At 71.9% G+C, this 57671-nt stretch carries 42 protein-coding genes, 1 other RNA gene and 1 pseudogene (2 of these 44 only partly in view); 19 read left to right on the forward strand and 25 right to left on the reverse strand.

Features of this window, described 5'->3' with window-relative positions; translation table 11 throughout:
* The 8 genes from ACFYX0_RS11925 to ACFYX0_RS11960 all read right to left on the reverse strand — a co-directional run.
* Nucleotides 1–472, reverse strand: partial view of an NAD-dependent malic enzyme gene (locus ACFYX0_RS11925; protein WP_311692298.1) — the 5' end (the start) only. 953 nt of this gene lie to the left of the window's left edge; only the first 472 of its 1425 coding nucleotides appear in the window; the start codon lies at nucleotides 470–472; its stop codon lies off the left edge, out of view.
* A 439-nt stretch (nucleotides 473–911) separates the two neighbouring features.
* A complete protein-coding gene (locus ACFYX0_RS11930) occupies nucleotides 912–3221 on the reverse strand; it encodes a HelD family protein (protein WP_388969436.1) in 2310 nt (769 codons plus the stop codon).
* A gap of 151 nt (nucleotides 3222–3372) precedes the next feature.
* Nucleotides 3373–4194 carry a zf-HC2 domain-containing protein gene (locus ACFYX0_RS11935; protein ID WP_355904457.1) on the reverse strand — a complete coding sequence of 274 codons (822 nt, stop codon included), beginning with the start codon at nucleotides 4192–4194 and terminating at the stop codon, nucleotides 3373–3375.
* Nucleotides 4191–4727 carry a sigma-70 family RNA polymerase sigma factor gene (locus tag ACFYX0_RS11940; RefSeq protein ID WP_234517176.1) on the reverse strand — a complete coding sequence of 179 codons (537 nt, stop codon included), beginning with the start codon at nucleotides 4725–4727 and terminating at the stop codon, nucleotides 4191–4193. Before ACFYX0_RS11940 ends, ACFYX0_RS11935 begins: the two co-directional genes overlap by 4 nt.
* A gap of 454 nt (nucleotides 4728–5181) precedes the next feature.
* Nucleotides 5182–5769, reverse strand: coding sequence for an ABATE domain-containing protein (locus tag ACFYX0_RS11945; RefSeq protein ID WP_355904460.1), 588 nt, complete (start codon nucleotides 5767–5769; stop codon nucleotides 5182–5184).
* Between the two features lie 287 nt (nucleotides 5770–6056).
* A complete protein-coding gene (locus tag ACFYX0_RS11950) occupies nucleotides 6057–7208 on the reverse strand; it encodes a uroporphyrinogen-III synthase (RefSeq protein ID WP_388969438.1) in 1152 nt (383 codons plus the stop codon).
* 117 nt (nucleotides 7209–7325) lie between these two features.
* Entirely contained in the window at nucleotides 7326–8708 is a 1383-nt protein-coding gene (locus ACFYX0_RS11955) for a nitrate/nitrite transporter (protein WP_388969440.1), read from the reverse strand.
* 192 nt (nucleotides 8709–8900) lie between these two features.
* Nucleotides 8901–9893 carry a LysR family transcriptional regulator gene (locus ACFYX0_RS11960; RefSeq protein WP_388969442.1) on the reverse strand — a complete coding sequence of 331 codons (993 nt, stop codon included), beginning with the start codon at nucleotides 9891–9893 and terminating at the stop codon, nucleotides 8901–8903.
* An 83-nt stretch (nucleotides 9894–9976) separates the two neighbouring features.
* Between ACFYX0_RS11960 and ACFYX0_RS11965 the strand changes: the two genes are divergently transcribed.
* On the forward strand, nucleotides 9977–11197 hold the full coding sequence (locus ACFYX0_RS11965; RefSeq protein WP_388969444.1) for an MFS transporter: 1221 nt from the start codon (nucleotides 9977–9979) through the stop codon (nucleotides 11195–11197).
* Nucleotides 11198–11608: 411 nt separating this feature from the next.
* Here ACFYX0_RS11965 and ACFYX0_RS11970 read toward each other — a convergent pair whose 3' ends face one another.
* The 6 genes from ACFYX0_RS11970 to ftsE form a co-directional block, all read right to left on the reverse strand.
* The gene (locus ACFYX0_RS11970) at nucleotides 11609–12595 is read right to left on the reverse strand and encodes an alpha/beta hydrolase family esterase (protein ID WP_388969446.1); all 987 of its coding nucleotides are present in this window, start codon (nucleotides 12593–12595) and stop codon (nucleotides 11609–11611) included.
* 161 nt (nucleotides 12596–12756) lie between these two features.
* Nucleotides 12757–13125, reverse strand: a transfer-messenger RNA (tmRNA) gene (ssrA, locus tag ACFYX0_RS11975).
* Nucleotides 13126–13276: 151 nt separating this feature from the next.
* Nucleotides 13277–13756 carry an SsrA-binding protein SmpB gene (gene smpB, locus ACFYX0_RS11980; protein ID WP_311692279.1) on the reverse strand — a complete coding sequence of 160 codons (480 nt, stop codon included), beginning with the start codon at nucleotides 13754–13756 and terminating at the stop codon, nucleotides 13277–13279.
* A gap of 68 nt (nucleotides 13757–13824) precedes the next feature.
* Nucleotides 13825–14997 carry a S41 family peptidase gene (locus tag ACFYX0_RS11985; protein WP_388969448.1) on the reverse strand — a complete coding sequence of 391 codons (1173 nt, stop codon included), beginning with the start codon at nucleotides 14995–14997 and terminating at the stop codon, nucleotides 13825–13827.
* A gap of 67 nt (nucleotides 14998–15064) precedes the next feature.
* Nucleotides 15065–15985 carry a permease-like cell division protein FtsX gene (ftsX, locus tag ACFYX0_RS11990; protein ID WP_388969450.1) on the reverse strand — a complete coding sequence of 307 codons (921 nt, stop codon included), beginning with the start codon at nucleotides 15983–15985 and terminating at the stop codon, nucleotides 15065–15067.
* Nucleotides 15986–16013: 28 nt separating this feature from the next.
* Nucleotides 16014–16703 carry a cell division ATP-binding protein FtsE gene (ftsE, locus tag ACFYX0_RS11995; protein WP_311692274.1) on the reverse strand — a complete coding sequence of 230 codons (690 nt, stop codon included), beginning with the start codon at nucleotides 16701–16703 and terminating at the stop codon, nucleotides 16014–16016.
* Nucleotides 16704–16959: 256 nt separating this feature from the next.
* Here ftsE and ACFYX0_RS12000 point away from each other — a divergent pair, with 256 nt between their 5' ends.
* Nucleotides 16960–17151 carry a hypothetical protein gene (locus ACFYX0_RS12000; RefSeq protein ID WP_355904482.1) on the forward strand — a complete coding sequence of 64 codons (192 nt, stop codon included), beginning with the start codon at nucleotides 16960–16962 and terminating at the stop codon, nucleotides 17149–17151.
* A 323-nt stretch (nucleotides 17152–17474) separates the two neighbouring features.
* Here the strand turns inward: ACFYX0_RS12000 and ACFYX0_RS12005 are convergent, their stop codons facing one another.
* The 4 genes from ACFYX0_RS12005 to ACFYX0_RS12020 all read right to left on the reverse strand — a co-directional run bounded on the left by ACFYX0_RS12005 (nucleotide 17475) and on the right by ACFYX0_RS12020 (nucleotide 22775).
* Nucleotides 17475–18128: a hypothetical protein gene (locus tag ACFYX0_RS12005; protein ID WP_388969452.1), complete on the reverse strand. Its 654-nt coding sequence runs from the start codon at nucleotides 18126–18128 to the stop codon at nucleotides 17475–17477.
* Between the two features lie 325 nt (nucleotides 18129–18453).
* Nucleotides 18454–19560 (reverse strand): peptide chain release factor 2, encoded by a 1107-nt coding sequence (gene prfB, locus ACFYX0_RS12010; RefSeq protein WP_355904487.1) that lies wholly within the window; start codon nucleotides 19558–19560, stop codon nucleotides 18454–18456.
* A gap of 80 nt (nucleotides 19561–19640) precedes the next feature.
* Nucleotides 19641–20873 (reverse strand): serine/threonine-protein kinase, encoded by a 1233-nt coding sequence (locus tag ACFYX0_RS12015; protein ID WP_388969454.1) that lies wholly within the window; start codon nucleotides 20871–20873, stop codon nucleotides 19641–19643.
* 246 nt (nucleotides 20874–21119) lie between these two features.
* A complete protein-coding gene (locus ACFYX0_RS12020; RefSeq protein ID WP_388969456.1) occupies nucleotides 21120–22775 on the reverse strand; it encodes a serine/threonine-protein kinase in 1656 nt (551 codons plus the stop codon).
* 438 nt (nucleotides 22776–23213) lie between these two features.
* Here ACFYX0_RS12020 and ACFYX0_RS12025 point away from each other — a divergent pair, with 438 nt between their 5' ends.
* The 7 genes from ACFYX0_RS12025 (at nucleotide 23214) to ACFYX0_RS12055 (ending at nucleotide 37479) form a co-directional block, all read left to right on the forward strand.
* Nucleotides 23214–26642 (forward strand): FHA domain-containing protein, encoded by a 3429-nt coding sequence (locus tag ACFYX0_RS12025; protein WP_388969539.1) that lies wholly within the window; start codon nucleotides 23214–23216, stop codon nucleotides 26640–26642.
* Nucleotides 26643–26823: 181 nt separating this feature from the next.
* A complete protein-coding gene (locus ACFYX0_RS12030) occupies nucleotides 26824–28215 on the forward strand; it encodes an ABC transporter substrate-binding protein (protein ID WP_388969458.1) in 1392 nt (463 codons plus the stop codon).
* A gap of 79 nt (nucleotides 28216–28294) precedes the next feature.
* Nucleotides 28295–29575: a carbohydrate ABC transporter permease gene (locus ACFYX0_RS12035; RefSeq protein WP_388969541.1), complete on the forward strand. Its 1281-nt coding sequence runs from the start codon at nucleotides 28295–28297 to the stop codon at nucleotides 29573–29575.
* Nucleotides 29572–30480 carry a carbohydrate ABC transporter permease gene (locus ACFYX0_RS12040; RefSeq protein ID WP_388969461.1) on the forward strand — a complete coding sequence of 303 codons (909 nt, stop codon included), beginning with the start codon at nucleotides 29572–29574 and terminating at the stop codon, nucleotides 30478–30480. The genes ACFYX0_RS12035 and ACFYX0_RS12040 overlap by 4 nt, the downstream gene beginning before the upstream one ends.
* Nucleotides 30481–30645: 165 nt before the next feature.
* Nucleotides 30646–32901, forward strand: coding sequence for a CDP-glycerol glycerophosphotransferase family protein (locus ACFYX0_RS12045; protein ID WP_388969463.1), 2256 nt, complete (start codon nucleotides 30646–30648; stop codon nucleotides 32899–32901).
* A 157-nt stretch (nucleotides 32902–33058) separates the two neighbouring features.
* A complete protein-coding gene (locus ACFYX0_RS12050) occupies nucleotides 33059–35251 on the forward strand; it encodes a CDP-glycerol glycerophosphotransferase family protein (RefSeq protein ID WP_388969465.1) in 2193 nt (730 codons plus the stop codon).
* A gap of 5 nt (nucleotides 35252–35256) precedes the next feature.
* Nucleotides 35257–37479, forward strand: a complete 2223-nt coding sequence (locus ACFYX0_RS12055) for a CDP-glycerol glycerophosphotransferase family protein (protein ID WP_388969467.1) — start codon at nucleotides 35257–35259, stop codon at nucleotides 37477–37479.
* A 71-nt stretch (nucleotides 37480–37550) separates the two neighbouring features.
* Here ACFYX0_RS12055 and ACFYX0_RS12060 read toward each other — a convergent pair whose 3' ends face one another.
* Nucleotides 37551–37964, reverse strand: coding sequence for an organic hydroperoxide resistance protein (locus ACFYX0_RS12060; RefSeq protein WP_388969470.1), 414 nt, complete (start codon nucleotides 37962–37964; stop codon nucleotides 37551–37553).
* 135 nt (nucleotides 37965–38099) lie between these two features.
* Between ACFYX0_RS12060 and ACFYX0_RS12065 the strand changes: the two genes are divergently transcribed.
* Complete coding sequence (locus ACFYX0_RS12065) at nucleotides 38100–38630, forward strand: MarR family winged helix-turn-helix transcriptional regulator (protein ID WP_388969472.1); 531 nt, start codon at nucleotides 38100–38102, stop codon at nucleotides 38628–38630.
* On the opposite strand, the gene ACFYX0_RS12070 is transcribed toward ACFYX0_RS12065, so the two are convergent.
* Nucleotides 38524–40239: a hypothetical protein gene (locus ACFYX0_RS12070; protein WP_388969543.1), complete on the reverse strand. Its 1716-nt coding sequence runs from the start codon at nucleotides 40237–40239 to the stop codon at nucleotides 38524–38526. The two genes, ACFYX0_RS12065 and ACFYX0_RS12070, sit on opposite strands and share 107 nt — an antisense overlap.
* 168 nt (nucleotides 40240–40407) lie before the next feature.
* On the opposite strand from ACFYX0_RS12070, the gene ACFYX0_RS12075 reads away from it, so the two are divergent.
* The 3 genes from ACFYX0_RS12075 to galE are packed head-to-tail and all read left to right on the forward strand — an operon-like array spanning nucleotide 40408 to nucleotide 44420.
* Nucleotides 40408–41742, forward strand: coding sequence for a glycosyltransferase 87 family protein (locus ACFYX0_RS12075; RefSeq protein ID WP_388969474.1), 1335 nt, complete (start codon nucleotides 40408–40410; stop codon nucleotides 41740–41742).
* 54 nt (nucleotides 41743–41796) lie between these two features.
* Complete coding sequence (locus ACFYX0_RS12080) at nucleotides 41797–43398, forward strand: glycosyltransferase family 2 protein (protein ID WP_388969545.1); 1602 nt, start codon at nucleotides 41797–41799, stop codon at nucleotides 43396–43398.
* Between the two features lie 41 nt (nucleotides 43399–43439).
* Nucleotides 43440–44420, forward strand: a complete 981-nt coding sequence (gene galE, locus ACFYX0_RS12085; protein ID WP_311692242.1) for a UDP-glucose 4-epimerase GalE — start codon at nucleotides 43440–43442, stop codon at nucleotides 44418–44420.
* Nucleotides 44421–44425: 5 nt separating this feature from the next.
* On the opposite strand, the gene ACFYX0_RS12090 is transcribed toward galE, so the two are convergent.
* A complete protein-coding gene (locus ACFYX0_RS12090; RefSeq protein WP_388969476.1) occupies nucleotides 44426–45370 on the reverse strand; it encodes an oxidoreductase in 945 nt (314 codons plus the stop codon).
* Nucleotides 45371–45469: 99 nt separating this feature from the next.
* On the opposite strand from ACFYX0_RS12090, the gene ACFYX0_RS12095 reads away from it, so the two are divergent.
* The gene (locus ACFYX0_RS12095) at nucleotides 45470–46075 is read left to right on the forward strand and encodes a TetR/AcrR family transcriptional regulator (RefSeq protein WP_388969478.1); all 606 of its coding nucleotides are present in this window, start codon (nucleotides 45470–45472) and stop codon (nucleotides 46073–46075) included.
* Nucleotides 46072–47039, forward strand: a pseudogene (locus ACFYX0_RS12100) (ADP-ribosylglycohydrolase family protein). The gene ACFYX0_RS12095 and the pseudogene ACFYX0_RS12100 overlap by 4 nt, the downstream one beginning before the upstream one ends.
* A gap of 181 nt (nucleotides 47040–47220) precedes the next feature.
* Here ACFYX0_RS12100 and ACFYX0_RS12105 read toward each other — a convergent pair.
* A complete protein-coding gene (locus tag ACFYX0_RS12105; protein WP_388969480.1) occupies nucleotides 47221–47847 on the reverse strand; it encodes a TetR/AcrR family transcriptional regulator in 627 nt (208 codons plus the stop codon).
* 260 nt (nucleotides 47848–48107) lie between these two features.
* Between ACFYX0_RS12105 and ACFYX0_RS12110 the strand changes: the two genes are divergently transcribed.
* The 4 genes from ACFYX0_RS12110 to ACFYX0_RS12125 all read left to right on the forward strand — a co-directional run bounded on the left by ACFYX0_RS12110 (nucleotide 48108) and on the right by ACFYX0_RS12125 (nucleotide 53892).
* Nucleotides 48108–49022, forward strand: a complete 915-nt coding sequence (locus ACFYX0_RS12110) for an ABC transporter permease (RefSeq protein WP_388969482.1) — start codon at nucleotides 48108–48110, stop codon at nucleotides 49020–49022.
* Nucleotides 48967–49860, forward strand: a complete 894-nt coding sequence (locus ACFYX0_RS12115) for an ABC transporter ATP-binding protein (RefSeq protein WP_388969484.1) — start codon at nucleotides 48967–48969, stop codon at nucleotides 49858–49860. Before ACFYX0_RS12110 ends, ACFYX0_RS12115 begins: the two co-directional genes overlap by 56 nt.
* 139 nt (nucleotides 49861–49999) lie before the next feature.
* A complete protein-coding gene (locus ACFYX0_RS12120; protein WP_388969486.1) occupies nucleotides 50000–52234 on the forward strand; it encodes a CDP-glycerol glycerophosphotransferase family protein in 2235 nt (744 codons plus the stop codon).
* On the forward strand, nucleotides 52231–53892 hold the full coding sequence (locus ACFYX0_RS12125; protein ID WP_388969488.1) for a glycosyltransferase family 2 protein: 1662 nt from the start codon (nucleotides 52231–52233) through the stop codon (nucleotides 53890–53892). Before ACFYX0_RS12120 ends, ACFYX0_RS12125 begins: the two co-directional genes overlap by 4 nt.
* A 57-nt stretch (nucleotides 53893–53949) precedes the next feature.
* Here ACFYX0_RS12125 and ACFYX0_RS12130 read toward each other — a convergent pair whose 3' ends face one another.
* The 3 genes from ACFYX0_RS12130 to ACFYX0_RS12140 form a co-directional block, all read right to left on the reverse strand.
* The gene (locus ACFYX0_RS12130; protein ID WP_388969490.1) at nucleotides 53950–55509 is read right to left on the reverse strand and encodes a hypothetical protein; all 1560 of its coding nucleotides are present in this window, start codon (nucleotides 55507–55509) and stop codon (nucleotides 53950–53952) included.
* Entirely contained in the window at nucleotides 55506–56030 is a 525-nt protein-coding gene (locus ACFYX0_RS12135) for a GtrA family protein (protein ID WP_355904542.1), read from the reverse strand. The genes ACFYX0_RS12130 and ACFYX0_RS12135 overlap by 4 nt, the downstream gene beginning before the upstream one ends.
* Nucleotides 56031–56282: 252 nt before the next feature.
* Nucleotides 56283–57671, reverse strand: partial view of an NAD-glutamate dehydrogenase gene (locus ACFYX0_RS12140; RefSeq protein WP_388969492.1) — the end only. 3552 nt of this gene lie beyond the right edge of the window; only the last 1389 of its 4941 coding nucleotides appear in the window; its start codon lies beyond the right edge, outside the window; it ends in the stop codon at nucleotides 56283–56285.

Raw genomic sequence — 57671 nt, forward strand, 5'->3', positions numbered from 1 at the left:
CGATGTTGCCGAGGCCCAGCACGGCCGACCCGTCCGTCACGACCGCAACGGAGTTTCGCTTGATGGTCAGACGGCGGGCGTCCTCGGGGTTCTCCGCGATCGCCATGCACACGCGGGCCACACCCGGCGTGTAGATCATGGAGAGGTCGTCACGGTTGCGGATGGGGTGCTTCGACGCCATCTCGATCTTGCCGCCGAGGTGCATGAGGAACGTACGGTCGGAGACCTTGCCGAGGGTCACGCCCTCGATGCCGCGCAGCTGCCCGACGATCTCCTCGGCGTGGGAGGTCGAGGAGGCGGCGATCGTCACGTCGATACGGAGCTTCTCGTGGCCGGACGCGGTGACGTCGAGGCCGGTGACCGAGCCTCCGGAGGACTCCACGGCGGTGGTGAGCTGCGAGACTGCGGTTCCGCTCGCGGGCACCTCCAGCCGGATCGTCATCGAGTAGGAGACGCTGGGCGCCGTTGCCATGGCCGACTTCCTTCTGCTTTCACCGTGTCGCTGAGCTGTGCCGTCCGATCGTCGCACCTACCCCTGAGTACGTGGTAGTCGCCCTGGATTGCGTACGTTTTGTTCCCACTAAGGGACTGAACCCGGAAGAATCTTTCCGCGATACGGAAGGCGATGGGGACTCCACGGGCAAGGAAAGAGGCCCGCGTCACGTCGTGACGCGGGCCTCCCCTGCGTTCAATGACACCGACCCGCCATGCTCGCCTCGCGGCAAGTGGTCGCTCGAAGCGACTAAGGTTGGGCCCGGGGGCTTGGATCGGGCCGGTGCCACACCAAGGCTAACAAACAGATCCCGCAAGGCCATTCCCGTACGGGGAGTTCATCTTCCGTACGAGTGGGCCGCGCTCCCGGACGGCGCAGGCGCGGCCCCCGTACGGCTCAGGCTCCGCGCCCGTACGGCTCAGTCACGGAGCAGGTCGGGCACCCCGGCCGCGTCAGGCTCGTCCCGCTCGCCCGAGACCACCGTCAGCTGCTGGGTCGCCCGGGTCAGCGCCACATACAGCACCCGCAGGCCCGCGGGGCTCTCGTCGGCGATCTCCGCGGGCGTGACGACGACCGTCGCGTCGTACTCCAGACCCTTGGCCTCCAGGCTGCCCAGCGCCACCACGCGGTCGCCGAGCCCGTCCAGCCAGCGGGCCGCCTCCTCGCGCCGGTTCATGGCGACGACCACGCCGACCGTGCCGTCGACGAGGCCGAGCAGGCGCGCCGCCTCCGCGCGGACGGTCGCCGCCAGGGAGTCGCGGACGACGGCGAAGCGCGGCTCGACACCCGTGGAGCGGACCGCCGAGGGCGCCTGGGAGCCCGGCATCGCCAGCGCGAGCACCTTGGACGCCAGATCGGCGATCTCCGCCGGGTTGCGGTAGTTGACCGTGAGCGTGAAGCGGCGGCGGGGCCGGGTGCCCAGGGCCTCGTCCCGGGCCTCGGCCGCCTCGTCCGGGTCGGACCAGGACGACTGGGCCGGGTCGCCGACCACGGTCCAGGTGGCGTGCCGGCCGCGCCGCCCGACCATCCGCCACTGCATCGGCGTCAGGTCCTGCGCCTCGTCGACGATCACGTGCGCGTACTCGACCCGCTCCCGGGCAAGCCGCTCGGCACGCTCCCGCTGGGTCTCCTCACGGACCGGCATCAGCTCCTCCAGCCCGGTGAGCTGGTCGAGCGGGTCCAGCTCGCGCCTCTTCTTCGGGCGGGCCGGCAGACCGAGGATGGCCTCCAGCTCGTCCAGCATCGCCACGTCGTGCACGGACAGCCCGTCCCGTCTCAGGGAGCGCGCGACCCTGCGCACCTCGCCGGGGTTGAGGATGCGCCGGGCCCAGCGGCCCAGCTTCCTCTCGTCTGCCATCGCGTCCAGCACGGCCCGGGGGGTCAGCTCGGGCCACCAGGCGTCCAGGAACTCCAGGAAGGAGTCCTCGTCGGAGACGTCCTCGTCGAAGGAGGAGCGCAGCTCGGCGGCCAGTTCGGGGTCGGCGTGCCGGGTCGCGGCGCCGGACTGTGCGTACAGGGCGTCCAGCAGCAGCTTGCGGGCGCGCGGCCGGAGCAGGTTCACCGGGGCGGTGCCGCTGAGGGCGTTGCGCCGGATCCGCTCCAGCTCCTCGGCCTCCAGTTCGAGGCGGCGCCCGAAGGCGACGACGCGCAGCCGGGCCGGTGCGCCGTTGCGCTCCAGGGCCCCGCGGGCGGCCTTCCTGAGCACCTTGAGCATGCGGTACGAGCCCTTGGCGCGGGCCAGGGACGGGGAGTCGTACAGCGTCGCCTCCACGCCGTCGACCAGGGAGCCGATGGCGCGGATGGCGACCTGGCCCTCCTCGCCGAGCGAGGGCAGCACGCCCTCGGTGTACGCGACCAGCAGCGGGGTGGGCGAGACGATCAGAATGCCGCCCGCGTACCGGCGCCGGTCCTGGTAGAGCAGGTACGCGGCCCGGTGCAGGGCAACGGCCGTCTTGCCGGTGCCGGGGCCGCCCTCGACGTAGGTCACGGAGGCGGCGGGGGCGCGGATCACGAGGTCCTGCTCGGCCTGGATGGACGCCACGATGTCCCGCATGGTGTGGGTGCGGGCCTGGCCGAGGGCCGCCATCAGGGCGCCGTCGCCGATCACCGGCAGCTCGTGGCCGTCGAGGGTCACCTTCAGCTCGGGGCGCATCAGGTCGTCCTCGACACCGAGCACCCGGCGGCCCTTGGAGCGGATGACCCGGCGGCGCACGACCCGCCCGGGGTCGACCGGGGTGGACCGGTAGAAGGGGGCGGCGGCCGGTGCCCGCCAGTCGATGACCAGGGGCGCGTACTCCTCGTCGAGGACGCCGAGACGGCCGATGTACAGGGTCTCGGCGATGTCGGCGGTGTTGTCGGGGCGCACCGCGCCCTCGGCGGGCTCGACGGCCGTGTACGCGCCGTCCGGTCCCTTCTTGCCGTCCTTGCCGAGCAGCAGGTCGATCCGGCCGAAGAGGAAGTCCTCGAACTCGTTGTTGAGCCGGTTGAGGTGGATGCCCGCCCGGAACACCTGGGCGTCCCGCTCGGCCAGCGCGCCGGGCGTGCCGACGTGGCCGCGCTGAGCGGCGTCGTTCATCAGGAACTCCGCCTCGTGGATCTTCTCCTCGAGACGCCGGTACACCCGGTCCAGGTGTTCCTGTTCGGCGTTGATCTCCTGGTCGCGGACCGAGTCGTGCGCGGACTTGCCGGCCGGACCGAGCGCCGTTTCCTGTTGAACCTGAGCGGCCACCGGGCCCCCTTCTGACGTGCTGGGCAGCCGTCCACCGTACGCGAAAGGGGCCCGCAGAGGCTACGGACCTGCTGCGGACCCCTTGCGCACGTCGGCCCGCGGCGTGCTCGACCGTACGCCGCGGGAGATGCTCAGGCAGATGCGCGAACGCCTACGCGTTCACCTCCACCAGCCGCTTTCCGTCGAACGTCATGACCTCGAAGTGGTCGATCTGGTTCGGCGTGAAGGCGGCACCACCGTGCACGTACAGCGGCTTCATAGCCTCCTGGGACTTGGCGTTCATGATGCCGTAGCCCCGCTCGGGGACGGACCAGGACGTGACCGTCTCGCGCTCGCCGTTCTTGCCGACCGCGATCAGGGAGCACTTGAGCGGACCCGTGACGTTCTTCAGCTGAAGCACGGCGTGGGTGCCCCAGTCCCTGGGCTCCAGCGCGACCACGGCGTTGACCTTGGTGCTGGGGTCGGTCGCCGCGTGCTTGTCCTTCATGACCTGGAAGGCCTGCTGGGCGGGGCCCATGGCCATCGGGTCCTGGGCGGTGCCGCTGTCTCCGCCGTTCACCGCCATCACGGTGAGCGGGCCGCCGATGATCAGCGCGGCCGCGGCCGCCACGAGGTAGAAACCGCGGCGGCGCTTCTGGGCGCGCCGCTCGGACACCTCGTCGACCAGCCGCTCCACCAGCCGTGGACTGGGCTTCGCGGACAGGGACTCCCCGATGGCGGGGCTGCCCTGACTGCCGGGCAGGTCCGCGAGTGCGGCCAGCATCGGCTCCATGCCCGCGAGCTCGTCCAGCTGCTGGGCGCACCAGTCGCAGGTGGCGAGATGGGCCTCGAAGGCCGTCGCCTCGGCGTCGTCCAGTATCCCGAGGGCGTAGGCACCTACGGTCTCGTGGATGTCGCCCTCTCCCTGTGGACCTTGGGGACCTCTTACGGCCCCTGGGCCGCCGGTGCCGAACCCCCCGTACAGGTTGCTCATGCCGTCACCCCCCGCTCCTCCAGTGCCAGCTTCATGGAACGCAGGGCGTAGAAGACCCTGGAGCGCACCGTTCCACTGGGGATGCCGAGCGTTTCGGCCGCCTCATTGACCGTACGCCCTTTGAAGTACGTTTCGACCAGGACCTCCCTGTGTGCCGGGGTCAGGTCGTCCAGCGCGTCCGACAGTGTCATCAGCCACAACGCCTTGTCGATCTCGTCCTCCGCGGGGATGACCTCCAGCGGCGACGGGTCGACCTCCTGCGGCCGGGCCTGCCGGCTGCGGTGTCCGTCGATGACGATGCGCCGGGCGACCGTCACCAGCCAGGGGCGTACCGAACCGGTCGCTCGATTGAGCTGGCCGGCGTTCTTCCAGGCACGGATGAGTGTCTCCTGCACGACGTCCTCGGCTCGCTGCCGGTCGCCCGCGACCAGCCGGAGCACATAGGCGAGCAGGGGTCCTGCGTGTTCCCTGTACAGGGCGCGCATCAACTCCTCGTCCGGCTCGGTCGAGGAAGACGCCGAGGACGAGGTCATGCGATGTCGGGCCCTTGGCCTTCGTTCATCAGCCACGGCGGAATCCTTGCGCACGCCTACCTCCGGTGTCCGGGGGTTCCCCCAGTCGGTCGCTCATATCCGGGTACGCAGACAGAGGCCTCCGTGTTCAAAGTGACAGGGAAAATTTCTTGGACGAGGTGTGAGGAGCCCTGTTTGCGGGCACCCATTTCTCCCCCAACTGGACATACGGTCGCCACGCCCAGGAGACCCAGGTCACAGCACGCGGAAGCTTCACTCCCGAGTAACGTCCGCCCACCCTGTGAAAATTTGGCTTGACTTTGATGGAGGAATTGTCGAGGTCGGCCGTTTCAACGGTCACTTTCAGCCACTGTTTGCGGTGAGTCGCCCGTTTTCCACGAGTTCTGCGAATCCCCCCATTTACCGCCGAGAACCCGCTTTCGGCCCGCGCTTCTCGACCGTGCCGCTATGCCCGCTACGCCCGCGCGAGAGCGGCCCGGCGGCGATGGCGGGCCACCCGCTCGCGGTTGCCGCAGACCTCACTGGAGCACCAACGGCGGCGCCGGCCACGGGAGGTGTCCAGGTAGACGATGGGGCAGTTGTCCCCCTCGCACTGCCGCAGGCTCGCCCGGGCCCCGGGATCCGTCAGCAGCTCGATCGCCTCCCGGGCCACCACGGCGAGCAGTTCCTCGGGACCCGGCAGCGCGCGCAGCCGCCGCACCAGCACGCCGCCCTCCGCGCGGACCGCGCACAGCACGGGCGGCGCCTGCCGCGCCACGGCGTTCACCCGCGCCAACGCCCCTTCCGCGGGCTGCCCGTCCAGTTCCCCGCGCACCAACACACCGAGGTGGAGCCGCAGTTCCCGGAAGTCCCTCAGCCATCCCCCGTCCACCCCCACGAGCGGGGTGCCCACGGGCACCAGCCCGGCACCGGCGATCCAGGCCCGCAACCTCTCGACCGAGTCGAGCCGTTCCTCGGGATGCGTGGTCGTCAGCAGATCCAGACAGATCCGCCCGGAGTCGAACCGCAGCTCGTACGGGGCCGTGGCCGTGCCGGATGCCATGTGCCTGTCACCGCCTTGGAGCCGCCGCCGCGAGCGACGGCCGGTGAGGTCCGCCAGGGGGCGCGTCCGCGCGGGAGCGCCCAGGGTTCGTACCCTCGTTCGTACCCCCAACAGTGCCCGCCCGCACCTGCCCCGGGAAGGCTCCTGGCGTCGATGCGGCTCAGGTCCGGGTGAACGGTTCGGCCGGTGACGCCGCCGGGAAGCCGGCGCTCTGCGGTGCCGTGATGCGCTGGATCACACAGAACCGTGCGGTCGGGCCCGGGCGGGCCCTTCCTCCTCGGACTCGCTCACGGTTCGGCGTACTTGGAGTCCGCCGCCGGGTCCAGCGCCAGGCGGTAGCCGCGTTTGACCACTGTCTGGATCAGCTTCGGGGAGCCCAGGGCCGTGCGCAGCCGGGCCATCGCCGTCTCCACCGCGTGCTCGTCGCTTCCGGAACCCGGCAGGGCCCGGAGCAGGTCGGGCCGGGAGACCACCCAGCCGGGGCGCCGGGACAGCGCGCGCAACAAGGCCATCCCGGCGGGGGGTACGGGCCGCAGCGATCCGTCCACCAGCACGGCGTGGCCGCGGATCTCCATCTGGTGACCGGCGACGGGCAACGTACGGGAGTGGGCGGGCAGTTCACGGCACAGCAGTTGGACGAGCGGGCCGAGCCGGAAGCGTTCGGGCTGGACCGTGTCCACGCCGTGGGCCTGGAGCGGCAGCCCGGTGACGGGTCCGACGCAGGCGGGCAGCACATCGTGGTGGAGCGCGGCCAGCAGCCCGGGCAGCAGCCCCCGTTCCTCGGCGCGGGAGAGCACGGACGCGGCGGCGGGCGCGCTGGTGAAGGTGAGGGCGTCCAGGCCGCGGGCGACGGCCGCGTCCAGCAGCCGGTCCAGCGGCGCGATGTCCTCCGGCGGCATCCACCGGTACACGGGCACCCCGACGACGTCGGCGCCCCCGGCGCGCAGCGCCTCCACGAAGCCGGGCAGCGGCTCGCCGTGCAGCTGGACGGCGACCCGGCGGCCCTCGACGCCCTCCTCCAGAAGCCGGTCGAGCACCTCGGCCAGGGACTCGGAGGTGGGCGACCACTCCTCGGTCAGCCCGGCCGCCCTGATCGCGCCCTTCACCTTGGGGCCGCGCGCGAGCAGCCGCACCCCGCGCAGCCCGCTCACCAGCGCCTCGCCGAGCCCCCAGCCGTCGGCGGCCTCGATCCAGCCACGGAAGCCGATCGCGGTGGTGGCCACCACGAGGTCCGGCGGCCGGCCGATCAACTCCTTGGTGGTCGAAAGCAGTTCACCGTCGTCGGAGAGCGGCACGATCCGCAGGGCGGGTCCGTACAACACGTTCGCGCCGCGTCGCTGGAGCAGAGCGCCCAGCTCGTCGGCCCGCCGCGCGGCCGTCACACCCACGGTGAAACCCGCGAGCGGGCCGTGTTCTGGTCGCTGCTGTTCGTCGTACATCGCTCTCGTCCCGCACTAAAGTCGGCATACCGGTCGTACGCGCCGTACCTCTGTGCCGGTCGAGCCTGTCAACGGCGCATGACAGGCTCGGTTCGGCTTCATGTCACCGGTGTTACGTCACACCTCCGCATAGCCGAGCCGGTGCTTCGCCTCCGACGCGGCGGCTTCGGCGCTGGTCCGGCCGGCCGGGCGGCGGAGGTATACGGCCCAGGTGACCACGAACGCCACGCCGTAGAAGGCGAGGAAGGCGACGCAGGCGCCCGTGCCGGAGCCGTAGGAGAGGAAGGACTGCCGGAAGGCGAGGTTGATGCCGACGCCGCCGAGCGCGCCCACCGCGCCGATGAGCCCCATGGCGGCCCCGGACAGCCGACGCCCGTACACCGCGGCCTCCTCGCCGCTCAGCCCCTTCGTGAGGGCCTTGGCCTGGAAGATCCCCGGGATCATCTTGTACGTCGACCCGTTGCCGAGCCCGCTGAGCACGAACAGCACCACGAACGCGGTCACGAACAGCGGCAGCGACTTCTGCGTCCCGGCGACGACCAGGACCGCGGTCGCGCCGGCCATGGCGACGAAGTTCCACAGGGTGATCCTCGCACCGCCGTAGCGGTCGGCCAGCCATCCGCCGACGGGACGGATGAGGGAGCCGAGGAGCGGGCCGACGAAGGTGAGGTACGCCGCCTGGAGCGGGGTCCGCCCGAACTGGCTCTGCAGCACCTGCCCGAAGGCGAAGCTGTAGCCGATGAAGGAGCCGAAGGTGCCGACGTAGAGGAAGGCCATGATCCAGGTGTGGGCCTCCTTGGCGGCGTCCTTCGCGGCGCCGGTGTCGTTCCTGACGGACGCGATGTTGTCCATGAAGAGCGCGGCGAGGACGGCGGCGACGACGATGAGCGGGATGTAGAGGGCGAGCAGCACCCGGGGCCCGCCGTGCGCCCCGATGACGGCGAGGGTCACGAGCTGGATGACGGGCACGCCGATGTTGCCACCGCCGGCGTTGATCCCGAGGGCCCAGCCCTTCCTCCGTAGCGGGAAGAAGGCGTTGATGTTGGTCATGGAGGAGGCGAAGTTGCCGCCGCCGATCCCGGCGAGCAGTCCCACCCACAGGAAGGTGGAGAAGGACGTGCCCGGTTTCATGACCACGAACGCGGCGATCGTCGGGACGAGCAGGGAACAGGCCGAGACGATCGTCCAGTTCCGCCCGCCGAAGAGGGCCACGGCGAAGGTGTAGGGCACCCGGACGACCGCCCCGACGAGCGTGACCACCGAGGTGAGCAGGAACTTGTCGGCGGGGGTGAGGCCGTACTCGGGGCCCATGAACAGGACGAGCACGGACCACAGGGTCCACACCGAGAACCCGATGTGCTCGGAGAGGACGGAGAAGGCGAGGTTGCGCCGGGCCACTCGCCGGCCGGTCGTCCGCCAGAAGGTCTCGTCCTCCGGATCCCAGTGCTCGATCCAGCGGCCTCCCCTGCTCGGGGTGGGGGCTGTGCTCGGGGCTGTCATGACGCCTCCACGGTTCTCCGGTGCCCGGGTGTCGTGCGTCCTGAAGGTAGGAAGACAGCGTTTCCGCACTGTGCCCGAGAGTGACCGCGAGGGAACGTTGCTCTCACGGGACGGGGAACGGCGCGGTGAGGGGCCTGCCGCGCGCCGTCACCGCCGGGCACGCCGGGCGAACTATGGCGCGCCCGGGGCGCACTACCTCGCGGCCCGCCCCGGTCGGGTCTCCATGACCTCCGCGTCGGCGGCGGGGAGCCAGGCCCCGGGGAGCCGCCGCAGCCACCCCTCGGCGGCACCGGCCTCGGCCGCCGCCCGGCGCAGCGCGTCGATCCCGGGGTGGACCGTGTCCTTGCGCCACACCAGCGACACGGGGGACAGCGGCACCGGGTCGACCAGCGGTCGCAGGACCGTGCGCGGCATGGGCGGAAAGTCCGTCACCGCCAGGATCGGGTGCCCCCGCTTCGCCATGATCCGCTGGAACTCGTCCTTCCCGACGGCCAGCGGGGCGGGCGGTGCGATGTCGATGCCCCGGTCCTCGAACAGGCGGCGCGCGAGGTCGGTCCACTCCGGTGTCCGGGGGTTCCCGGCTCCCGCGTAGACGGTCTCCCCGGCCAGTGCGGACAGCGGGACCTCGGCCAGGGGGGCCAGCCGGTGGCCCTCGGGCAGGATGATCGCCATCCGCTCGTAGCGCACGGGCTGCTGTTCGAGCCGTGCCCGGACCGCCGGGTCCAGCCCGGCGAACCGCCCGAACGACGCGTCGAGGCGCCCGGCGAGGATCTCACCGGCGGCCCCCGTCAGGCCACTCTCGAAACGCGTCATCAGCTCGACGTCCGGGACCAGTTCACGGGCCCGGTCGAGGACCCGTACGCCGATCAGCCCCGGGCTGTTGACGTCCACCAGCAGGGGCCGGTCGGCCTCGCCGTCCCGCCCGAACGCGGCGAGCAGCGCGGTATGTGCCTCCAACACCCTGCGCGCGTACGGCAGCAGGCGGGTGCCGTCCGGGGTCAGGGACACCTGCCGGGTGGTGCGGACGAACAGCTCGGCGCCCAACTCCCGTTCCAGCCGCCGGATGTCGCGGCTGAGCGCCTGCTGGGCGACATACAGACGGGTCGCGGCGCGGGTGAAGTGCAGTTCCTCGGCGACGGCGAGAAAGGCGCGCAGCAGGCGAGGGTCGACGGTGGCAGCGGGCATCCGCAGAACCTACAACCCAGGTGCGTGAATGGCCACGGAGTAAGTGTTGGACCGCAGGTCAGGGGCCGGGCGACGGTGGTTGCATGCCTCAACCGTCGCCCACCCTCGCCGCCCGGCCCGGCAACCCCTACCGCCGTCTGTTCACCGTGCCCGGCGCGCGCGCCTTCACGATCGGGAACCTCATAGCCCGGCTTCCCATCGGTATGTTCAGCGTCAGCACGGTCATCATGATCGCGGGTGCCCGGGGCTCGTACGCCCTCGCCGGCGCCGTCACCGCGACCGGCCTCGCGGCGACGGCCGTGGCCGGCCCCTGGGTGGCGCGGCTGATCGACCGCCACGGCCAGGCGCGGATCGCGGTGCCCGCGACCGCGTTCGCCCTGCTCGGCGGTCTGGCCCTGCTGCTCTGCCTGCACTACGACGCCCCGGGCTGGGCCCTGTGCGCCGCCTACTCCGCCACCGCCACGACCCCCAATATCGGCGGTCTGTCGCGCGCCCGCTGGGCCCACCTCCTCCGTGACGACCCGGACGCCCTGCACACCGCGAACTCCTTCGAACAAGCGGCGGACGAGCTGTGCTTCATGCTCGGTCCGGTGCTCGCCGTCCTCCTGTGCACCCGGCTCTTCCCGGAGGCCGGGACCCTGATCGGCGGGATCCTGCTGCTCACGGGCATGCTGGTGTTCACGGCACAGCGCGCCACGGAACCGCCCCCGAGCCGGGGTGCCCGCACCGCGGCCCCGTTCCGCGCGCCCGGGATGCCCCCGCTGCTCCTCGGTCTGCTCGCCACCGGAGTGGTGTTCGGCTCGATGGAGGTGGTGACCATCGCGTTCGCCGACGCGCACGGCCACAAGGCGGTCGCCGGACCGGTCCTGGCGCTCCAGGCCGCCGGATCGTGCGCGGCCGGTCTGCTCTACGGCACCCTGCGCCCCGCGGGCCCTCCCGAACGCCGCTATCTGTGGTGCCTGGCGCTGATGGCGGCCCTGATGTCCCTCCCCCTGCTCGCGGCCCGCACCAGCGGTTCCCTCGCCGCCCTGGCCCCTGCCCTGCTCCTCGCGGGCATGGCCACCGCGCCCACGATGGTCACGGCGATGACCCTGGTCCAACGCCGCACACCACCGGGCCGCCTGAACGAGGGCATGACCCTCGCGGTGATGGCCCTGCTGGGCGGCGTGGCCTGCGGCTCCGCTACGGGTGGCTGGGCGGTGGAACACCTCTCGCCGGCGACGGGCTTCACGGTGCCCAGCGCGGCGGCGATCGTGGCCCTGCTGATCGCGGCGGGTCACAGATACGCGGTGCGCACGCCATGAACGACCTGTCCGCCATCGCGTCACGCCGACTCGTCAGGGCTGAGGGCCTGCCGACGGCCTGGTTCGAGTCAAGGGCAGCTGCGCCGTAACCCTCGGTGGTGCACCTTGACGCGTATGGCTTGCCTTGCGCAGGCACCGCGGTGCACTTTAGAAAGCCCCCGCCACGGCGGGCTTCCGTGACAGGGGCTTACAGCTCGCCAGGAGCCTTGTCGGAGGCCCCCACTGTGTATAGGGGCCTCCGGCTACCTGGCGAACCACCAGAGCATCCACCTCCTCACACGCTTCGCCGGCTGCTCCGCCAAGATCCGGAGCAGCCGGTCGGCGAGAGTCGGTTTCGGCCTGGCATGACGGCCCACCGGCGCGCCTCCCTTTTCCATCGGGAGACGGCTTTCCTGATGCCCGCAACGGGCTCTACCCCAGCCCCCAACTCCGTCCGAGTCGGTACGCGGCGCACAGGTTCACGTCGAGGAGATAGGGACCGGCCGTCCCGCACTGTTCGGTTCCGGTGCCCGGGTCGACGGGCTGGCCGTGTCCCATGCCGGTGACGGAGTACGTCTCGACGACGGGGTTTCCCCCCGCGTCCTTGAAGACCTGGTGCGGATACCCGGCGACGGTGTCGCTGACGTCGGCGGTCTGGTCCGCGCCGTGCACATCGGTCCACTGCTTCATCAGGTCGGTCATGTCGACGGGGTTCACGGTGTAGTCGGCCGTGCCCTGGAAGACGGTCAGGGTCGGCCACGGGCCGCCGTACCCGGGCCGGGCCGCCCGCACCCGGTCGCCCCACTGCTCCGGGGTCTGGGCGGCGCCTACGTACATGCAGACGTACGGCGATCCGGCGGCCTGCGCGCACCCGTACGGCAGTCCGGCGACGACCCCGCCGGCCGCGAACTTCTCGGGATAGGCGGCCATCATCACGGCGGTCATGCCACCGCCGGCCGACAGCCCGGTGACATACACACGCGCCGAGTCGCCCGACACGTCGGCGAGCTGGCGGTCGACCATCTGCGCGATGCTGGCGGCCTCGCCCCGGCCGCGCTCGATGTCACCGCTCTGGAACCAGTCGAAGCAGTCGGAGAGGTTGTTGGCGGTCTGCTGCTGCGGCAGCACCACGGAGAAGTCCCAGCGGTCGGCGAGCTGGATCCATCCGCTGCCGGTGCCGTAACCCGCGGCGTCCTGGGTGCACCCGTGCAGCGCGACGACGACGGGGCGCCCGGCGGGGAGCCCGGCCGGGACGTACCGGAACATGCGCAGGGCTCCGGGGTTGGTCCCGAAACCGGTCACCTCCTGGAGGGAGGCGGCAGCGGCTCGGCCCGGGGTGAGGAAGGCGGCGAGGAGGGCGACCAGGAGTGTCGCGAGGACGGTGACGCGGCTTCGGGCCGCGACTCTGGTGTGTGTCATGCGGAGGCACGGTAGGACCGGCCTCCCGCCCCCGATATGGGGTGCCGGCCCACAACAAGGGCGTCGACCATGGGGGTCTATCGGGGGGTCTATGCAGCCGGACGGGGAAACGACAAAGGCCCCGCTGCTCGAAAGCAGCGAGGCCTTGCCTACATGGGGGTAAGTGGAGATGGCGGGAATCGAACCCGCGTCCAACGGTGCGGAATCAGGGCTTCTCCGTGTGCAGTTCGCTTCGCTTTTCTCGGCCCCGGAGATCACGCGAACAAGTCTCCGACGGGCTCAGTCACTGTTGGATTTCCCTCTTCACCCCGTGACCGGGATCAAGGTTTAGTCCCCTAGCTGATGCCAGGATCCGGGTCGGGAACAGCCCCGGGCTGACACTTCGCAAGTCGCTACTTAGGCAGCGAGGGCGAAGGAATCGCGCTTGGTGTTGGCGATTATTGTTTTCGGCCTGTGGTTTACGAGATCATGGCCGCTTCCTCGACACGCTTCCCCTGCTTCGACAGCCGCTGTCGAAACCGATCATCCCCATGTTGATTTTTCAATGCTCACACCGGCATGCGGTGCAGGCAGCATCGTACGTGACCAACGTGCCTCGGTGCCAGCGTATTCCCGGCGGTCATCCCGTCGTGGTACCTGGTTCAACGGTGCCGGGCGCCGGATTGTTCCGGTCCGGGCGGTTCAGGCCCGCTGCCGGCGCCGTACCGCCGACATCGCACGGTCGGCCTCGCGGCGGTCCTGCTTCTCGCGGAGCGTCTGCCGTTTGTCGTACTCCTTCTTACCCCTCGCCAGCGCGATCTCGATCTTGGCCCGGCCGTCCTTGAAGTACAGGGCGAGGGGCACGATCGTGTGACCCGTCTCCTGGGACTTGGACTCCAGCTTGTCGATCTCGACCCGGTGCAGCAGCAGCTTCCGCTTGCGGCGCGCGCTGTGGTTCGTCCAGGTGCCCTGGCTGTACTCCGGGACATGGACGTTGTGCAGCCACGCCTCGTGCGCGTCCAGCTGCACGAAGCCGTCGACCAGCGAGGCCCGCCCCTGGCGCAGCGACTTGACCTCGGTCCCGGTCAGGACGAGGCCGGCCTCGTACGTGTCGAGGATGTGGTAGTCGTGCCGCGCCTTCTTGTTCTGCGCGATCAGCTTGCGCCCTTTTTCCTTTGCCATAGTGCCGTCCATTTTCGCACTACAGGGGGGTGTGAAGGGAAGCCGATTACGGAGGGTGCCGAGCGTCGCTACGAAGCGTCGCCCAGGCCGCTGAGCACCGTCTCGGCCCGTTCGAGCACCTCGTCCCCGGCCTCCAGGTCCGGGGTGATGCCCCGGCCGTCGACCTTGTGGCCCGCAGGGGTGCGGTAGTGCCCGACCGTCAGCTCCGCCACGGAGCCGTCCGGCAGTCGGCTCGGCATCTGGATCGAGCCCTTGCCGAAGGTGCGGGTGCCCACGACGACCGCGCGACCGCGGTCCTGGAGGGCGCCGGTGAGCAGCTCGGCCGCGCTCATCGTGCCGCCGTCGACGAGCGCGACCAGGGGTCTGGTGGTGTCACCGCCCGGTTCGGCGTGCAGGGCCCGCTGGTCGCCGTGGACGTCGTACGTCGCCACGAGTCCGCCGTCGAGGAAGGCGGAGGCGGCGGTGACGGCCTCGGTGACCAGACCGCCGGAGTTGCCGCGCAGGTCGAGGACGATCCCGCCGCCCGCCGGGGCGTGGTCGACGGCGTTGCGCACGAGGTCGCCGGAGCCCTTGGTGAAGGACGCGATCCTGATCAGGGTGACGCCCCCGGCGAGCCGGCGCACGGTCACCGATTCGGTGGACAGCCGGGCGCGGCGCAGTTCCTCGCTCCACGTGCGCGTGCCGCGCTCCAGGCCGAGTCTGACCCGGGTGCCGGCGGCCGCGTCGTCGGTGCCGTCGGAGTCGCCGCGGAGTAAGGAGACGACCTCGGTGACGGGCCTGCCGTCGACGTCCTCGCCGTCGACGCTGCGCAGCCGGTCGCCGCCGCGGATCCCGGCGGCAGCCGCGGGCGAGCCGGGCTGTACGTCGGTCACCTCGATCCGGCCGTCGCGCTCGCGCCGGGCCGACAGTCCGACGCCCGTGTACTGGCCGTCGAGGGCCTCCTGGAACTCCTGGTACTCGCCCTGGGAGTAGACGGCGCTCCAGCGGTCGCCGCTGCGGCTGACGGCGCGCTCGGCGGCCTCCATGGGGGACTTGCCGTCGGCCATGGCCCGTTCGGCCGCCTCGGTGACGGCGTCGCTGTGCCCCGCGGGGATCGCGGCCTCGGCGTCGGGGGTCTTCCGGACGGTCTCGCCGAACGAGCCCGTCGCGGCGCCGGCCACGAGGACACTCGCGAAGACCAACGTCAGAGCCGCCCCGTGGCGAACGCGGCGGGGCTGACAGAACAGGTCACGGGCGGACATGCGGGTGAGTCTAGGACAACGCAAAGGGCCGCACGGACGGTTGCCCGTACGGCCCTGTTGGCGTGCGTCACACCTTCAGGTACTTGCGCAACGCGAAGAACGCAGCCAGCGCCGGCATCACAAGGCTGGTGGCGAGTATCAGGGGGAGCTTGGTCAGGACGGCGTCCCAGCCGATGAAGTTGATGAGATTCAGCTTGTGGGACAGGTCCAGGCCGTGGTCGATGATGAAGTAGCGCGCGACCAGGAGGAACCCGCACGCCAGCGTGCCGCCGATGAGCCCGGCGACCGCGGCCTCCATGATGAACGGCGCCTGGATGTAGAAACCGGAGGCGCCGACCAGGCGCATGATGCCGGTCTCACGACGACGGCTGAACGCGGAGACACGCACCGTGTTGACGATCAGCATCAGCGCGACGACCAGCATCATCGCCATCACCGCCCGGGCGGCCCAGTTCATGCCGTTCAGCAGGCCGAAGAGGTTGTCGAGGATGCCCTTCTGGTCCTGCACCGACTGCACGCCGTCGCGGCCGTTGAAGGCGCTCGCGATGACCTGGTACTGCTCGGGGTTCTTCAGCTTGATGCGGTACGACTCCTGCATCTGGTCCGGGGTCAGCGAACTGGCCAGCGGGGAGTCGCCGAACTGCTCCTTGTAGTGCTTGTAGGCCTCGTCCTGGGACTCGTAGGTCACCTTCTGGACCACGGTCGTCATCTTGTCGAGGTCGGTGAGGATCTGCTTCTTCTGCTCATCGGTGACCGCGCCCTTGGAGCAGTTGGGGTCGGACTCCGCGTCGCTCTTGTTGCACAGGAAGATCGAGACGTTGACCTTGTCGTACCAGTAGCCCTTCATCTGGGTCACCTGGTCGCTCATGAGGAGTGAGCCACCGAAGAGGGCCAGGGAGAGGGCGACCGAGACGATCACCGCGAAGGTCATCGTCAGATTGCGGCGGAGACCGACACCGATCTCCGACAGAACGAACTGGGCGCGCATGGCGTCTGCTCAAGCCTTTCCGTGGAACTCAGTGCTGGTAGCCGTAGACGCCGCGCGCCTGGTCGCGGACGAGACGGCCCTTCTCCAGCTCGATGACGCGCTTGCGCATCTGGTCCACGATGTTCTGGTCGTGGGTCGCCATCACCACGGTCGTGCCCGTCCGGTTGATCCGGTCGAGCAGCTTCATGATGCCGACGGAGGTCTGCGGGTCGAGGTTGCCGGTGGGCTCGTCGCAGATGAGCAGCTTGGGCCGGTTGACGAAGGCGCGCGCGATGGCCACGCGCTGCTGCTCACCACCGGACAGTTCGCCGGGCATCCGGTCCTCCTTGCCGCCGAGCCCGACGAGGTCGAGCACCTGGGGCACGGACTTGCGGATCTCGCCGCGCGACTTGCCGATCACCTCCTGCGCGAAGGCCACGTTCTCGGCGACCGTCTTGTTCGGCAGAAGGCGGAAGTCCTGGAACACCGTCCCCAGCTGGCGCCGGATCTGCGGCACCTTCCAGTTGGAGACGCGGGCGAGGTCCTTGCCCAGAACGTGCACCTGTCCGGTGCTGCACCGCTCCTCGCGGAGGATCAGCCGAAGGAAGGTGGACTTTCCGGAGCCGGAGGACCCCACGAGGAAGACGAACTCGCCCTTCTCCACCTCCAGGGAGACATCCCGGAGGGCAGGGTGGTTCTGCTTGGGGTAGACCTTGGAGACATTGTCGAATCGGATCACGGATGCACCACGGGCCGTTGGGGGTAGGTGAGCGTGACCATACGCGAACCCGGTGCGCGAGCGCAGTCGCCGGGAGGGGTTGCAGAAGAGTTGCGCGTTTTGTCCCTTCCGCTTGAGCGCCTTGCCGCCCCTGCCGCCGGAGGCTTGACCGGCGGACCCCGCGCAGCGACTCGCGGAACCTGGCACAGTGGAGGGGGAACGGTTGCGTTCCCGGAAACGTTGTGTACGTGAAAGCGGCACAAGGAGGGCGAGGCGCATGACGTACGACCGATTGGTGTGCGCGAACTGCGCGGCGCCCGTGAATGAGGGTCGCTGCCCCGTCTGCCGGGCGAGCCGTGAGCGGCTCCAGCAGGAAAGCCCCTGGTCGGGGCTGAATCCGGCGGCACTGATCGCGCTCCTGGCCGTGCTGATCGCGGCCGTGGCGCTGCTGGCGCACCAGACGGCGTAGCGCACGACGCGGCCCGGGACGGCCGCACGGCGCGCGGGCAGGCGCACAGGGTCGGCGCGCGCGGCACACCGGAGTGCGTCACGGGGTCGGGAGACAACGGTCACACCGGCGCGGACGCGCGTACACGGACGTACGACGTACGAGGAAGGGCCCGGGACGGATGACGTCCCGGGCCCTTCTCACGTGTTTCCCGCCGTTCTCACACTCTTGGAGGGAGTGGAGCGGGCAGGCGCCTCAGGAGCCGGGAGCCCGCGGATCGGGCATCCGTGGCTCGGATGCCCGCCGATCGGGGCCCCGGCCCCCTCATGGCGTCACGGTGTGCGTCAGGCGGCGGCCTGGCCGCGGCCGCTCATGAGGCGCGGCAGCACACGGAAGCCGATGCCGCCGGCGATCATCGTGGCGGCGCCGACGAGCAGGAACGCGGTCTGACCCGCACCCGTCTCGGCCAGCTGCTTGCCGCCGCCCTGGGCGGAGGTGTCGGACTTCGCGGAGTCGGCACCGGTGTCGGTCAGGCCGGAGGAACCCTTGCCCTGCTCGACCGGGCCGCTGCCGCCGTCGGGGTTGGTGTTGTCGCCGCCACCGTTCCCGTTGCCGTTCCCATTGCCGTTCCCGTTGCCGTGCGTCGGGTTGTCCGTCGGCTCGGTCGGGTTGTCAGTGGGCTGGGTCGGGTCGTCGGTCGGGGTGCTCGTGGTGGGCGTCCCGGGGTCGGTCGGCGTGCCCGGGTCGGTGGGCGTGCCCGGGTCCGTCGGCGTGCCCGGGTCGGTCGGGGTGCCCGGGTCCGTCGGGATCCCGGTGTCGGTGGGTGTCGGGTCGTCGCCGTCGACAGCGACGTTGACAGCCAGGCCGTCGCCGCCTGCGTTCACGCCGAAGCCGACACCGGCTGCCGAGGCGGCACCCGCTGCGGTCAACGACGCACCCGCGGCGATCACGGCGCCTGCGGCTATCCGCGCCAGGCGGATCCGCGTCTTCTTGGTCATCTCGCTGCTACCCCCAGTAGCTGATCGTCAATGGAGCAGCGCACGGGGCCACGGCGTCGGGGACGACTGTGCTGAGCCCCCCGGTTCACATGCGCCCCTTGAATACGCATGCCGCCCGTTACCCTTCCGACTTTTCAAAGCAACGTCAAGGTCGTTGCGCACGCGATGTCCAGTAAGACGTCTTTTGCGGGAGTGGTTGAGTTGTAAGTGTGATGCAAAACCCAGACATCGAGCGATAGAAAAGGCAACTGCCCCCTGCTCGGGGGCAGTTGCCTTGTCGACAAAGCGCCGCTTCCCGCAGCGGTGTCGCCGCGCGCCGCCGGGGCTACTTCTCCTGCTGCTTGCGCCAGCGAATACCGGCCTCGATGAACCCGTCGATCTCACCGTTGAACACGGCCTCGGGGTTGCCCATCTCGTAGTTGGTGCGCAGGTCCTTGACCATCTGGTACGGGTGCAGGACGTACGAACGCATCTGGTTGCCCCAGGAGTTGCCGCCGTCGCCCTTGAGGGCGTCCATCTTGGCCTGCTCCTCCTGCCGGCGCCGCTCGAGGAGCTTGGCCTGCAGGACGTTCATCGCGGAGGCGCGGTTCTGGATCTGGGACCGCTCGTTCTGGCAGGTGACCACGATGCCGGTGGGCAGATGGGTGATCCGCACGGCGGAGTCGGTCGTGTTGACGCCCTGGCCGCCGGGGCCGGAGGAGCGGAACACGTCGACCCGGAGGTCGGACTCGTCGATCTCTACGTGGTCGGACTGCTCGACGACCGGAAGGACCTCGACACCGGCGAAGGAGGTCTGCCGGCGGCCCTGGTTGTCGAAGGGGGAGATACGGACCAGCCGGTGGGTGCCCTGCTCGACGGAGAGGGTGCCGTAGGCGTACGGCGCCTGGACGGCGAGGGTCGTGGACTTGATCCCCGCCTCTTCCGCGTACGACGTCTCGTAGATCTCCGTCTTGTACCCGTGCCGCTCCGCCCAGCGCAGGTACATGCGCTGGAGCCGCTCGGCGAAGTCGGCGGCGTCGACGCCGCCGGCCTCGGCGCGGATGTTGACGAGCGCCTCCCGGGCGTCGTACTCACCGCTCAGGAGCGTCCGGACCTCCATCTCGTCCAGCGCCCTGCGGACGTCGGTGAGCTCGGCCTCGGCCTCGGCCCGGGCGTCCGCGTCGGCCTCGGCCTCGGCGAGCTCGAAGAGCACACCGAGGTCGTCGATCCGGCCGCGCAGGGCCTCGGCCTTCCGCACCTCGGCCTGGAGGTGGGAGAGCTTGCTGGTGATCTTCTGCGCCTCGTCCGGGTTGTCCCAGAGGGACGGCTCGGCCGCCTGCTCCTCGAGCACGGCGATGTCTGCCCTCATCTTTTCGAGGTCCAGAACGGCCTCGATCGACTCCATGGTCGAGGAGAGGGACTTGAGCTCTTCGGATACATCGACGACTGCCACGCATCCAGCGTAACGGCTCCGCCGAGAAGCCAGTGCCCGGTCACCGCCGGTTCACGGGGGCGCCGTGCGGTGGCCGGGGCTCAGGGGGATGCCGGGGCCGAGTTCTTCGTGTCCGAGGGGCCCGCGCCGTCGTCTCCCGAGGTGGCCAGCCAGGTGCCGATCCCGACCGCCGCCAGCAGGGCCGCCGTCGCCGCGCCCAGCACGATCCGGCGCCGGCGGGTCTGCGCGCGGTGGCGGGCCGAGCCCGGGCGGGGGGCTCCGGTGGCCCGGGGTGCGCGGGCCGTGCCGCGGGCGCCGCCCGCCAGCTCGTCGGGGCCCGGCACGCGCATCGACGTATGGGTGTCACGGTTGGAGTCGGGCTTGGCGCCCGGCACCAGCGGCACCGCCCCGCGCCGCACCCGCGCCGCCGCGGGCTTTCCGGGCCCGGCCGCCTCGGCGGGCTCGCCGGCGGGCTCGGTGTCCGGCTCGTCGACCTCCAGCGGCGGCATCCCCGCCAGCAGCGGCAGCTGCTCCCGCAGCCGCGACGCCAGCTCCGAGGCCCGCAGCCGCGACGCGGGGGCCTTGGCCAGGCACTGGACGATCAGCTGCCACAGCTCCTCGGGGATGCCCGGGAGCGGGACCACGGTCTCGGTGACATGACGGCGGAGCACCGCCCCCGGGTGGCCGCCGCCGAACGGCGTGAAGCCCGCCAGCAGCTCGTACAGGACCGTCGCCAGGGCGTAGATGTCGACCGCCGCGCGCGGCGGCAGCCCTTCCACGATCTCCGGCGCCAGATAGTCGGGGGTTCCGATGATCTTGGTGGCCTTGGTGCGGCGGGGCGAGTCGATCAGCTTGGCCACGCCGAAGTCGGTCAGCAGCGCCGGGTGCGCGCCGCCGGGGCCCAGCGGTCCCTGCATGTCCAGCAGCACGTTCTCCGGCTTGACGTCCCGGTGCACCACTCCCGCCGCGTGCGCCGCCGCCAGCCCGTCCGCCACGTCCGCCACGATCGCCACAGCCGCCTCGGGCGCGAGACGGCGCTCCCGCTCCAGCCGGGTGCGCAGGTCGGTGCCCCGGACCAGGTCCATGACCAGTGCCAGATCAGTGCCGTCGACCACCAGGTCGCGTACGGACACCACGTTCGGATGGTCCAGCCCCAGCAGCGCCGTGCGCTCCTGGACGAAGCGGCCCACGAGCTCCTGGTCGGACGCGAGGTCCTCCCGCAGGAGCTTGATGGCGACGGGACCGTCCGGCCCCTCGCCCAGCCACACCGTGCCGGCGCTCCCCCGTCCCAGGATCTGGTTCGCGGTGTACCGGCTGCCGATCTTCCGTGCCAAGACTGCTCCTACTGGGGACGCCTGTTGCCGACGCTGCGCCGATGCGGGGCCCGGGCACGGAACGAGCGGCTGACGCCGCGGCCCGCCCTGGCCCCGATCGACAAAACTACGCGTCCGGAGGGGCAACCTTCACCGTCGAGCCCGAAATCACCCCTCGGATGTCGACAAATCCCCAGGCCCACGGCACGCGTGGGCCGATCGGCCTGCTACTCGGCGCTCACGTCGCCCAGTTGGAGCCCGGGTCGCCTACTTGGAGTTCAGATCGCCGATCCACCCGGTGACCTTGTCGAACCAGCCGCTCAGCAGCTGCCAGTACGACTCCGTCGTGCCGATCCAGTGCTGCAGCGGGCTGAACTCCCACACCAGCCACCCGGCCACGAACAGGATGAGGACGATGAACAGGCAGCCCTTCAGACAGCCGAGCCCCGGGATCTTCATCGGGTTGGCGCTGCGCTGACGCGGCGGCCGCGGCTCGCGCGCCGGACGCGGCTCCGGCCGCCGGGGCTGCTGCGGCGCAGGTGCGTAGCGCTGCGGCTGCTGCGGCGGAGGCGCGGGGGCGTACTGCTGCCGCTGGGGCGCGTACTGCTGGGGCTGCTGCTGGTAGCCGTACCCCGGCGGCGGCTGCTGGGGCCGCTGCTGCGAGCGCGCCACCTGGCGCTGCGGACGGCGGCGCAGCGGGTCCTCACCCGGGTCGAGATAGGCCTGGACCTGCGTCTGCTCGTTGCGGTCGCGAGCCGCGCGCAGCTGGTTCTGCCAGGGGTGCGGCTCCTGGGACCCACCGGGCCCCTGGGGTCCGCCGGGCCCGTGCTGCGGCATCGGCGGCATCACGGCCGTCGGATCGGCGGCTCCCCTGTGCGGCAGGACGGCCGTGGGGTCCGCGGCGCCCGAGGTGTGCGGCAGGACGCTGGTCGCCCCGTTCGGGTCGTACACGCCGGCCGCGCCCTGCGGCAGCACCTGCGTCGGGTCGGCCGAGCCGGGTACGGGCGCCGGGGCCGGGTCCGGCGCGAGCAGCGCGGCCACTCCCTCCGCGGCGGCGATCTGGGCGGCGTTGGAGTGCACGCCGACGCCCTCGGCGACCACCCGCAGCGCCCGGGCCAGGTTCTCGGCGCCCGGCCGCTCGTCCGGGTTCTTGCGCAGGCAGCGCTCTATCACCGTCCACATCGGGTCGGGCACGGTGGAGGGGCGGCGCGGTTCGGCGCTCAGATGCTGGTGGAGGACCTCCAGGGCGGTCCCGCCGGCGAACGGCGGACGGCCGGTGACCAGCTCGTACAGCAGGATGCCGGCGCCGTAGATGTCGACGGCGGAGGTCTGCGGGCGGCCCTCGGCCGACTCGGGGGCGACGTACGCGGGCGTGCCCACGAACTCCTGGGTACGGGTGAGGCCGGGCGAGTCGGCCAGCCGGGCGATGCCGAAGTCGGTCAGCATCGGGTGCATCTGGCCGTCGTGCTGCTGCAGCAGCACGTTCGCGGGCTTCAGGTCGCGGTGCACGACGCCGTCGGCGTGGCTCGCGGCGAGCGCGTCGGCGACCTGCGCGGTGAGCAGGGCGGCGGCGACCGGGCTGAACGGGCCGTTCTCGCGGAGGTAGCGGTGCAGGTCAGGGCCGTCGACGAGGTCCATGACCAGGGCCAGCAGATCGCCCTCGACGACGAGGTCGCGCACCCGGACGATGTTCGGATGGGTGAGCCGGAGCAGGACGGACCGCTCCCGCAGGAACCGCATCACGATGTCCGGGTCACTCGCGAGCTCTTCCTTGAGAACCTTGATCGCGACCGTCTCGCCGGGCTGGCCGGGCACGGCCGCCTCGGCGCCCGCGGTCTCTCGCTGGCGGGCTCGCCAGACGGTGCCCGTGGCGCCGCGTCCGAGCGGCTCCTCGAGCAGGTACTTGCTGCCTACCGGCCGCACGTCATGCGCTCCCTGCTGCTTGCTTGCCTGGTCCGTACCGCCGACTCCGGTTCACCGCTCCCGGCGTGCCGAGCGTGTTCCGACCCACTGTAGTGCCGCGGTCGCCGGCACTCCCTGTTGTCCAGTCCGTATTACGTTCCGCTTCTCGTGCGTGTTCGAAGAAAAGACGCTCCCCTCGGTCCGTTGGTTGCCGTGGCCGGACGTGACCGATCTCAAGCGGACACCGGCCGCGCACCGGTCAGGCACTTTTGCGGGCAGAGCCGACCAATCAAGATCACTTGGCGCTGGGTGGCGGGCACGTTGTCGGTGGCAGGTGCGAGGATGCATCCCGTACTGGCCGCTGTGCTCGTGCGCAGTGGGGGGAGTTCGCGGTGGGGGACCGCGGCACGGCTCCGTCCCCGCGCGCGGGCGCCCGCGCAGAAGGGACCGCTGACGGCGATGCAGATCCGGCTGACCGTCGTAGACCCGCTGGGCCCGCCCCCGGATTCACGGGCGCGTGCCGCGAGCTGCGACGTGCTGGTCACCGCGCCGGCCGGCACGGCACTGGCCGCGGTGGCGTCGGGCCTGGCCGCTGCGGTCGGCGCGGCCGGGGGCGCCCCCGCGCCCGAGCGCGGCCGGGAGCCCGGCGCGGGTTCCCTGGTGCTGTACGCGGGCTCGGAGCGGCTGGACCCGCAGCGCTGCACGCTGGGCGAGCCGCCGCTGCTGGACGGGGCGGTGCTGACCCTGGGCGCGCCCGCGGAGCCGGGCCCCGAGCCCGACGAGGACGCGGCCCAGCTGCATGTCGTGGCGGGCCCGGACGCGGGCGGCGTCCATCTGCTGCACGGCGGCGTGGTCCGCATCGGCCGCTCCGTCGACGCGGACGTCCCGCTGGACGACCCCGACGTCTCCCGGCTGCACTGCGCGGTCACGGTCGCCGCCGACGGCCGGGTCTCGGTGGCCGACCTGGGATCCACGAACGGCACGGTGCTCGACGGCAGGCAGGTCACCGACCGCCCGGTGCGCCTGGCACCCGGGGCGCTGCTGCGCCTCGGCGAATCGGCCCTGCGGCTGGCCCCGCCCGGCCCGGCGCGGTACATGCGGACGGCGCCGGACGGCGAGGGTCAGGTGCGGGTCCTGGGCGAGGAGGCCCCGGGGAGCCCCGAGGGCGGCCGGCCCCCGACGACCGCGCCGCACCCGCGCGAGGCAAGCGCCACGGACACGGACCACGGCACCACGGGGCACCCGGGCCGGGACGCCGCCACGGGGACGCCCGGCCGCGACGGCACCACGGGCATCCCGGACCAGGACCGCACCGCAGGCGTCCCGACGCCGGACGGACACGGCCTCGGCCTCGGCCTCGCCTCCGGGGACACCCATCACGGCTTCGGCGTCACCGAGTGGGGCGCCTCCGGCGGGGCCGCCCCAGGGACACAGGAGCACGGCGCCGTGGAGCCGCCCGCCCTGCGGCTCCCGCTTGCGGAAGGCGCCCCGACGGCGCCCACCGTGGCCGGGCAGGGCGGGGCACCGGGCATCGGGCAGCGGGGCACGGACCTGCCGCCGGGCATGCGCAGGCGCGCGTTCACCGCGTGGGCGCGGCGGCTCACCGGGAGCCGCGGCGAACCGGCCGGCACCGCACGCCCGGGCTTCGACGAGGCCGCGGTCACCCCGGCGCCCGCGTCCTCCGCCGCGCCGGCCCCCGACACCTGGCCCGACCTCGCGGCGCTGCTGCTGAGCGCGCTCGGCCCCGGACCGCGCCTGTGGGAGCGCGGCCCCGGCCACCCGGAGACGCTCACCGTGCGACTGGGCACCGCCGATCGGGCGGCACCGGACGGCACAGGGCTGCTGCCCGCGGTGCCGGTGACCGCCGGGCTGCGCGAGGTGGGCGCGCTCGGCCTGGCCGGGCCCCGGGCGCGGCTCGCGGGGCTGGCGCGCGCGGTGGTGGCGCAGCTCGCCGCGCTGCACTCCCCCGACACGCTGGAACTGGTCCTGATCAGCGCCGACCGCTCACGCCCGCTGGAGGAACGCACCGCGGACTGGGCCTGGCTCGGCTGGCTGCCGCATCTGCGCCCCGCCCACGGCCAGGACTGCCGCCTCCTGCTGGCGTACGACCGCGAGCAGGCCACCGCCCGCACGGACGAACTGCTGCGCCGCCTCGAGGACCACCTGACCGACCACGACGGCGTGCCGGGCACCACCCCTGTCGCTTCCGCCACACACCGCACGTCCCCCGGAGCCGGGCACCCCGAGGACCCGGCCGACGAGGTGCGCGGCGCCCTCCGCCGGCCCTCCTGGGCGCGGGCCGACGCCGAACCGGGCGGCGCCTTCCCCGGGCCGTACACCGTGGTGGTCGTGGACGGCGACCCCGGCGGCGCGGACCTGCGCGAGGCCGTGGCGCGGCTGGCGCAGGACGGGGCGCGGGCCGGCATCCATGTGCTGTGCCTGGCCGAGGCGCCGTCCGCCTCGCCCGCCTCCCCGGTGACGGAGACCTACGAGGCGGCGTGCGCGGCATCGCCCGCGTTCCGGGAGTGCGGGGCCGTGGCGCTGCTGTGCGGCGACGTGGCGACGGCACTGCGGCTGCTGCGGGTCGCGCCCGGAGGGGGCGCGGACTCCTCGCGGGGTCCGCGCGTCCCCGTCGGGCACGGCACGGTCGCCGCCGTGGACGCGGTGTCCCCGGCGTGGGCGGAGCGGTTCGCGCGGGCGCTCGCCCCGCTGCGCACGGACGGCGGCGGGGACCGGCTTCCCCGTGTGTCGGCACCGCTGCCCCAGGCGGCGCGGTTGCTGGACGAGTTGGGTCTCGCGCGGGCCACCCCCGCGTCCCTGATGGCCCGTTGGGCCGACGCGGCGGACGACACGAGGTCGCCGGGCGGGCGCGCCTGGGCGGTGCTCGGCGCGGGGCCGCGCGGTCCGGTGACGGTGGATCTGGCCGCCGACGGACCGCACATGCTGGTGGAGGGGCCGCCCAGCAGCGGGCGTACGGAGCTGCTGCGTTCGATCGCCGCGTCGCTCGCGGCGGCCGAGCGCCCCGACCGGCTGGGGATCGTGCTCGTCGAGGGCGGCGGCTGCGGCCCGAACGGCGCCACCGACCCCGAGGGCCTGCGCGTCGGTACGGACCTGCCGCACGTGACCACTCATCTGACGGCCAACGACCCGGTCCGCATGCGGGGGTTCGCGCAGTCGCTGAGCGCCGAGCTGAAGCGGCGGGCCGAGCTGCTGGGGCGGCTCGACTTCGCCGAGTGGCACATGCAGCAGGAGGTGTCGCGACGGATCGGCCCGCAGCGCACGGGGAGTTCGGCCGCGGGCGACCTCGACTCCCCGCCGAGCACCACCCTGCGTCTGCGGCCGGCGGCGACACGGCAGCGCTCGGAGCCCGGGCCGCCGCTGGCCCGTCTCGTGGTGCTGGTGGACGACCTGGACGCGCTGCTGTCCCCCGCGCTGGGCGCGGCGGGCCGCCCGGCGGCCGGTTCGGTCGTACGGGCCCTGGAGGCCGTGGCCCGGGACGGGGAGCGGCTCGGGGTGCATCTCGTCGCGGCGGCCGGCCCGGGCGGGCGGACGGCGGAGTGGGAGCCGGCGCGCACGGCCTCGCTGCGGGTCGCCCTGGACGCGGTGACGCCCGGACCCGATGAACCGGCGCCCGGGCGTGGCCAGTTGACGGGTGCGGACGGCAGAGTGACCCCCTTCCAGGGAGGCCGGATCACCGGGCGCATCCCCCGCACGGCGACGCTGCGCCCCACGGTCGTGCCCCTGGAGTGGCACCGCATGGGCGACCCGCCCGCGCGCCGCCCGGTCCGTGAACTGGGCAACGGGCCTACGGACTTGGCGCTCCTCGCCAGCGCGCTGGAGCGAGCGGCCCGCTCGGTGTCGGCCACGGAGGTGCCCTCGCTGCTGTAGGTCCGCGGCCCCGAGAGCCGTAGGCGCAAGGCCGGGCAAGGGTGCTCACCGTACGTCACGAGGCGGTCACGATCGCCCCGTTGACGGCGCAGGCGCTCTTGCCGCCCCGATCGTCCCCGCGTAGACCAGAGCGCACGGGACAGCGCTCGACGTTCGACGAGGAACGAAGAACGGGGCAGTGATGCGCAGTACGAGCAGCACCATCCGGACACACCGGGCAGCCAGGACCGCAGCCGCCGTCGTCGTGGGAGCGCTCGCGCTCTCGCTCACCGCGTGCGGCGGAAGCGACGACAAGAAGAGCGACGGCGACAGGAACAACGGTGGCACGACGCCCGGCGCGGCCACCGTCACCCTCCCCAAGCTGAACGGCCAGAGCCTGGAGGTCGCCGCCGTCTGGACCGGCGGCGAACAGGCCAACTTCAAGAAGGTGCTCGCCGAGTTCGAGAAACGCACCGGCGCCAAGGTCACCTTCGTGCCCGCCCAGGACCCGATCGTCAACTTCCTCGGCTCGAAGATCGCCGGCGGTCAGCCGCCGGACGTCGCCCTGCTCCCGCAGCCCGGCGCCGTCAAACAGGCCGTCCAGAAGAAGTGGGCCAAGCCTCTCGGCGCCGAGGCCCGGGCGCAGATCACCAAGAACTACTCCCAGGGCTGGCAGGACATCGGCAAGGTCGACGGCACCCAGTACGCGGCGTACTACAAGGCCGCCAACAAGTCCCTGATCTGGTACAACGCCCAGGTCTTCGAGAACGCGGGAGTCAAGGAGCCGGCCCGCTGGGCGGACCTGCTGAAGGTGGCCCAGAACGTCTACGACTCCGGGGTCACCCCCTTCTCCGTCGGCGGCGCCGACGGATGGACCCTCACCGACTGGTTCGAGAACGTCTATCTCTCCCAGGCGGGCCCCGACAAGTACGACCAGCTCGCCCAGCACAAGATCAAGTGGACGGACCCGTCCGTGAAGGACGCGCTGACCACGCTGGCGCAGATCTGGGCCAAGAAGAACTATCTCGCGGGCGGCCCCGACGGCGCGCTGCAGACCGAGTTCCCCGTCTCGGTCACCCAGACCTTCACCGGGGGCGCCCAGCCGAAGGCGGGCATGGTCTTCGAGGGCGACTTCGCGCAGGTCAACATCGGCGAGACCAAGGCCGAGGTGGGCACGGACGCGAAGGTGTTCCCGTTCCCGGCGGTGGGGGCCCAGGCGCCCGTGGTCTCCGGCGGTGACGCGGCGGTCGTCCTGAAGGACTCCCCGGCGGCCCAGGCCCTGGTCACCTTCCTCGCCTCACCGGACGCGGCGACCATCCAGGCCCGGCTCGGCGGCTATCTCTCGCCGAACAAGGCGGTCCCGCTGTCGGCGTATCCGAACCCGGTGCAGCAGAAGATGGCCAAGGCGCTGATCGCGGCCGGCGACGACTTCCGCTTCGACATGTCCGACCAGGCCCCGCAGGCCTTCGGCGGCACCCCCGGCAAGGGCGAGTGGAAGGACCTCCAGGACTTCCTGAAGAACCCGGCGGACGTCGCGGGCACCCAGGCGAAGCTGGAGAAGGACGCGGCGGCGGCGTACGGAAGCGGGAGCTGATCCGGCGGTGCCGCCGGCAGCCGCGGACGGCGTCGCCGAACTCCCGGCAACGCCTCCCGCTCCCCGTCCGCGCAAGAGCGTGACCGGCACCCGCAGGGCCGTGGCGGCGCTGTTCCTGCTGCCCGCCCTGGTGCTGCTCGGCGCGCTCGTGGTCTACCCGATCGGGTACTCGGTCGTCCGCAGTTTCCAGAACGCCTCCGGCGACGGCTTCGCCGGATTCCACAACTACAAGGCGCTGTTCACGGACGACGGCATCCGCACCGCCCTGAAGAACAACATCATCTGGGTGGTGTTCGCGCCGGCCGTCTCGACCGCGCTGGGTCTCGTCTTCGCGGTGCTCACCGAACGGGTGCGCTGGGGCACGGCGTTCAAGCTGGTCGTCTTCATGCCGATGGCGATCTCGATGCTCGCCGCGGGGATCATCTTCCGGCTGGTGTACGACCAGGACCCGGACAAGGGCGTGGCGAACGCGGTGTGGGTCGGGGTCCACGACACCTTCGCGCAGTCGTCCGCGTTCCCGAAGGCGCACCTCGGCCGCGAGTCCCCGCTCATGGCCCAGGGCGGCGGTTTCATCACCCGGGCCGCCGTCCACCCCGGGCAGCCGGTCGCGCTGCCCCTGGTCGGGGTCGCGCCCGACCAGATGCCGAGCGGCGCGAAGAAGGCCGTGCAGGCCGCGCCCCGGCCGGGCAGCATCACCGGCACCACCTGGCAGGACTTCACCCGCGGCAAGGGCGTCGGCAGGCTCGGCGCGGTCGACCCCTCGGAGCTGGGCTACGCCGGGATGCGGATCGAGGCGGTCAGGAACGGCACGGTGGTGGCCTCGACGAAGGCCGCCGCCGACGGCACGTTCACCCTGCCCGTCCGGGCCGACGGCGCCCGGCTGCGGCTTCCGGCGGCCAACTTCAGGGAGCCGTACAACGGGGTGGACTGGCTGGGGCCGTCGCTGGTCACCCCGGCCATCATCGGCGCGTACGTGTGGATGTGGGCCGGCTTCGCGATGGTGCTGATCGCGGCGGGGCTCGCGGGCGTGCCCCGGGAACTGCTGGAGGCGGCGCGGGTGGACGGCGCGAACGAGTGGCAGGTCTTCCGCCGGGTCACCGTGCCGCTGCTGGCGCCGGTGCTCGCGGTGGTCGCGGTCACGCTGATGATCAATGTGCTTAAGATCTTCGACCTGGTCTTCATCATCCCGCCGGGCTCGTCCCAGGACGACGCGGACGTCCTGGCGCTGGAGCTGTACCGCAAGGGCTTCTCGGAGGACCAGCCGGGCATCGCGAGCGCGATCGCGGTGGTTCTGCTGCTGCTCGTGATCCCGGTGATGCTGTTCAACGTACGACGGCTGCGGCGGGAGGTCAGGCGATGACGACCGAGGCCCGAAGTCTGCCGAAGGCGGATCCCGTCACCGTCGTCCGGGCGCGGCGCTCTCTCGGCGCGCGGCTCGCGGAGGGTGTCAGCGGCGGTCTGGTCCGGGTGTTCCTGATCGTCGTCGGCCTGTTCTGGCTGGTGCCGACGATCGGCCTGCTGCTGTCCTCGCTGCGCTCACCGTCGGACATGAGCGCGTCCGGCTGGTGGACGGTCTTCAGCAAGCCCTCTCAACTGACCTTCGAGAGCTACCAGAAGCTGCTGGAGAACAGCGACATCACCAACTCCCTGCTGAACACGGTCCTGATCACCGCGCCGGCGACCGTTCTGGTGGTGGCGATCGGCTCCCTGGCGGGCTACGCCTTCGCCTGGATGGAGTTCCCGGGCCGCGACTGGTGGTTCCTCGCCGTGGTCGGCCTGCTGGTCGTCCCCGTACAGGTGGCGCTGATCCCGATCGCGGAACTCTTCGGGAGGATCGGCCTGTTCGGGACGGTGCTCGGGGTGGTCCTCTTCCACACGGGCTTCGGCCTCCCCTTCGCGGTGTTCCTGCTGCGGAACTTCTTCGCGGAGATCCCCCGGGAGCTGCTGGAGGCGGCCCGGCTCGACGGCGCGGGCGAGCTGCGGCTGTTCTCCCGGGTCGTGCTGCCGCTGGGCGGCCCGGCGATCGCGAGCCTCGGCATCTTCCAGTTCCTGTGGGTGTGGAACGACATGCTGGTCGCCCTGGTGTTCACCAAGTCGGGCTCCCAGCCGATCACGGTGGCCCTGCAGACGCAGGTACGCCAGTTCGGCAACAACATCGACGTCCTCGCGCCCGGTGCGTTCATCTCGATGGTGATCCCGCTGGCCGTGTTCTTCGCGTTCCAGCGCCAGTTCGTGTCGGGTGTCATGGCGGGTGCCGTCAAGTAGCCACGCTCGCACGGAGGTTCAGGGGTGGACTGCGGTTGCGGTCCACCCCACGTCGTTCACCTGGGGTTTCCTTCGGCGTTCCCCCTCATGCCGCATCAAGGCGTAACCAAACCGCTCCGCAGGCCGTTTTCGGGCAGTATGCCCGTGCCGACCCATGGATTCCCCTTGCCCAGGTTCAGTGTCATCGTTCCCGCGTACAAGGTTCAGGCGTACCTGGAGGAATGCCTGATCTCCGTGCTGGACCAGTCGTACCCCGATCTCGAGGTCATCGCGGTGGACGACTGCTCGCCGGACGCCTGCGGCGCCGTCATCGACGAGTTCGCCGCCCGCGACCCCCGCGTCCGCCCCCTGCACCTGCCGGAGAACGTGGGGCTCGGGCGGGCCCGCAACGCGGGGCTGGAACAGGCCAGGGGCGACTACGTCCTCTTCCTGGACGGCGACGACACCCTGACCCCGGACGCCCTCCAGGACATCGCGGACCGGCTGAAGGAGACCTCCGAACCGGACGTCCTCGTCTTCGACTACGCCCGCACGTACTGGACGGGCAGGACGGTCCGCAACCGGCTCTCCGGTGTGCTCAGCGAGCAGGGCCCGGCGCCCTTCCGCCTCGACGACCGGCCCGGGCTGCTCTCCCTGCTGATGGTGGTGTGGAACAAGGCGTACCGCCGGGAGTTCGTCGAGCGCGAGGGCTTCACCTTCCCTCCGGGCTACTACGAGGACACACCGTGGACGTTCCCGGTGCTGCTGACCGCGGAGACGATCGCGACCCTCGACCGGGTCTGCGTCCACTACCGCCAGCGCCGCCAGGGCAGCATCCTCGGCTCGACCAGCCGCAGGCACTTCGATGTGTTCGACCAGTACGACCGGGTGTTCGCACACCTGGACGCGCATCCGGAACTCGCCCGCTGGCGGCCGGCGCTGTTCAGCCGCATGGTGGACCACCTGGCCACGGTGTTCGTCCGGCGCGGCCGGCTGCCCCGGGGCAGCCACGGCGAGTTCCTGCGCCTGGCCCGCGACCACCACCGCCGCCACCGCGTCCCGGGCGCCCCGCTGCGCCCGCGCCATCTGCTGGTCCGCTTCGGCGCGCACCGCACCTTCCGCCTGCTGTCCCTGGCCTCCCGGCTGACGCGCGGCACCAGGCGCCTGGCCGCCGGGGCAGCCCGCCGGTCGGCCGCCGTGGCGCTGCGGGCGCACTACCGCCTGCAGTTGTGCCTTCCGCTGCGCGCCGACCGGGCCGTGTTCACCACGGAGGCGGGGGGCCGGTACGGATGCAACCCGGCCGCCCTGGAGTCCGCGTTCCGCAGGCTGTTCCCCCGGATCCGCACCGCGTGGATCGCCGGCCCCGAACACCACCACACGATCCCGGCGGCCACCCGTCGGCTGCGGCCCGGCTCGGCCGCGTACTGGACGGCGCTGGCCCGCTCCCGGTACCTCGTGCACAACGCCGACTTCGGCCCGCAGCTGGTCAAGCGCCGCGGCCAGATCCTGGTCCAGACCCGGCAGGGCACCCCGCTCAAGCGGATGGGCCTGGACCTCCAGGACCGTCCGGCCGCCGCCCGCGACGCCGATGTCACTCGGATGCTGCGCACCGCCGACACCTGGGACTACGTCGTGTCCGGCAACCGCCACTCCACCCTGGTGTGGGAGCGCGTGTTCCCGTCCCGCTTCACGACCCTGGAGTACGGCCTTCCGCGCAACGACGTCTTCGCGCGCTCGACCTCGGCCGACGTGACCCGGCTGCGCGAGACGTTCGGCATCCCCGCCGACGCGGTGGCGGTCCTGTACGCGCCGACCTGCCGCGACTACCGGCGCGGCCCGCGCCCCGGCCTGGACCTCGAACGCTTTCTGAGCCGGCTCGGCCCGCGCTTCGTGCTGCTGACCCGCGCACACCCCTCGTACGGAGAGCCGCTGACGCGGGCCACCGGCGGCCGGCTGATCGACGTCAGCGACCATCCGAGCGTGGAGTCGGTGTGCCTGGCCGCGGACGCGCTGGTCACCGACTTCTCCTCGCTGATGGTCGACTACGCCAACCTCGACCGGCCGATCGTGGTGTACGCGGACGACTGGGAGGCGTACGAGGCGACCCGCGGCACCTGCTTCGACGTGCGCGCCTTCCCGCCTGGCGCGGTCGCGCGCAGCGAGGACGAGCTGATCGACATCTTCGCGACCGGCCACTGGTGCGGCTCGCGCTCGACCCGGCTGCGGGCCGCGTTCCGCGAGCGCTTCTGCCTCTACGACGACGGGCGCGCCGCCGAGCGGATCGTGCGCCGGGTCGTGCTCGGGGAGAACGCCGAGCTGCCCTCGGTCGTGCCCCCGGAGGGCCGGCACCCGGTCCCGTCCGCCGCCGCGGGGCTGCCCACCGTACCGCTTGCCACCGTTCCGGCGCCCGGGGGTCCCGCCCGGGCCGCCGAACGCCTCTGAACCCCCTGAGCAGACGGAGTTCCGCATGCCGCGCAGACCCACCCCCACGAGGCCGTTCACCTGTCGCCCCGCCGGACGGCCCGGACGCTGACGCACCCGTACGCCCCATGACGCACCGGCCCCGGCACCGGAACCGGGGCCCGAGAGAAAGACCAGAATGCCCCGCTTCAGCATCATCGTCCCCGCCTTCGGTGTCGCCGGCCGTCTGTCCAAGGCGCTGGACTCCGTCCTCGGTCAGTCCTTCGACGACGTCGAGGTGATCCCGGTCTGCGACGCCCCCGACTCCCCCGCGGGCACGGTCGCCGCCGCGTACGCCGAGCGGCACAGCAGGGTCGTGCCGCTGACCTCGCCGCCCGCCGGGGGCCTGGGCGTGGCCCGGACGACCGGGATGGCGGCGGCGGCCGGGACGTATCTGCTGTTCCTCGACGGCGACGACGTCCTCACACCGGGCGCGCTGGCCGCGATCGACGCGCGGCTGACCGCGACCGACGACGTGGACGTCCTCTTCTTCGACCACGAGCGGGTCCACTGGTGGGACGCCGACACCTCCACACCCCCGCTGGGCCCGGCGCCCGACGGGGCGTTCGCGCCGGACCGGGCGCCGCGGCTGACCGGGGTGTCGGTGCCCGCGTGGAGTGCCGCGTACCGCCGCGCGTTCGTCACCGGGCACCGGCTCACCTTCCCCGCGAGCCACTTCACCGACATCGGCTGGGGCGGTCTGGTCACGCTCGCCGCCGAGCGGATGGCCGTGCTGCGCTCGGTCTGCGTACGGCATCTGGTGCGCCGACAGGGCAGCCGACTGCACAGCCCCGGCGCCCATCAGCTCGACCTCCTGGACCAGGTCGAGCTGGTCCTCGCCCGGGCCGCTGAACTCGACCTGACCGAGGACCGGTTGCGGCCGCTGTTCGAGCAGCTCTTCTCCGCCGTGCTGAGGACCGCCGCGCATCCGGAGCGGCTCCCCGCGCATCTGCGGCGGGCGTTCTTCCGGCGGGCGGGCGGACTGTACCGGCGTCACCGCCCGGCCGGGTTCCGGCCCCCGGCAGGCAGTGTCGGGGTGCAGCACCGGCTGCTCGCGGCCGGTGCCTACGACGCCTTCCACGCGCTGCGGGCCGTCAACCAGGGCATGGCGCGGGCGGCGAAGGAGGCGCCCCGGCCCCGGGCGGTGCGCACCCGCGCCCGGTACGCGCTCCAGCTGCGCCGCCCGCTCGACCCCGGTCTCGCCGTGTACTGCGCGTACTGGGGCCGCGGCTATGCCTGCAACCCGGCCGCGATCCACGCCAAGGCCCGCGAACTGGCCCCGCATCTGCGCTCGGTGTTCCTGGTCGAGCCGGACGCGGTGGGCAGCCTGCCGAAGGACGTGGAGCACGCGGTGCTCGGCAGCCGCGCCTCCTGGGACGCGCTCGCCCGCGCCACGTACCTGATCAACAACGCCAACTTCGCGGACGGTGTCGTCAAGCGTCCCGGCAGTGTGCATCTGCAGACCCAGCACGGCACGCCGCTGAAGAAGATGGGCGTCGACCAGTCGACGTACCCGGTGGTCGCGGCCGCCTCCGGCAGCTTCACCAAGCTGCTCGCGCGGGTGGACCGCTGGGACTACAACCTCTCCTCCAACCGGCACTCCACCCGGATGTGGGAGCGGGCGTTCCCGGGCTCGTACGAGACCCTCGAGTACGGCTATCCGCGCAACGACGTCTACTACACGGCGACCGCCCACGACGTGGCCCGCGTCCGCCGCGAGCTGGGCGTCCCCGAGGGCAGGACGGCCCTGCTGTACGCGCCCACGCACCGCGACCAGAGCAGCGGCTTCGACGCGCCCCTCGATCTGGAGGCGTTCTGCGAGGCGATCGGCGAGGAGTACGTGGTGCTGCTGCGCGCCCACTACTTCTACGACCGGGGCGCGGCGCGGGGCGAGGGCCGGATCATCGACGTCACCGGGCACCGCTCCGCGGAGGACGTCTGTCTGGCCGCCGACGCCCTGATCACGGACTACTCGTCGATCATGTTCGACTACGCCAACCTGGACCGGCCGATCGTCGTGTACGCGGACGACTGGGACGTCTACCGGGAGATCCGGGGTGTCTACTTCGACCTGATGGAGGCGCCGCCCGGCCGGGTGGCGCGTACGCCCGAGGAGCTGACGGCGCTCTTCCGCGACGGCACGTACGCGGACGCCTCCGCCGCCGCCCTGCGCACCGACTTCCGGCAGCGCTTCTGCCAGTTCGACGACGGGCGCGCCGCCGAGCGCGTGGTGCGCCGGGTACTGCTGGGCGAGCCGCCCGAGTCGATCCCGCCCGTGATCCCGCTCGCCGAGCGCGTCCCGGCCCCGGCCCACTGCCTGGTGAGGAGCTGACCCACGTGCCCCGCTTCAGCGTCATCGTCCCCGTCTTCAAGGTGCAGGGCTTCCTCGGCGAGTGCCTCGACTCGGTGCTCGGGCAGTCGTACACGGACTTCGAGGTGATCGCCGTCGACGACCACTCGCCCGACGGCTGCGGAGCGATCCTCGACGAGTACGCCGAGCGCGACCCGCGCGTCCGGGTGCTGCACCTGCCCGAGAACGTAGGCCTCGGCCGGGCCCGCAACGCCGGGATGCCGTACGCCACCGGGGACTATCTGTTCTTCCTCGACAGCGACGACACGCTCACCCCCGGGGCGCTGCGCGCGATCGCCGACCGGCTGGCGGAGACCCGCGACGCGGAGAGCCCGGACGGCCCGGACGTCCTCGTGTTCGACTACGCCCGCACCTACTGGTGGGGCGGCACCCGGCGCAACGCCCTGGCCCGGGTGCTCGCCGAGGCGGCCGAGGGGACCTTCACCGCGGCGGAACGCCCCGAGATCCTCGAACTGCTGATGGTGGTGTGGAACAAGGTCTACCGCCGGGACTACGTCACCGCGCACGGCCTCGCCTTCCCGCCGGGCTACTACGAGGACACGCCCTGGACCTTCCCCGCGCTGCTGAGCGCCGACCGGATCGCGGTCCTCGACCGGATCTGCCTGAACTACCGGCAGCGCCGGCAGGGCAACATCCTGTCCACCACCAGCCGTAAGCACTTCGACATCCACGACCAGTACGAGCGGGTCTTCGCCTACGTCGACGCCCACCCGGAGCTGGCCCGCTGGCGCCCGTATCTGCACCGCAAGATGGGCGAGCACTGCCTGGACATCCTCGCCAAACCGGACCGGCTGCCCGCGTCCGCCAAGGGCGAGTTCTTCCGCCGCACCGCCGAGCTGTTCCGCGAGCACCGCACGGAGGAGCCGGTCCCGGCGGACCTGCGGGTCCTCCAGGGCGGCTATGCCCGCTACCGGGCCCGGCAGCGGGCCGCCGCGCTCGGCGACGCGCTCGGGCGGCGGGGCGGGCAGGCCCGCGCGGCGGTGGCCGGACGCGTCAAGAAGGGCTGGTTCCGGGCGCACGCGCTGCGGCCCCTGGACCCGGAGCTGGCCCTCTACTCGGCGTTCTCGCACCGGGGGGCGCTCGGGGACCCGGCCGCGATCCATCGCGCGGCCCGGGAGCTCGCCCCGCACATCCGGGGCGTGTGGGTCGTGCGCGCGGACCAGGCGGAGCGCCTTCCGCCGGACATCGAGTACGTGCTGCCGGACTCCCTGGCCTACCACCGTCTCGCCGCGCGGGCCGGGTACTTCGTCAACAACGTCAGCTGGCCCGGCACCCTGGTCAAGCGCCCCGGCAGCGTCCACATCCACACTCATCAGGGCACCCCGCTGAAGTACAAGGGGGCCGATCTGCTGGACAAGCCGGGCGCCCGGTTCGGCATGGACGTGCCGCAGCTGCTGCGCCGCGCGGACCGCTGGGACTACAGCCTGGTCGCCAACCGCCACTCCGAGCTGGTCTGGGACCGCGCCTTCCCCTGCCACTTCACCTCGGTGCGCACCGGCAGTCCCCGCAACGACGCGCTGGTGGGCGCGCGGCCCGGCGACGGTGCCGCGTTCCGGTCCCGGCACGGCATCCCCGGGGACCACACGGTCGTGCTGTACGCGCCGACCCGCCGGGACCACATCCGGGGCGGGCACACCGACCGCTTCGACCTGGCCCGGTTCGCCGAGGACCTGGGGGCGGGCCACACCCTGGTCGTCCGGCTGCACCCCTCGCTGGCGGAGGGTCCCGCCCGTGGCCTGGGCCTGACCGAGCTGCACCGGCGCGGAGTGCTGGTCGACGCCACCGACGAGGAGCACGTCGAGGAGGTCATGCTCGCCTCGGACGTGCTGGTCTCGGACTACTCGGCCCTGATGTTCGACTACGCCAACCTGGACCGGCCGATCGTCGTGCACGCCGACGACTGGGGCGCGCTCACGGCGGCCCGGGGCGCGTATGTCGACCTCATGGCGGACGCGCCGGGGCATGTCACGCGCTCGTACCGGGAGCTGGCCGCCCTGTTCGCCTCGGGGGGCTGGCGGGACGCGGAGTCGGCGCGGCTGCGGGCTGGCTTCCGGGAGCGGTTCTGCGAGTTCGAGGACGGGCAGGCGGCCCGGCGGGTGGTGCGGACGCTGATGCTGGGCGAGCCGGACGTCCCGGTGTCGATCCCGGCCCCGGCGGCGGGCGAACTGGATGCGCTGACCACGACATGAGAACGTGCCCGGCACCGGGAGAGATTCTCACCGGTGCCGGGCACGGGACTGTGGTCGCCCGACGGGTCTGGTTACTCGACGACCAGCTCGACCGGGATGTTGCCGCGGGTCGCGTTGGAGTAGGGGCAGACCTGGTGGGCCTGCTCGACCAGCTGGCGGCCGGTCTCCTGGTCCACCGAGTCCGGCAGCTCGACGCGCAGGGTGACCGCGAGGCCGAAGCCCTCGCCCTGCTTGCCGATGCTGACCTCGCCGGTCACCGCGGCGTCGCTGACGTCGACCTTGGCCGCGCGGCCGACGAGGCCGAGGGCGCTGGCGAAGCAGGCCGCGTACCCGGCGGCGAACATCTGCTCGGGGTTGGTGCCCTTGCCGCTGCCGCCCATCTCCACCGGAATGGCCAGGTCGAGGTCCAGCTTGCCGTCGGAGCTGACGGCGCGGCCGTCACGGCCGTGCGTGGCGGTGGCGACGGCGGTGTAGAGCGCGTCCATGGAAAACCATCCCTTTCAAAAGTCTCTTCGGGCGGCCGGCCCTTCTTTCCGTCCGGGCCGCCCTGCGGACACCATTAGAGCACACAATTCAGTTGTGCACAACTAAACTGGGCGCGGCAGAGCTACCCTGGAGCCATGACGACGACGCCGACACCCAGCACGGCGGTCTCCGAGGCCCCCGCGGCCGAGGAGTACCTGCGCCTCGACCAACAGATCTGCTTCTCGCTGCACGCCGCCTCCCGCGCCTTCAACGGCGTGTACCGCGTCGTGCTCAAGGAGCTGGGCCTCACCTACCCCCAGTACCTGGTGATGCTGGTGCTGTGGGAGCGCGGAGAGCTGCCGGTGAAGAAGCTCGGCGAGCATCTGCGGCTGGACTCCGGGACGCTGTCACCGCTGCTGAAGCGGCTGGAGGCGGCGGGCCTGGTGCAGCGCGAGCGCAGCACCCAGGACGAGCGGTCCGTGCATGTCCACCTCACAGACGACGGCATTGCGCTGAAGGAGCGCGCGCTGCTGGTGCCGCGCCGGATCGCCGCGGCCACGGGCTTCGACATCGCGGAGATCACGGACCTGCGGGCCCGCCTCGACGACCTGACCCGGGTGCTGGACGCGGCGGCACTGAACGAGACTCCCGAGTGCTTCCAGGGCGTACGTAAAGCCGAAGGGTGATGCCGCGGTGGACATACTCCGCGCGGGTGACGAACTCCTCGCGCACCACCGCGAGTTTGGCGCGGTCGGTGGCGTTGCAGGGGGTCCAGGAGGGTCGTAACGCGTACGGCTCGCCGACCACCCAGACGTACCCCAGGCCGCCGAGCCGCCGCCGCAGCTCCCGGGGGCCGACCTCGCGCCCGTACAGCGTCCCGTCCTCGGCCGCGGGCACGTCCAGCGCCACGTCCCGGATCCCCCGGAACCCGGCGGGATAGGCCAGCGCCGACCGCCGCTCCAGCGACGGCAGGAAGAGGACGGGGTCCCCGGGCCGTACCGTGCGGCCCACGGCGGCGGAGACGGCGGCCAGGTCATCGGGCCGGTTGGCGGCCTTTCGGTCGGCCCTGAGCAGCGGGAACTGCACGGCCAGCGCCCCGCAGACGAGAACCGCCCCGGCCAGGGCCCCCAGATGACGCCGCCGGGCCGGGCGGGCGCCGGGTGCGGGAGGCCGCACCGGGACCGCGCGGGCACGGGGCACGGAGAGCCGCCGCAGGACCGGGCGGGCGCCGGACACACAGACCTCCGGCCGTTCCCGCACCGTCACCGCCGCCCCGTGCGGCACCGGCCGGCGCGGCGCGAGAGGCGCGGGGCCGCGCGCGACCACACCGACGGCGTGCGGGCAGCCGCCGCGCACCGCGGGAGGCGTCGCTCCGGTGGCCCGGCGCAGGAGCCCGGCCACCCGGTCGGCACCGGCCGCGACCAGCAGGGGCGCCCCGGCCAGCGAATACAGCACATACCGGTCGTCGTAGAGCGGGCTGACCCGGGAGACCGCCATCAGCACCGCCGGCGGGACCAGCATCAGCGGCAGCGCGACCCCGGCCGGCGACAGCCCGCGCCGGGCGCCGGGTCCGAGCACCGCGACGGCCATCAGCACCAGACAGGGCCCCAGGACCGCCCACGACGGCCCCGCGAACTCCCGCAGCAGCCGCTCCACGCTCCGCCCGTTCGGCGGTGTCAGCCATGCCACCTGCGCCGACTGGCCCCGCGACACCAGCGCCAGGGGCAGCAGCACCACGGCCACGGCCCCGGCCGCGCGGGCCCATCCCCGCCACACCCGGCCCGGCACCCGCGCGAGCGCCAGTGTGCAGGCGTGCGCGAGCAGCGCCAGCACCGCGAACTCGTGCAGCACACAGGTGACGGCGAGGACGAGCCCGTAGGGCCACCATCTCCCGTCCCGCCCCGCCCGCAGAAGCAGCAGCGTCGCGCCCGCGACCCCGGCCGCGACCAGCGCGTAGCTGCGCCCCTCCTGCGCGTAGTGCCCGACCATCGGCGTGACGGCGTACAGCAGGCCCGCCCACAGCCCCACCCGCGGGCGGCACAGCCGGCTGCCCAGTGCGGCGACCAGGCCCGCCGTCGCGGCCGCCCCGCAGACCGAGGGCAGCCGCAGCAGCACCTCACCGGGGTGCAGGGCCAGGACACCGTGCATCAGCAGGTAGTACAGGCCGTGCACCGCGTCCACGTGGTGCAGCATCCGCCAGATCTGCGCGGGCGAGCGGCGCGCGACCTCGAACGTGGCCGCCTCGTCACGCCATATGCCGCCGCGGTCCAGTCCCCACAGCCCGAGCGCGACCATGACCGCCACTGGCACGAGGACGGCCACGCGCTCCGTACATCTCACCGCTGACCGACTCATGAAAGACATTCAACATGTGCCGACTTAGTACTATTAACTAACCTTTGCCGCTTATTGACGGCGTATCTGCACCCTTACGTCATCTGGGCGGCTTACCATCCGGGCTTGATGAGTGCCTTGAAGAGTGCCATGGAGCCCCCCGCACCCCCGTCCGCGCCGAAGCCGCAGCCACCGTTGTGGAAGAGGGGCCGTACGACACATCGGTTGCTTCTTCTCGCCGCCGGCTGGCTCACCACCCGGGCGGTGATGCTGTGGCTGCTGGCGCACGACCAGTACCCCCTGCTCGGCCGGGGCGGGGTCGCCCGCGAGGTGTGGGCGCTGTACTTCCACTGGTACGGCGTCCTCTCGCACGGCAGCTTCCCGTCGGGCGACCACCTGTGGCAGTACCCGCCGGGAGCGGGCGCGGTGCTGTTGTCACCCGCGCTACTGCCGGGCCTTACCTACTTTCAGGCGTTCGTCACCCTCACCCTGTTTACCGACGCCGTGATCACGCTCGTCCTCGCCCGCGCGGGCACCCGCCCCGGCCGCTCGCTGCGCGGCGCGGCGCTGTGGACGGCGGGGCTGCCCCTGCTGCTGCACGTGCCGCTCGCCCGCTACGACGTCCAGGTCACCGCCTTCGCCGTCGTCTCGCTGCTGACGGTGTCCCGTCGGCCGCGCGTGGGCGGCGCGTTCGCGGCACTGGGCGCCCTGGTGAAGGTGTGGCCGGCGCTGGCGCTCCTCGGCACCCCGCGCGGCCGTGGCACCCGCGAGGCATGGACGGCGGCCGTGGTCACGGCGGTGACCCTGCTCGCCCTGCTCGTGGCCCTGTTCCGCAACCCGCTCGACTTCCTGCGCCAGCAGGGCGGCCGGGGCGTGCAGATCGAGTCGCTCGGCGGTACGGCGCTCATGCTGGCGCGCCGGGCGGGCTGGCCGGGGCACACCCGCTACCAGTACGGAGCCGTCGAGTTCGTCGGCCCGCATGTGCACGCGGTCGCCGACTGCTCGCTCGGGCTGACCGCGGTGGCCTTCGCCCTGCTGCTGCTCTGGCGGGTCCGGGCCCGCCGCTGGACGCCCGCGACCCCCTACGACGCGGCGCTCACGGCCGTTCTGCTGTTCACGGTGACGAGCCGGGTCATCAGCCCGCAGTACATGGTGTGGCTGATCGGACTGACCGCGGTCTGCATGACCTCACGGCACACCACCCAGCGCTGGGTGGCCCCGCTCGTCCTGGCGGCGAGCGCGGTGAGCACGGTGGAGTACCCCGCCCTGTACGGGGACGTCATCAACTGCACCTGGCTGGGCTGTGTGCTCATGGTCGTACGCAATGGGCTGCTGGCGTCGGCGGCGGTACTGTCGTTCGTCCTGCTGTGGCGTTCGGGACGCTCCGCTCCGGAACGGCCGGAATCGGACGCCTCTCCGCGGAACCGCGACCGCATTCCTGCCGTCTTCCACACAGGCGGTTAATCGGCTCTTAACAGATAATTACCAGGTTTCCCTAGGCTCCGGCGTGTGGATTCGATGCACCCTCACGATGCGCAGGTCAGCGTCGTCGTCATTGGTTACGACGACGCCCTTCATGTGACCGACGCGGTGCGCTCGGCTCTGGCCCAGGGCGGGATCGTCCGCGAGGTGATCGCGGTCGACGACTGCTCGACGGACGGCAGCCCCGAGCTGCTGGACGCCCTCGCGGCCGAGGACCGGCGGGTGAAAGTCGTGCGCAGAACCACCAACAGCGGTGGCTGCGGTACTCCGCGCAACGACGGGATCGACGCGGCGACCGCCCCGTATCTGATGTTCCTGGACAGCGACGACATACTGCCGCCCGGCGCGGTGGACGCCCTGCTCATGGCGGCCGTCGCGCACGGCACCCCGGTCGCCGCCGGCCTGTGCGTGCGCCGCGAGCTGCCGTCCGGCCGCGAGGTCCCCTGGCAGCCGGAGCTGTACGAGCGGCCCGCGCTGGTCTCCCGCCCCTCGCGGCGCCCCCGCCTGGCCCACGACACGCTGTGCGTCAACAAGCTGTACCGCACCGACTTCCTGCGCGAGCACGGCATCCGCTTCCCCGAAGGCCGCTTCCCCTACGAGGACTTCGTGTTCACCGCGCGCGTGCTGGCCGCCGGGCCGAGCATCGCCCTGGTGCCGGAGACCGTCTACGTCTGGCATGTGCGCCGCTCGGCGCGGCGGCTGTCGATCTCCCTCGACCGCGCCGACGTCGACAACTGGAAGGCGCGCATAGAGGCCAACCGGCAGGCGTACGAGATCCTGCTGGGCGCCGGCGAGAAGCGGCTCGCACGAGCCGCGCGCGCGAGCTTCCTGGACCGCGGACTGCGCATGTACGCGCGGGAACTCCCGCTGCGTGAAGCCGGGTACCGGGGTGAGTGGTGGGCGCTCACGCGCGCGTACCTGTCGGACTTCGACGCCGCCGACCTCGCGCAGGCGTCCGTGCCGGGGCGGGTCGTGGCGCAGGTGGTGCTCGCCGCCGGGCAGCCCCGCGATCTCCACCGGATCAAGGAACTGGCGGCCCGCCCGGCGCGGCTGATTCCGCCCTACGCACAGACCGAGGACGGCGCTCCCGTCTGGTCGGCGGATCTGCCCGAGGTCCGGCTGGAGCATCTGCTGCACCGCCCCATGCGGCACCTTCCGGTCGCCGTCGACGCGGATCTGCGCCCACGCGCGCGCGCCACCTGCCTGCGACTGCATCTGCACGAGCTGTACGGGCGGGTGGAGAACGCGCGCCCGTACAGGGTGGACGTGCAGTTCGTCCGGCGGGAGGACGAGACCCGGGTGGGCCTCACCGCGACGGCCGCGCTCCGGCAGGACCCGGACCGCGGCGGCTGGACGGCCGAGACCCCGGTCGACCTCGCGGCGCTCGGCACCGGGACCTGGGACGTGAACCTGACGCTCCGCTTCGACGACGGCACCAGCCGCGACACCACGGCCCACGCTCTGGCCGACGCCGGCCGGCTGAGCCGCCGCGCGGTGCCGAGCCTGCGGCACGGTGTGCTGCTGGTGCAGCCGTACGCGACGCACTCCGGGGCGCTCGCCCTGCGGGTGGCGCCGGGCGTACGGGGAGTGACATCGGTCGTGGGCCGCAGGTTCCGCCGCCTGCTTCACTGGAAATGACCGCAGACAGACGCTGGGAACTGACGAGGAGACGGCCGGACATGACTTGGCTGATCACCGGCGGCGCCGGTTACATCGGGGCGCACGTCGTCCGCGCGATGACCGCCGCGGGCGAACGCGCCGTGGTGTACGACGACCTGTCCACGGGCATCGCCGAGCGCCTGCCCGCGGAGGTGCCACTGGTCGTGGGCTCCACGCTGGACGGCGAACTGCTGCGCCGCACGCTGGCGGAGCACATGGTGAGCGGGGTGGTGCACCTCGCGGCGAAGAAACAGGTCGGCGAGTCGGTCGAGCTGCCGCTGCACTACTACCGCGAGAACGTGGAGGGCCTGCGTGTCCTGCTGGAGGCGGTGACGGAGTTCGGCGTTCCCTCTTTCGTGTTCTCCTCCTCCGCCGCCGTGTACGGCATGCCGGACGTCGATCTGGTGACGGAGGACACGCCGTGCGTCCCGATGTCGCCGTACGGCGAGACCAAACTGGCCGGCGAGTGGCTGGTCCGCGCGACGAACCGCGCCACGGGCCTTGCGACGGCGTCCCTGCGCTACTTCAACGTGGCGGGCGCGGCGGCCCCCGAGCTCGCCGACGTAGGCGTCTTCAACCTCGTCCCCATGGTCTTCGAGCGGCTGACGCAGAGCGCGGCACCGCGCATCTTCGGTGACGACTACGCGACCCCCGACGGCACCTGCGTCCGCGACTACATCCATGTGGTCGACCTCGCGGAGGCCCATGTGGCGGCGGCTCGCGCGCTGCGGGCCGCCCCCGGCACGGACCTCACCCTCAACATCGGCCGCGGCGAGGGCGTGTCGGTGCGCGAGATGATCGACCGCATCAACGCGATCACGGGCTACGACACCCCGCCGACCGTCACCGCTCGCCGCCCCGGCGACCCCGCCCGCGTCGTCGCCTCGGCCGACCGCGCGGCCGAGCGGCTGGGCTGGACGGCGAAGCACGACGTGGAGGACATGATCGCGTCCGCCTGGGAGGGCTGGGTCCGCAGGCATCCCGGGGCGGCGCGGCGGTAGGACGCTCAGGCCTCCACCGTCGGCGACAGTTCGGGGAGCAGCGGAAACATGACGCCGGTCAGCTCCTCGGACACCGTCCACAGACGCCGGGCCACGTCCGGGTCACTGGCCGCGTGCGAGCGGCCGACCAGGGTCGGGGCGCCGCGCATCTCACTCATGCCCTCGGGGCCCACGTAGCTCACGCCGGGCAGATCCCGGGTGGCGGCGTACAGGGTCGGCAGCGCGCCCCCCTTGTCGTCCTGGGCGAGCAGGCGGTTGCCGACCTGCATCGCGACCCGCCGCAGGGCGTTGGCGTCATGGCCCTGGAGGTTGGTCGAGGCCCAGCCCGGATGCGCGGCCAGGGCCCGTACGCGCGAGCCGGCCTCGGTCAGCCGGCGCTGCAACTCCAGGGTGAACAGCAGGTTGGCCAGCTTGGACTGCGCGTAGGCCGCCATCGGGGTGTACTCGCCGGTCAGGTTCAGGTTCTCGAAGTGGATGCGTGCGCCGGGGTACCGGTGCATGCCCGATGACACCGTGACCACGCGGTCCCTGACATGCGGCAGCAGCAGGTTCGTCAGGGCGAAGTGGCCCAGGTGATTGGTGCCGAACTGGGTCTCGAAGCCGTCTTTGGTGCTGCCCTCCGGGACGTTCATGACACCCGCGTTGTTGACGAGCACGTCGATGTCACCCTGCCACCCGTCGGCGAACTCGCGCACGGACGCGAGGTCGGCCAGATCGAGACGGCGCACCTCGAGGTGTCCCTTCGCGCCGCGTACGGTGGCGACCGCCGCCTCGCCGCGCTTCGGGTCGCGTACGGCGAGCACCACACGGGCGCCCGCCCGGGCGAGGGCGTCGACGGCGGCGAGGCCTATGCCGCTGTTGGCGCCGGTGACGACGACGGTGCGGCCGCTCTGGTCGGCGATGTCACCGGCGTTCCATTTGGTCTGTTTCTTGCTCTGAGTCGTGGACATACGAGCAAAAGTAGGCGCTGTCAACAATGATGTCAATGACAACAATAGTGACGCCGACAACAAAGTAGGCGACGACCACATGCTGGCTACACTGATGGCATGCACACTCGACGCCGTTACCACCACGGAGACCTCCGCGCCGCGCTGCTGACCCGGGCCGAGGAGACGCTCCGAGAGAAGGGACCGGCCGCGCTGTCCCTCCGCGAGCTCGCGCGCGACCTCGGCGTGAGCCATGCGGCGCCGAGCCGCCACTTCAAGGACAAGCAGGCACTGCTGGACGCGCTCGCGCTGGTCGGCTTCGGGCGGCTCGCCGAGGCGATGACGACGGCGCAGAGGGAGACGGGCGAGTCGTTCGCCGAACGCCTGAGGGCGGGGGCGCGTGCCTATGTGGACTTCGCCACCGCCAACGCCGAGCTGCTCGACCTCATGTACTCGATCAAGCACGCCCCCGAGGCGTCCGAGGAGCTGAGCGCCGCGGCCCAGAGCTGGACCGAGGAGATGATGGGCCTCATCATCGACGCCCAGCGTCGCGGCGAGGTGCGCGAGGGCTCCCCGGAGCGCGTGGGCATCGGGGTCTTCTCCACGCTGCACGGCTACGCCACCCTCGCGGCGAGCGACTCCCTGCCGCCGGACGTGTGCACCCAGGACCTGGACGAACTGGTCGCGTACATCCTCCGGGGCTGTGCTCCGGAGAAGAGCGCATGACGCACCCGGGCCCCACTCCGCGGGCGATCGCCGCCGTCCTCGGCTCCGCCGTCGGTGACGCGCTGGGGGCGCCCTTCGAGTTCGGGCCCGAGGGCGCGTTCTCGGCCCGCTTCCCCCGGCCGGGCCACGGGGGCGAGATGTGCGGGGGCGGCGGCTGGGATCCAGGTGAGGCGACCGACGACACACAGATGGCGGTGCTCCTCGGGGAGTCCCTGCTGGAGTGCGGCGGCCTGCGGCTCCCGGACGTCTTCGACCGCTTCCGGCGCTGGGCGGCGGGCGGTCCCAAGGACATCGGACTGGCCACCGAGGCCGTCCTCACCAGCGGCGACCCCTGGGACCTCGCCGCGCCGCTGCACTTCCAGGTGAACCAACGGGCGGCGGGCAACGGCGCATTGATGCGCGCGACCACCTCGGCGGTCCACTTCGCGCCCCGGGGCCGCGAAGCCACCATGGACGCCGCCCGCCGGATCGCCGCGCTGACCCACGGGGACCGGGCGGCCTGGGAGGGCACGGCGATCTTCCACGAGCTGATCCGGGTGGCGCTCACCGGCGAGGACCCCCTCGCCGCGCTCCCGGAGACCCTCGCGGCCGTGCACCCCGGCCATCGCGACCGCTTCGCCGCCGTCCTGACCCCCGACTGGCATCCGGACCGGGCGACGGAGTTCAACGGGGCGGTCTGGCCGTGTCTCGGCTCCGCCGTCTGGGCGCTGCGGACCACGACGTCGTACGAGGACGCCGTACGCGCCGCCGTCGACCTCGGCGGCGACACGGACACGGTCGCCGCGGTGACCGGCGGCCTCGCCGGCGCGGTGTACGGCCCGGACGCCCTCCCCGAGCGGTGGACGGACCCGCTGCACGTACCCCTGCCGGGCTTCGGCGACCGCACCCTGCACGCGCACCCCAACTCAGCGAGCTGGCCCGTCGGCTGGCATCACCGGAGCCCCCGGAGGTCGACCCGTCCTGATCCGGGCGGTGCCGGGCGGCCGGCACGGCGGCATCCGGTGGGCTTCCAGGGCGTCGAGCAGCGCCGGAGTACAGAGGCGTACGCCACCACTCCCGCGGCCGCCTCGGCGGCGTACGCGAGCGCCGCCCGCGCATACGGGCCCCAAAGGCCCACCCGAGCGCCCTCGCGCCTCAGGCCCCGCTCACAACGCCTTCAACGCCCCCGCGGTGGCCCGGGCCAGCCCCGCCAGATAGCCCTTGGGCAGCTTCGGACCCCGTACCACCACCGCGCGCCAGTACAGCGGTCCCGAGATCAGATCCAGGGCCAGGTCCTCGTCGATGCCCTCGCTGATCTCGCCACGGGCGACGGCCGCCGCGACGATGCCGCTCGCCACGCTCTGCTGGCCCTCCCGCAGCGCCTTCTGCATGGCGTCCGCGATCTCGGGGTTGCGGGCCGCCTCCGCCTGGAGGTCCGGGATGATCTGCCCGGCCACCGGGTGGCGCAGGGCGCGTGACGTCACCTCGTAGAGCAGGCGCAGATCCCCCTCCAGGGATCCGGTGTCGGGAGCCGGCAGGCCCTGGACCGCGACCGCCGAGACCAGGTCGAGGACCAGGTGCAGCTTGGAGCGCCATCGGCGGTAGACCGCCGTCTTGCCGACGCCCGCCCGGCGCGCGATGCCCTCGATGGACATCCGGGCGTAGCCGGCGGCCGCCAGCTCCTCGAAGACGGCCAGGCGAATGGCCTCCGTCACGTCCTCGCGCAGCACAGCCGCACCCGCGGGCGCCCTGCGGCGCCGCTGCACCTGGGGAGTGTCGGCGTTCGTGGTCATACGGACCAGCATAGGGCGTGACGACGAAACGGTTGCGTTCCGACGTCACAACGGCTTACTCTCGCGTTGCGACGATACGGTCCCGTCCCGACGTAAAGCCCAGCAGTCCAAAGGCCCAAGACAAGCAAAAGAGTCCTAAGGACAGAGCAAGACCTCGGCAAGAAAAGTGAGAAAAGCCGGGCATTGCTACCAGAAGGGGCAAGACGGCGGAAGACTGCGACCGGTTCGCGCAACCGACCCCCCGAGCGAAAGCAGCGGATGTGAGCCAGGTTCTCCACACACCGCCCCCCACGGCAGCCGAAGCGGCCGAGACCCCGGCGCAGCTCGCCACCCGGTACGGCCTCTCGGTCAGCGGTGCCCGCCCCTCCCTGCCCGAGTACGTCCGCCAGCTGTGGGCACGCCGCCACTTCATCACCGCCTTCGCCACGGCCAAGCTCACCGCCCAGTACAGTGAGGCGAAGCTCGGCCAGATGTGGCAGGTCATGACGCCGCTGCTGAACGCGGCGGTCTACTACTTCATCTTCGGCGTGCTGCTCGGCACCAAGCGCGGTGTGCCCGACTACATCCCATTCCTGGTCACAGGCGTGTTCATCTGGACGTTCACGCAGAGCTCGATCATGACGGGCACCCGGGCGATCGCCGGCAACCTGGGCCTGGTGCGCGCCCTGCACTTCCCGCGCGCCGCACTGCCCATCGCCTTCTGCATCCAGCAGCTCCAGCAGCTGCTGTTCTCGATGGCAGCCCTGATCGTCATCCTGCTCTGCTTCGGCGTGCCGGTCGCGGCCTCGTGGCTGCTGGCGATCCCGGTGCTGCTGCTGCAGTTCGTGTTCAACGCCGGCGTCTCGATGATCATGGCCCGGATGGGCGCGAAGACGCCGGACATCGCTCAGCTGATGCCGTTCATCCTGCGTACCTGGATGTACATGTCGGGCGTGATGTGGAGCATCTCCAAGCTGACCAAGGGCGACCACCTGCCGCACGCGGTCACGATCGCGCTGGAGACCAACCCGGCCGCCGTCTACATCGACCTCATGCGCTACGCGCTGATCGACAGCTTCCACGCGCACCAGCTCCCCCCGCATGTGTGGGCGGCGGCGACGGGCTGGGCCCTGCTCGCCGGTGTCGGCGGCTTCATCTACTTCTGGAAGGCTGAGGAGACCTACGGCCGTGGCTAACCCGATCAGCGACCAGCTCGTCCCGACCGTCGTCTGCGACGGCGTCGACATCGTCTACCGCGTCAACGGCACGGGGGCCGGCCGCGGCAGCGCCACCGCCGCGCTCAACCGCATCGTGCGCCGCAAGCAGACGGAGCAGGCCGCGGGCGTGCGCCGGGTGCACGCGGTCAAGAACGTGTCCTTCACCGCGTACAAGGGCGAGGCCATCGGCCTCATCGGCACCAACGGCTCCGGCAAGTCGACCCTGCTCAAGGCCGTCGCCGGACTGCTGCCCGTCGAGAACGGCCGGATCTACACCAACGGCCAGCCCTCCCTGCTCGGTGTGAACGCGGCCCTGATGAACGACCTCACCGGCGAGCGGAACGTCTATCTCGGCGGCCTCGCCATGGGCATGTCCCGGGAGCAGGTCAAGGAGCGCTACCAGGACATCGTCGACTTCTCCGGCATCAACGAGAAGGGCGACTTCATCACCCTGCCGATGCGCACCTACTCCTCCGGCATGGCCGCCCGGCTGCGCTTCTCCATCGCCGCCGCCAAGGACCACGACGTGCTCCTGATCGACGAGGCCCTCGCCACCGGTGACCGCTCCTTCCAGAAGCGCTCCGAGGACCGCATCCGGGAGCTGCGGCAGCACGCCGGTACCGTCTTCCTGGTCAGCCACAACAACAAGTCGATCCGTGACACCTGCGACCGGGTGCTGTGGCTGGAGCGCGGCGTGCTGCGCATGGACGGCCCGACCGAGGAGGTCCTGGAGGCCTACGAGGCGTTCACGGGCGGCGCCGACAAGCCGAAGGACGCCCCGAAGCCGCAGCAGAAGGAACCGGCGGCCGCCAAATAGCATCTTTCCCCTATGGGGCGCACACGACTGCGGGTGTTCATGTCTCGTACATGTCTCTTACCTGACTCGTATACGCCTTATACATGTTGTTCCACCAGCAGCAGTGCCGCCGTGGGCGCCTGAAGAGCGAGGAGACCACGTGCAACCAGGGCTGAGCGTCATCGTCCACGGTCCGGATCCCCAGGGCCACCTGGGAGAACTTCTGGACTCCCTCACCGCCCAACCCTTCACCGGGGCCGAGGTGATCATCGCGACTGTGGGCGAATGGGCCAAGCAGCAGGCCGAGCAGCGCGCGGCCCACGACCCCAGGATGGTGGTGCTGCCGCTGCCGGAAGGCACGAGCGACGGCGCCGCCCGGACAGCGGGCGCCGACCGGGCCACCGGCCGCTGGCTGCACTTCGTGCACGCCAAGGACGGACTGCCCGCCGGCGCCCTGCGGGCGGTCGCCGACCGCACCGCCGAACTGGCGGACTCGGCGGACATCCTGGTCGTCAACCACGTCCGCTCCACCTGGCAGACCACCGCCGCGTCCAGCGGGGACGGCAAGTTCCTGGCCCGCACCGGCCGCCACGCCGCCCCGCTCGCCGACTTCCCGCAGCTGCTCTGGCCGGCCCCGATCCTGGGCAACCGCATGATCCGCGCGGACTTCTGGCGCTCCCAGGCCGTCCGTGACGACCTGGCCGACCCGGAGTTCGGCGACGACGAGACGTACACCGCTCTCGCCGTGCTGCTGCACGCCGACCAGATCGCCGCGCTCGACGAGGTGGCCTACGAGGTACGGGAGCTGCGCGAGCAGAGCCTGCCGCCGGTGACCACCGCACAGCGCTACCAGGCGCTGGAGCGCTACGAGCGGCTGCACCGGCTGGTCGCCGGGCGTGGCGCGCCCGAGGGACCCCGAGCGGTCCTGTACGACCTGATGGTCCGCGATCTGCTGCGTGTCTTCAGCCGCAGCGGGATGCCGGAGGCCGAGGCGCGGGAGTTCTTCGCCCGTGCCTCCCAGGCCGCCGTGCGCTGGCGGCCGGAGCACCACCAGCGCCCGGCCGGCTTCGAGGGAGTCCGCCACGCCTTCCTGGAGGAGAACGCGTACACGAAGTACCGCGTCTTCCAGGCCGCCAACCAGAAGCGCCGCGAGGTGCGCTCGGCGGTCGTCACGGGCAAGCGGCAGGTCGGCGCGAAGCTGCGCGACCACCGCTACCGCCGCGCCCTCAGCGAGCCCGTCGACCCCCAGCTGGCCGTGTTCTCGGCGTACTGGGACCGGGGTGTGGCCTGCAACCCCGCCGCCATCGCCGCGAAGCTCGCCGAACTCGCCCCGCACATCCATCCGGTGTGGGTGGTCGCCCGGGGCAAGGCGGCGCTGCTGCCGCCGGGCACCGACCACGTCGTCCCGGGCACGCGCCGCTACTGGGACGTGATGGCGAGGGCCAAGTACCTGGTCAACAACGTCAACTTCCCCAACGCGGTGGTCAAGCGCGCGGACGCCGTCCATGTGCAGACCCACCACGGCACCCCGCTCAAGCGCATGGGCCTGGACCAGGTGGACTACCCGGCCGCCGCCAAGGGGCTGGACTTCGACGCGCTGCTGGCCCGCATAGACAAGTGGGACTACAGCGTCTCCGCGAACGGCCACTCCACCCGGATGTGGGAGCGGGCCTACCCCTCGCACTACACCTCGCTGGACTACGGCTATCCCCGCAACGACGTCTTCTACTCGGCCACGGCCGAGGACGTGCGCGCGATACGCGAGCGCCTGGGCATAGCCCCGGGCCGCCGGGCCATCCTGTACGCCCCCACCCACCGCGACTACGAGGCGGGCTGGACGCCGCGCCTGGACCTCGCCTCGCTCGCCGAGCGGCTCGGCGAGGACACGGTCCTGCTGGTGCGCGGCCACTACTTCTACGGCGGCGCGGCCTCCCCGCTGGCCGGACTGCGCCGTTCGGGCCGGGTGATCGACGTCTCGTCGTACGACCCGGTCGAGGACCTCTGCCTGGCGGCGGACGCCCTGGTCACGGACTACTCGTCCATCATGTTCGACTACGCCAACCTGGGCCGCCCGATCGTGATCTACGCCGACGACTGGGAGACGTACGCGAAGACCCGCGGCGTCTACTTCGACCTGATGGCCGAGGCGCCGGGCCAGGTGGCCCGCACCCAGGACGAGCTGGCGGCCGTCTTCGAGACGGACGCATGGCGCGACGAGGCCGCGAGCAAGGCGCTGACCGCCTTCCGGCGCAGGTTCTGCGAGTTCGACGACGGCCGGGCCGCCGAGCGGGTGGTGCGCCGGGTCTTCCTGGGCGAGCGCGAGGAGTCGCTGCCGCCCGTGGTCCCGGTGGACGAACGGACCCCGGCCCCGACCCCCCAGGAGGCGACGGCGTGACGCCGACCCGTACCCCCGATGTGACGATCACGGTCATCGTCTACAACGACGCGGAACGCCTGCCGCGCGCCGTGGCCTCGCTGCTGCGGCAGACGTACACCAACATCGAGGTGATCATCAGCGACGACCACTCGACGGACGACACCCCGTCGGTGGCACGCCGCCTGGAGGCCCAGGACGAGCGGGTGCGCTATCTGCGCCTGCCCGAGAACAGCGGCGGCTGCAGCGCCCCGCGCAACCGGGCCATCGACATCGCCCGGGCGCCGTTCCTGATGTTCCTGGACAGCGACGACGAACTGCCCGAGGAAGCGGTCGAGTTGCTGCTGAACGCGCATCGCGAGCGCGACATCGACTTCGCCATGGGCGCGGTCGAGCGGATCCGCGTCGACACCGGTCAGCGCTCGGCCTGGATGCCGCACCTGGTCGCCGAGCGGCGCACGGTCGAGGGCATCGAGTCCGAACCGGGTCTGCTCTTCGAGCACCTGTCGACGAGCAAGATGTACCGCCGGGAGTTCCTGGACCGGCACGATCTGCGCTTCCCCGAGGGGATCCACTACGAGGACCAGCTGTTCTCGGCGCAGTCGTACTGCCTGGCGCGCGCGTTCACGATCATCCCGCAGACGGTCTACCGCTGGTACATAGCCCCCTTCGTGGCGGCGGAGGCGGCGTCGATCTCCAACCAGCGGCACAAGCTCTCCAACGTCCGCGACCGCATCCATGTGCAGACGCTGATCGACGCGTTCCTGACCGAGAGCGGCCATGAGTCCCTCCGGGCGGACAAGGACTACAAGTTCCTCAAGCACGACTTCCGGATGTACGCGGGTGACCTGCCCTACCGCGACGAGGAGTGGCTGACCGGGTTCGCGGACCTGGTGACGCCGTACCTGGAGACGCTGGACCCCGCCGCGTACGCGCGACTGCCGCGCCTGGAGCGGGTGGTGATCCAGCTGGTGCGCGACCGCCGCACGGCGGAGGCGCAACTGGCGGCGCGGGGACTGGGTCACGGGGTCGCCCCCCGGGAGACGGTGACGGACGACTCGGGCGCCACCTACTGGGGCGGGCAGGTCCCGTCCTCCTCCTGGGCGCGCCGGGAACTCGACATCACCGATCTGGAGCTGGAGTACCGGCCCTTCTCCAGCGCGCAGTTCCGCCATGAGATCACGTCCGTGACGCCGGGACCGGGTGCCTCGGTGGACCTGGCGATCCGGACCTACGATCCCGGTCTGCGGCTGCCCGTGGGACCGCAGCGGGCGAGTGTCGTGGTCACCCCCGGCCGTCGCCAGCTGGCGACGGCGTTCCGTCTGGACCCGGTCCGTCCCGGCGTCTTCGAGGGGCAGGTCCGCGTGGACCTCGGGGCGGCGCAGCTGCCCGTGCAGGGCTTCGAGGGCGTCCGCCACCCGGTGCTGCGACTCAACCAGCAGGGCCTGTCCAACTCGGGCGTGCTGCTGGCCCCGCTGTCCTTCCGGGCCCTGACGGCAAGCCAGGTGGGCACCCTGCCGCACGAGATGACGGTGGAGCCGGAGGGCCGCGGAGCGGGCCGGCTCCAGGTCCGGTGGCGCCCGGTGGGGCTCACCGCCCGGGTGGGCCCGGTGGTCCGCCGGGTGGCGGGGCCTCGGGTGCGCGAGGCGGCACGGCTGGTGCGCAGCGTTCTGCGCTGACGGCGATGGGGCGGACCGAACGGTCCGCCCCATCGTTTCTTCTCTGTTCCGGTCTCGTCAGCGCACCACCTGGTACAGCACCTGGCCGCCCGGCCCCGAGGCCACCCGCTTCAACGAGGCGTCCCCGGACGGCAGTCCGCCGTCCTTCGGCCGCTGCACCACCCAGCGCACGCCGTACGACCGCAGGACATCCAGCCGCGTGCCGCGCGACGAGCCCTTCGCGAAGTACGTCCGCACCGCGGCCTCCCGCTTCGCCTCGTCCGGCAGGAAGAAGTCGGGATACCCGGGCGCCACGGTGTACGCCCCGTACGCCGGGATCTGCCGCGCGGGATAGATCGGCACCATCACCACGTCCCCGTACCGCACCCACGGGGTGATCCAGTGGTATCCCACCCACGGCGTCTGATACTTATCGGCGACCGCTGCGGGCAGGGCGCTGCGCCCCACCACGTAGCCGACGGTCTGCACCTGTGTCCACGCGCCGATCGCGAGCGCCGCGGTCAGCACCCACGCCCCCACCGTCCGCAGGGTGCCGCGCGCCGCGCCGGCCACCTCCACGGCCGCCGCGAGCTGCGCCGGGATCAGTACGGACGGCAGTGCCCGCCCCCAGGAGTAGTGCCCGGTCAGCCCGCCCGCCGCGAACATCAGCACGCCGAGCACGAAGAACAGCACGAGCGGGTCCCGCAGATCGCGCCTGGCCCGCAGGGCGAGCGCCGCCACCCCGACCAGCACCAGGCAGAACCGGGCGAACAGATGCTGGTACAGCGGCCGGTGGATGGCCTCCAGGCCGCCCACCTGGAACAGCGCGAAGAAGTCGTAGTAGGGCCAGAGCGCGAGGATCGCCACGCCGAGCAGGATCCCCGCCCCGAGCCGCAGCCAGGTCCGGCGGCCGGCGCGCGCGCCGATCACCGTCGCGAGCGCGCCCAGTGTCGCCACCACGCCGGTGAACTGGTGGCTGAGCAGTATCACCGCCCACAGCACACCGAGCCCCAGGAAGGCGGTCCACCCCGCGGGCTCCCCCTTCAGCGTCCGGGTCACCAGGGCCCAGAAGTGGAAGGCGAGCCCCAGCGCGAACACGCTCGGGTAGGCGATCGTCAGCGCCAGGGAGTTGAGCCCGAGGAAGCCGCTCCACTTGAACACCTCGGTGCCCCACAGCAGCACCACGCACAGCAGGGCGAGCGGCGGCGCGAGACGGTGGGCGGTCAGCGTCCGGACGTATCGCCACACGCCCGTCACCAGCAGCGTCAGGCTGATCAGCGCGCCGATGCGCAGCACGACCCAGACGGACAGCCCGGTGAGGCGGGCTATCACGCCGAGGAAGACGGTCCACGGCGAGTAGTACGGGCTCGGGGTGTTCTCGTCGACCAGCGGGTTGCCGGGATCCGTGAGCCGGTGCCGCAGGCGTTCCACGGTCGCCGCGTGCATCCCGAGGTCGCCCGCCCAGGGCAGCCGCACGATCACGAGCAGCATCACGACGACGAACAGCGCCACGACCGCCCACAGCGCCGTGCCCGCGGCGCCGCGCGGCGTCCTGGCGGCCGCGAGCGGCCCTCCGGGGCCCGTGAGCCGCCTCGCGGCTCCCCGTGCTCCGCCGGTGTCCTCAGCGGTGACGCTCATCGTGCTCCGTGGCCCTGCTTCGCCTCGTGCTGGAAGACCCAGGTGCGATACACGAGGAAGCGGAACGCCGACGCCAGCACGATCGACAGCGCCTTGGCCACGTTGGAGCCGAACGGCCCGTTCATGCCGAGGCCGTGGTAACCGGCGTAGAACAGCACGCTCTCCATCACCACGCCGAGCCCGCTGAACACGAAGAACAGCACGATCTGCTGCCGGGTGCGCGAGGCACGGTCCCGGTAGGCGAAGAAGCGGAAGCCGATGTAGTTGGTGCCCATGGCGATGACGCTGGCGAGCACCGTCGCCGTCATGGGGGCCCACTTCAGACCGTGCAGCAGGGCGTTGAAGACGACGAAGTTGACCGCGACACCGCTGCCGCCGACGACCCCGAACTTGACGACCTCGACCGCGATCCGCCGGACCCGGGCGCGTGCCGGGACGGGGGCGGAGACGGGAGCGGGGACGACGGGCTCGGCAACCGGGCGAGCGACCTGAGGTCGCTGCTCGGAGAGGTTCACAGTCACGGGTAGGGGTCCTCCACACTCGTCGGACGATCACGCCAAACCTACTGCCCGCACAGGCGGCGTTCGCACCGTCGCGCAACGTCACCTGCCAGAGGCACTGGTCCAAATGTCGTGTTTAGCGAGCGAGAGTAAAGCGACCGCCGGAATTCCCCTAGGGCTTGGCAAGAAAGCGGTACGTGACCGTCGAACGGGGAATGCTCCTTCGATGCGCCGACGGGGGCGCCCCGCCCAGGGGGCGCCCCAGCCTTCGTACTAGCCGTGCGACCGCAGCAGCGTCCGCATCGTGCGCATCGCCACCGAGAGGTTCGCGAGGTCGAACGAGTCCGAGCCCGAGATCTCGTCGAGGGTCGTCCGGGCCCGGCCCAGGATCGCCCCGTTCTTCTCCCGCCAGGCCTCGAACCGCTGCTCCGGCGTGGAGGTGCCGTTGCCCACGGCCAGGATCTCGGCCGTCAGACCCGCGTGGGCCGCGTACAGATCCTCACGGATCGCCGCCCGGGCCATCGACTGCCACCGGTCGGTGCGCGGCAGTTCGATGATGCGGTCCATCAGCTGCGTGATGCTGAGGCGGTCGGCGAGGTCGTAGTAGACCTCGGCGACGTCCATCGGGTCCTTGTTGGTGCGGTCGGCCACCGAGACGATGTCGAGCGCCGGGAAGGCGGAGGAGAACCCGGCCACGCGCGTGGCGAGTTCGTCCGGGACGCCCGCGCTCGTGAGCTCGTCGTAGATCTTCTGCCACCACTCCAGGTCCGCGCCGCGCAGCAGCTTGGGCAGTTCGCTCCAGACCTGCTCCACGCGGTCGCTGAAGAACGCGATGGTCTCGGTGAGCTGGAGCGGCTGCGGCCGGTTGTTGAGCAGCCAGCGCGTGCCGCGCTCCACCAGTCGGCGGGAGTGCAGCCGGATACGGGTCTGGACGTCGGCGTCGACCTTGTTGTCCAGGTCCTCGACCGCGTCCCACACCGCGCCGGAGTGGAAGATCGCGCGGGACGCGGTCTGCGCCCTGACGATCTCCTCCAGCGACGCGCCCGTCTCCTCGCGCATACGGTGCAGGAAGCTCGTACCGCCCGTGTTGACCGTGTCGTTGACCAGCAGGGTCGTCACGATCTCACGCCGCAGCGCGTGGCTGTCGATCTGCTCGGAGAACCTGTCGCGCAGCGCCGTCGGGAAATAGGCGTGCAGCAGGCGGCGCAGATACGGATCGTCCGGCAGCTCCGTCTCCAGCAGCTCCCGGGAGACCGTGATCTTGGTGTACGCCAGCAGGACGGCCGTCTCCGGGCCGGTCAGGCCCTGGCCGGCGTTCAGCCGCTCACGGATCTGCCGGTCGGTGGGCAGGAACTCCAGCGCCCGGTCGAGGTGGCCCTCGCGCACCAGGTGGCGCAGGAACCGCTGCTGTGCGTGCAGCATGTCCTTCGACTGGAACAGGGCGTTGGCGATCGCCACGTTCTGCGCGTAGTTGTTGCGCAGCACCAGGGCGCCGACCTCGTCGGTCATCTCGGCGAGCACCTGGTTGCGCTGCTTGACCGTCAGGTCGCCGTTGGCGACGACCGCGTTGAGCAGGATCTTGATGTTCACCTCGTGGTCGGAGGTGTCCACGCCCGCGCTGTTGTCGATGGCATCCGTGTTGATCTTGCCGCCGTGCTGGGC

It is taken from the genome of Streptomyces sp. NPDC002573 (genome assembly GCF_042889625.1).
Lineage (GTDB): Bacteria > Actinomycetota > Actinomycetes > Streptomycetales > Streptomycetaceae > Streptomyces > Streptomyces gibsoniae.

What these genes read in the sequence shown, in the direction of transcription:
- ACFYX0_RS11985 (WP_388969448.1), bottom strand. Translation starts at nt 14,997, where the DNA reads ATGTCCGCCCGTGACCTGTTCTGTCAGCCCCGCCGCGTTCGCCACGGG.
- ACFYX0_RS12000 (WP_355904482.1), top strand. Translation starts at nt 16,960, where the DNA reads ATGACGTACGACCGATTGGTGTGCGCGAACTGCGCGGCGCCCGTGAAT.
- ACFYX0_RS12105 (WP_388969480.1), bottom strand. Translation starts at nt 47,847, where the DNA reads ATGACCACGAACGCCGACACTCCCCAGGTGCAGCGGCGCCGCAGGGCG.
- ftsX (WP_388969450.1), bottom strand. Translation starts at nt 15,985, where the DNA reads ATGCGCGCCCAGTTCGTTCTGTCGGAGATCGGTGTCGGTCTCCGCCGC.
- ACFYX0_RS11960 (WP_388969442.1), bottom strand. Translation starts at nt 9,893, where the DNA reads ATGCCCGCTGCCACCGTCGACCCTCGCCTGCTGCGCGCCTTTCTCGCC.
- ACFYX0_RS11935 (WP_355904457.1), bottom strand. Translation starts at nt 4,194, where the DNA reads ATGAGCAACCTGTACGGGGGGTTCGGCACCGGCGGCCCAGGGGCCGTA.
- ACFYX0_RS12090 (WP_388969476.1), bottom strand. Translation starts at nt 45,370, where the DNA reads ATGTCCACGACTCAGAGCAAGAAACAGACCAAATGGAACGCCGGTGAC.
- ACFYX0_RS12060 (WP_388969470.1), bottom strand. Translation starts at nt 37,964, where the DNA reads ATGGACGCGCTCTACACCGCCGTCGCCACCGCCACGCACGGCCGTGAC.
- smpB (WP_311692279.1), bottom strand. Translation starts at nt 13,756, where the DNA reads ATGGCAAAGGAAAAAGGGCGCAAGCTGATCGCGCAGAACAAGAAGGCG.
- ACFYX0_RS12040 (WP_388969461.1), top strand. Translation starts at nt 29,572, where the DNA reads ATGACGACCGAGGCCCGAAGTCTGCCGAAGGCGGATCCCGTCACCGTC.
- ACFYX0_RS12130 (WP_388969490.1), bottom strand. Translation starts at nt 55,509, where the DNA reads ATGAGCGTCACCGCTGAGGACACCGGCGGAGCACGGGGAGCCGCGAGG.
- ACFYX0_RS12025 (WP_388969539.1), top strand. Translation starts at nt 23,214, where the DNA reads ATGCAGATCCGGCTGACCGTCGTAGACCCGCTGGGCCCGCCCCCGGAT.
- galE (WP_311692242.1), top strand. Translation starts at nt 43,440, where the DNA reads ATGACTTGGCTGATCACCGGCGGCGCCGGTTACATCGGGGCGCACGTC.
- ACFYX0_RS11950 (WP_388969438.1), bottom strand. Translation starts at nt 7,208, where the DNA reads ATGTACGACGAACAGCAGCGACCAGAACACGGCCCGCTCGCGGGTTTC.
- ACFYX0_RS11970 (WP_388969446.1), bottom strand. Translation starts at nt 12,595, where the DNA reads ATGACACACACCAGAGTCGCGGCCCGAAGCCGCGTCACCGTCCTCGCG.
- ACFYX0_RS11945 (WP_355904460.1), bottom strand. Translation starts at nt 5,769, where the DNA reads ATGGCATCCGGCACGGCCACGGCCCCGTACGAGCTGCGGTTCGACTCC.
- ACFYX0_RS11955 (WP_388969440.1), bottom strand. Translation starts at nt 8,708, where the DNA reads ATGACAGCCCCGAGCACAGCCCCCACCCCGAGCAGGGGAGGCCGCTGG.
- ACFYX0_RS12075 (WP_388969474.1), top strand. Translation starts at nt 40,408, where the DNA reads ATGAGTGCCTTGAAGAGTGCCATGGAGCCCCCCGCACCCCCGTCCGCG.
- ACFYX0_RS12005 (WP_388969452.1), bottom strand. Translation starts at nt 18,128, where the DNA reads ATGACCAAGAAGACGCGGATCCGCCTGGCGCGGATAGCCGCAGGCGCC.
- ACFYX0_RS11965 (WP_388969444.1), top strand. Translation starts at nt 9,977, where the DNA reads ATGCCTCAACCGTCGCCCACCCTCGCCGCCCGGCCCGGCAACCCCTAC.
- ACFYX0_RS12070 (WP_388969543.1), bottom strand. Translation starts at nt 40,239, where the DNA reads ATGGTCGCGCTCGGGCTGTGGGGACTGGACCGCGGCGGCATATGGCGT.
- ACFYX0_RS12065 (WP_388969472.1), top strand. Translation starts at nt 38,100, where the DNA reads ATGACGACGACGCCGACACCCAGCACGGCGGTCTCCGAGGCCCCCGCG.
- ACFYX0_RS12080 (WP_388969545.1), top strand. Translation starts at nt 41,797, where the DNA reads ATGCACCCTCACGATGCGCAGGTCAGCGTCGTCGTCATTGGTTACGAC.
- ACFYX0_RS12050 (WP_388969465.1), top strand. Translation starts at nt 33,059, where the DNA reads ATGCCCCGCTTCAGCATCATCGTCCCCGCCTTCGGTGTCGCCGGCCGT.
- ACFYX0_RS12095 (WP_388969478.1), top strand. Translation starts at nt 45,470, where the DNA reads ATGCACACTCGACGCCGTTACCACCACGGAGACCTCCGCGCCGCGCTG.
- ACFYX0_RS12030 (WP_388969458.1), top strand. Translation starts at nt 26,824, where the DNA reads ATGCGCAGTACGAGCAGCACCATCCGGACACACCGGGCAGCCAGGACC.
- ACFYX0_RS11940 (WP_234517176.1), bottom strand. Translation starts at nt 4,727, where the DNA reads ATGACCTCGTCCTCGGCGTCTTCCTCGACCGAGCCGGACGAGGAGTTG.